The organism is Nonomuraea phyllanthi (assembly GCF_006334985.2).
GTDB classification, from domain to species: Bacteria; Actinomycetota; Actinomycetes; order Streptosporangiales; family Streptosporangiaceae; genus Nonomuraea; species Nonomuraea phyllanthi.
The window spans coordinates 55,134-112,804 of the sequence record NZ_VDLX02000013.1; the positions used below are offsets into that span (position 1 = coordinate 55,134).

Consider the following 57,671-nt stretch of genomic DNA (forward strand, 5'->3'; position numbering starts at 1 on the left):
GGGTGACCAGGATCGGACCCAGCCATCCCCACAGGACGCTGCCTCGCATGGGAGGTATGACCCGATCCCGTACGGACCGCGTCTCGGGCCGTTTCTCGGGAAGGCCCGCTCCGGCCTCCGAGTTGTCGTAGGCCTGGTACGGAGAATCGGTCACCGCCATTCGCACATCGTACGGGCCCCAAGGTGATAGCAAACGCAGAAACACCCTTAATTGGGATGCCCTGCCAGAATGGCCGGGTGACTGCAGAGGGCAAGTTGGTGCTGGCAGGGGCCCCCATCGGGCAGGCGGCCGACGTCTCGCCGCGGCTGCGCGAGATGCTGAGCGGCGCCGACGTGGTGGCCGCCGAGGACACGAGGCGGCTGCGCAGGCTCGCGGCCGAGCTGGGCGTCGAGATCGCCGGCCGGGTGGTGTCCTATTACGACCAGAACGAGGCGGCCCGCGCCGAGGAGCTGCTGGAGACGCTGAAGCAGGGCCGCACAGTCGTGGTCATCACGGACGCGGGCATGCCGGGCGTCTCCGACCCCGGCTACCGCCTGACGCGGCTGGCCGTCGACGCGGGCGTCACGGTCACCGCGCTGCCGGGTCCGAGCGCCGTCACCACCGCGCTGGCCGTGTCAGGGCTCGCCAGCGACCGGTTCTGCTTCGAGGGCTTCCCGCCGCGCAAGCAGGGCGAGCGGGCCCGCCGCCTGTCCGCCCTGGCGGGCGAGGAGCGCACGATGGTCTTCTTCGAGGCGCCGCACCGGCTGGCGAGCTCTCTGGAGGCCATGGCGGAGGCGTTCGGGGCCGACCGGCCCGCGGCCGTGTGCCGCGAGCTGACCAAGACGTACGAGGAAGTGCGGCGGGGCGGGCTCGGCGAGCTGGCCGCGTGGGCGGCCGGGGGCGTCAAGGGCGAGATCACCGTCGTCGTCGCGGGACACGTGCCCGGGGCGGCCGAACCGGACCTGGACGAGCTGGTCGCCGAGGTGGACCGCAGGGTCGCCGCGGGCGCGCAGCGCAAGCTCGCGGTCGCCGAGGTGGCGAGGTCGGCGGGCATCCCCAAGCGCGAGCTCTACGATCTGGTTCACAGGAGATCTCCCACGCCATAGGGTGCGCATGGTGAGGAACTGGGGGGTTTCCGCGCAGCGGCTGGTCCCGCCGATGCAGGGGACCGTGCTGTGGGGCTGGATCGGGCCGCTGCTGGTCGCGCTCTTCGGCGGCCTCCTGCGCTTCATCAGGCTCGGCGAACCGCGCGCCGTCGTCTTCGACGAGACGTACTACATGAAGGACGCGTACTCGCTGATCACGCGGGGCGTCGAGCGGACCATGCTCGGCGACGCCGACAACCCGATCGCCGACCAGCGCATCCTTGCCGGCAACCTGGACATCTTCAAGCACTGCCCGCAGCCGGCCGACTGCGCCGCCTTCGTGGCGCACCCGCCGCTGGGCAAGTGGATGATCGGCCTGGGCGAGTGGCTGTTCGGGATGGACCCGTTCGGCTGGCGCTTCGCCGCCGCCCTGGCCGGCACGCTGTCCATCCTGATCATGGCCAGGGTGGCGCGGCGCATGACCCGATCGACGCTGCTGGGCTGCCTGGGCGGGCTGCTGCTCTCGCTCGACGGGCTGCACCTGGTGCTCTCGCGCACGGCGCTGCTGGACATCTTCCTGATGTTCTGGGTGCTGGCCGGGTTCGCGTGCGTGGTGGCCGACCGGGACTGGGCGCGCGGGCGGCTGGCCGAGCGGCTCGCCACAGGACGGCTCTCGGAGCTGGGGCCGCGGCTGGGGCTCCGGCCGTGGCGGCTGGCCGCCGGGCTCTGCCTGGGAGCCGCGTGCGCGGTGAAGTGGTCGGGGATCTTCTTCCTGATCGCGTTCGCCGTCCTGAGCCTCGTCTGGGACATGGGCGCGCGGCGGGCCGTGGGGCTGCGCGAGCCGTACCGGGGGGCGTTCTCGTACGACCTGCCGGGCGCGTTCGCGTCGATGGTGCTGGTGCCGGCGGCGACCTTCATGGCCTCCTGGACCGGCTGGTTCGTCACCGACGGCGGCTGGGGGCGCAACTGGGAGCGGGCCACCTCCTCAGGGCCGATCTTCTTCGTGGTCGACTCGGTGCGGTCGTGGCTGAAGTACCAGCTGGAGGTGCTCGGCTACCACAGCAACCTGCACGAATACCACCCGTACATGTCGGAGCCCTGGTCGTGGCCGCTGCTGATCCGGCCCGTCTCCTTCCACTACCCGCCGGACCTGCCGCCCTCGGCGTGCGGGGCCGACAAGTGCTCGCAGGCCGTGCTCGGCGTCGGCACCCCCGCCCTCTGGTACGCCGCCGCGCTCGCCCTGGTCGGCCTCATCGCGTGGTACGTGGCCACGCGGGACTGGCGGGCGGGGGCGACGCTGCTGGCGTTCGGGGCGGGGTGGCTGCCGTGGTTCTACTACGCGATCGCTGACGACCGCACGATGTACCTGTTCTACATGATCCCCGTCGTGCCGTTCATGGTGCTGGCACTCGTGCTGGTCTCGGGGCTGGCGCTGGGCAGGCGGGACGCCCCCGCGGGCCGGAGGTCGGCCGGGGCCGCGGCGGTCGGGGCGCTCGCGCTCATCGTGCTCATCAACTTCGGGTGGCTCTATCCGGTGCTGGCCGCCGAGACGATCACACAGGCAGAGTGGTGGGCTCGGATGCTGATGCGCTCCTGGGTGACCACCGCCCCAAAGTGACGCCCTTGCGCAGCGTGATCGCCGCCGCGATGCAGGCCAGGGGGACCGCCGGAAGCACGTACCGGTAGTCGAACTCCGCCGTCGCCGCCGGCGCCAGCAGCAGCCCGACCGAGCCCAGCCACGGCAGCACCACAGGCCCGCCGAACTTGCGCCACCTGACCGCGACCCCGTAGAGGCCGATCAGCAGGATGCCGCCGAGCATGATGCCGCGCAGGTAGAACACCTTCTGGTAGCCGCTCATGATGTCGGCCCAGGGATAGACGATCCGGGTCTCCGGCGGGCCCTGCTCGTAGCTGAACGCGTCGGTGTCGGTGCGGCCGCCCGCGTACGACGACCACCTCGGCAGCCGCTTGGGCTGGCCGTTCTCGTCGAGGTCGTAGTACGGCTTGAACTCGTACATGTTGTAGGTCGACTCGTCGGGGAAGCGCGGGCGCGCCCAGTGGAACGAGCGCAGGAAGTCGCGCGCCACCACCTTCAGGTAGTCGCCCGGCTGCGAGAGGATCGCCCGCGTGGCGAACGCGCTGGCCGCGTCGTTGGTGATCTCGCTCCACTTCTTGTTGGCGCCCCACCGGTGCAGCACCTCGCCGGTGCCCGTGCCGTCGCCGTTGCCCTGACCCCACAGGTACCACTGCGCGTAGTCCTTGCGCTGGCTGACCGGGTCGGTGATGCACAGCAGGAGGAGCTGGACCTCCTTGTACTTGTCGATGTGCATCTTGTTGCAGTCGGCGAAGATGGCCGTGCGCATGTAGAGGATCAGGCCGTCGCTGTTGGTCATGGCGAACTTCCCGTACGCCGAGGCGAACCAGCCCATGTAGGCCATCACCGGGATCGCGCAGGCCGTGACGACGGCCACGATCGGGCGCCAGCCGGTCCGCTTGACCAGCAGGTAGAGCACCACCAGCGCGAGGACCGGCAGGCCGATCGAGCGGGTCAGCCACGTCAGCGCCAGCAGCAGCCCGACCACCGCGCCCGCCCGCCACGACAGCCGCCGCTTCCACAGCACCAGCGTGATCGCGCCCACCACGAGCAGCATGAACATGGTGTCGGACATCACCATCTGCTCGAGCTGGATCTGGTAGGCGTCGAACAGCACCGGCGCCGCCGCCAGCGTGGCGCCCCACTTGGGCAGCTTGAACTTGATCCGCAGCAGCGCGTAGATCAGGCACGCCGTGGCCAGGCCCATGAGGTGCTGCGTGAAGGTGACCAGCGCGAAGCTGTGGAACGGCTCGAGCAGCATCAGCCAGAAGCTGTAGCCGTCCGGCCTGATCGGGTGCGGCCGCGGGTGCAGGGCGACCGAGACGTACTCGTAGGAGTCGTTGAACCACATGGCCGGGCCGTAGCCGAGCATGGTGATGAGCCGCAGCACGGCGCCCACGCCGAAAGCCGCGGCGAACACTCGATGCCGGCGCAACATGGACAGCGCACGGGCTGCCCGGCCAGGGGCGGAGTGGTCCACATGGGTAATCTCCGCGACGCTCACCATGCTGTAAAGAATGCCAGTCGTTTTTGGGTCTTGACCCTCGCACACTCGGGCAGAGGGCATGATGGTTCACTGGAACAGCCTTAACTGAAGGGTAGACACGTGGAACTGACGGTGGTCATGCCCTGCCTCAACGAGGCGGAGACCGTGGAAGTCTGTGTGCGCAAGGCACTGGCGTGCATGGCGGAGCACGGCATCGAGGGCGAGGTGCTGATCGCCGACAACGGCAGCACGGACGGCTCGCAACAGCTCGCCCGCGACGCCGGTGCCCGCGTGGTCCACGTCGACGAGAAGGGCTACGGCAACGCCCTCATGGGCGGGATCCGGGCGGCCCGCGGCAAATACGTCATCATGGGCGACGCGGACGACTCCTACGACTTCACCGCGCTGCTGCCGTTCGTCGAGGAGTTGCGCGACGGCGCCGACCTGGTGATGGGCAACCGCTTCAGGGGCGGCATCGCCCCGGGCGCCATGCCGCCGCTCCACCGCTACCTCGGCAACCCGGTGCTGTCGTTCGTCGGACGGCTGTTCTTCCCGTCGAAGATCGGCGACTTCCACTGCGGGCTGCGCGGTTTCCGCCGCGACGCGATCCTGCGGCTGCAGCTGCAGACCGGCGGCATGGAGTTCGCCTCGGAGATGGTGGTGCGCTCGACGCTGTCGGGGCTCGACGTGCGCGAGGTGCCCACGACGCTCTCGCCCGACGGCCGCTCCCGCCCGCCGCACCTGCGCTCCTGGCGCGACGGCTGGCGCCACCTGCGCTTCCTGCTGCTCTACAGCCCGAAGTGGCTGTTCTTCTACCCCGGCGTCGTCATGATGCTCATCGGCCTGGTGGCCGCGACGGCGCTGACGTTCGGGCCGGTGAAGATCGGCGAGCTGGCGTTCGACGTCGACACCCTGGTCGGGTCGTCCGCGCTGGTGGTGATCGGCTTCCAGGCGGCGCTGTTCGCCGTGTTCACGAAGGTCTACGCGGCGGAGGAGGGCTTCCTGCCGGAGTCGCCGCGCATCCGCCGGCTGATCGGCATGGTGAGCCTGGAGCGCGGGCTCGTGGTCGGCGGCCTGCTGGCGCTGGCCGGTCTGGTGGGCCTGGTGATGTCGCTGGTGCACTGGCAGGTGCGCAGCTTCGGCGAGCTCGACCCGCGCGAGTCGCTGCGCATCGTGGTGCCGTCGGCGACGGCGCTGATCATGAGCTTCCAGACGATCTTCGCCTCGCTGTTCATCAGCATCCTCGGCATCCGCCGCACCCGCGAGAGCTCCATCGACGTCGCCGCCAAGGCGGCCGAGGAGGCCGCCGCAGCGGTGTCCCTCGAAGACTCCAAGCGCTGATCCCTCTGTTACGGCGGTGCCAGGGCGTGGGGAGCCACGGCAGCGCCGTAACAAATGAGCTCGACAAAGTCCCGTAGGCTAAGACCATGTCCCAGCACATCTTGACCGCCGTCGCGTGGCCGTATGCGAACGGCCCCCGCCACATCGGGCACGTCTCTGGTTTCGGCGTGCCGTCCGACGTCTTCAGCCGCTACCAGCGGATGGCGGGCAACAAGGTGCTGATGGTGTCCGGCACCGACGAGCACGGCACGCCCATCCAGGTGCAGGCCGACAAGGAGGGCGTGAGCGCCAGGGAGCTGGCCGACCGCTACAACCGCGTCATCGCGGAAGACCTCACCGGGCTCGGGCTGTCCTACGACCTGTTCACCAGGACGACCACGAAAAACCACTACGCCGTCACCCAAGAGATCTTCAAGGGTCTCTACGACAACGGCTACATCTTCCCCAAGACCACGATGGGCGCGATCTCCCCCTCGACCGGGCGCACGCTGCCCGACCGCTACATCGAGGGCACCTGCCCCATCTGCGGCTACGACGGCGCGCGCGGCGACCAGTGCGACAACTGCGGCAACCAGCTCGACCCGATCCAGCTGATCAACCCCAAGAGCCGCATCAACGGCGAGACGCCCACGTTCGTCGAGACCGAGCACTTCATGCTCGACCTGCCCGCCTTCGCCGGCGTGCTCGGCTCCTACCTGCAGTCCAAGCAGGGCGAGTGGCGGCCCAACGTGCTGAAGTTCGCGCTCAACCTGCTCGGCGACCTGCAGCCGCGCGCGATCAGCCGCGACCTCGACTGGGGCGTCCCGATCCCGCTCGACGGCTGGCGCGACCAGCCCAACAAGCGGCTGTACGTCTGGTTCGACGCCGTGATCGGCTACCTGTCGGCCTCCGTCGAGTGGGCCAGGCGCTCGGGCGACCCCGACGCCTGGCGGCAGTGGTGGCAGAATCCCGACGCCCGCGGCTACTACTTCATGGGCAAGGACAACATCGTCTTCCACGCCGAGATCTGGCCGGCGATGCTGCTCGGCTACAGCGGCCGGGGCGACCGCGGCGGCTCGCCCGGCTCGCTGGGTGCTCTCGACCTGCCGTCCGAGGTGGTGTCGAGCGAGTTCCTGACCATGGAGGGCAAGAAGTTCTCCTCGTCGCGGCAAGTAGTAATTTACGTGCGCGACTTCCTGGCGCGTTACGACGCCGACGCGTTGCGCTACTACATCGCGGTGGCAGGTCCGGAAAATCAGGACACCGACTTCACCTGGCAGGAGTTCGTCAACCGCAACAACGGCGAGCTGGTCGCGGCCTGGGGCAACCTGGTCAACCGGTCCATCTCGATGGCGGCGAAGAACTTCGGGGCCGTGCCGGAGCCGGGCGACCTGACCGACGCCGACCGGGCGCTGCTGGAGCGCTCGCGCAAGGCGTTCGCGCCGGTGGGCGAGGAGCTGGCCAGGTCGCGCTTCAAGAACGCGATCACCGAGGCGTTCGACGTGGTCCGCGAGGCCAACAAATACCTGGCCGAGCAGGAGCCGTGGAAGCTCAAGGAGGACCCGGCGCGGCAGAAGTCGATCCTGCACGTCGCGCTCCAGGTGGTCGACGACGCCAAGACGATGCTGACGCCGTTCCTGCCCGGCTCGTCCAACAAGGTCCACGCCATGCTGGGCGGCGAGGGCGTGTGGTCGGGCATGCCGGAGATGCGCGAGGTCGACGAGGACGGCGGCGCCCCCTACCCGGTGATCACCGGCGACTACGCCGAGAGCGCCGCTCGCTGGGAGCACCGGCCGATCAAGCCGGGCACGCCTCTCGCGCCGCCCGTGCCGCTGTTCAAGAAGCTCGACCCGAAGGTCGTGGACGAGGAGCTGGCCCGGCTGGACAACCCGGGGAAGTGACGCCGACGTCCGGGCGCTAACCGGATCTCCGCCGCCGTCCCTCGCGTGGGGGGACGGCGGGCCCCGGCGGGTCTGGCGCTACGTTGGAGTGCGTGAGCCAGAGACCCGCGGCCCCGGAGCCGCTGTCCGCGCCCGTGTTCGACAGCCACTGCCACCTCGACATCATGGTCGGCAACCGGCAGGCGTCGTCCGGCGACCCGGTGGCGCAGGCCGCTCAGGCCGCCGAGGCCAGCGTGCGGAGCATCCTGAGCGAGGCCCGGGCGGTCGGGGTGACGCGGCTGGTCACGATCGGCTACGACCTGGCGTCGTCCCGGTGGAACGCCGAGGTGGCGGCCGAGCAGGAAGGCGTGTACGCCGGGGTGGCCATCCACCCGAACGAGGCCCACGAGGCCACCCCGGAGGCGCTGGCCGAGATCGAGCGGCTGGCGCGGCGGCCGCAGGTGCGCGCGGTGGGGGAGACCGGGCTCGACTACTACCGCGACTGGGCGGGCAAGGACGACCAGCACGCGTCCTTCCGCGCGCACATCGAGATCGCCAAGCGCACCGGCAAGGCCCTGGTCATCCATGACCGGGAGGCGCACGACGACGTGCTCAGGGTGCTGGCCGAGGAGGGCGCGCCGGACAGGGTGGTCTTCCACAGCTTCTCGGGTGACGCCGAGATGGCGAAAAAGTGCGCGGAAGCCGGATATTTCATGTCCTTCTCCGGGCCCGTGACGTACAAGAACGCCGCCTACCTCCGCGAGGCCGCCCGCACCGCGCCCCAGGAGCTCATGCTGGTCGAGACCGACGCCCCCTACCTGCCGCCGGTCCCGTACCGGGGCAAACCCAACGCCCCCTACCTCGTCCCCCTCACGCTGCGCTGCCTGGCCGAGGTCAAGGGCGTCCATCCGGATGAGTTGTGCGCGGCGATCAGCGCCAACGGAGTCACGGTGTTCGGCGAATGGTGACCATCTTTCGGTGAACCGGTGGTCGCGGAGCGTGACCCGCCGCTAGCGTTTCGGGCCGTCCCGACCGCTACCGGAGGTGGTACGTGCGAGGAAAGCGGCGTGCGCCGCGTCCGGCGATCCCCTGGCGTTCCCCGTGGACGCCGGTCGTGTGCCTGGCGGGCGCGGTGGCGTTCGGCGCGCTCGTGGCGGTGTCGTTCCTCGTCAAAGAGGTCGCCGTGGTCGTCGACGGCGACCGTACCGAGGTCCGCGTGGTCGCGGCCACCGTACGCGAGGTGCTGGCCGACGCCGGCGTCTCGGTGGGGCGCGGGGACGTCGTACGGCCCGCCATGCCGGAGAGCGTGACCGACGGGGCCACCATCGAGGTCCGCCGCGCCCGTCCCATCACCCTGACCGTCGACGGCCGCACCACCAGGCACCTGGTCACCGCCACGAACGTCGGCGACGCCCTGGCCGAGCTCGACCTCACCCCGACGGCCGGCCAGGCGTCCGCGCCGCCGGACGACGCCGTGCCGCTGTCGGGGATGGAGCTCAGCTTCTACACCCGGCGCAAGGTGTACGTGGTGGCGGGCACGTCCCGCATCTCGTCGCGGACCACGGCGAGGACGGTACGCGAGGTGCTCAAGCAGAAGGGCGTGCCCCTGCGCCGGGGATACGTGGTGAGCCCGCCGCTGCGCAGCTTCCCCGCGGACGGCACCATCATCACGGTCACGCCGCCGCGCACCATGCCGGTCCGGCCGGACGTGCTGCGGCTCGACTGGGCGGCGCTCGCCGAGTGCGAGTCCCACAGCGACCCCGAGGCGTACAACCCGGACGGGCCGTACTACGGGATGTACGGGTTCAGCATGCCGATGTGGGAGGCCGTGGGCGGGATGGGGCTGCCCAGCAGCTGGCCTCCGGAGGAGCAGACGTACCGGGCGCAGCTGCTGTACCAGCAGGTGGACGGGCGGTGGCGGCGCCAGTGGCCGTCCTGCGGCGACAGCCTGTTCGGCTGACAGCACCCGGGAGCCGGGGAGTCGGGGGAGCTCGGGAGCCGTCAGCCGGACACCGACGCGCCGAAGTCCGCTCCCTGGGTCGGCTGGATCGGCTGCAGGGCGTCGGAGTTCCGCCCCGTCACCGAGATCCTCCCGTACGGCTGCGCGTCCGGCTGGCCCACGATCAGCTTGTTGCCGCTGAAGGCCACCGACCACCCGAACAGCCCGTCGCCCGCAGGCAGCCGCCGGTCCTCGGCCGCGTCCTTCCACGAGATCACCCGGACGCCGCCCCCGTACGGCGCGCCGATGGCGAGCCTGCCGTCCGCCGAGGTGGCCATCGAGAACCCGAACGCCTGCGGGCCGCCCTGCGTCACCCTCCTCGTCGGCTTCCTGTCCAGGTCGAGCAGCTGGACGTAGCCGGGACCCGGCGAGCTCAGGGCGTAGCCGGAGCGTTCGGCGTAGGCCAGCGCGAAGCCGTACCGGTCGCCCGAGGCGGCGGTCGGCGAATCCACCTTCAGCGTCGTGAGCTTGGACGCCAGCACGTCGTCGATGAAGACCACCGAGCCCGAATCGATCTTGCCGGCCTCCACCTGCCGGCCCAGACCGTCGTCGTTCTCGTACGGGACGCCGACGATGAGCTCGTTCCCCTTCCCGAACGCCATGGACCAGCCGAACTGGTCGCCCACCTCGCTGTTGCCGCGCACGTCGTCGGACTCCTGGCTGATGCGGCGCAGCGGGCCCGTGCCCTTGCGGATGTAGACGGCGCCCGCGTCCAGGACGTCGGCCTCGTCCTCGTACGGCGCGCCGATCGCCACCAGGTCGTCGCGGGCGGCCAGCGACCAGCCGAAATGCGCGAACCGCTGCGGCCGCGTCGCGGTCAGCCGCTGGGGCGGCAGGGCGCCGCCGCCGTAGACGACGTAGGCGGCCCCGGCGTCCTCGGTGCCGTTCACGTCGGCGTACGGGGCACCGATCACCAGGTCGGCGCAGGTGTCGGAGTCGACCTTGGCCAGCCGTACGGACCAGCCGAAGGCATCACCGGCGGCCAGGCCGGGGACGGTGACGGGCACGACCTTGTCGCCCGACACCACGCTCACCGCGCCCTTCTGGCCGTCCGCGAACGGGTCGCCCACGGCCATGTCGTCCACGCCGTCGCCGTCGAAGTCGGCGGTGCCGGCGCAGGCCGCCGCCGTCCCAGTGCGAGCGAGCGCCGTCCTGGCGTGGACTGGCGTGGCCGCCGTCCCGGCGTGGGCCGGCGTGGCCGCCGTTCCGGCGTGGGCGAGCGGGGTTACGGACGCGAGCATGAGCGCGACGAGCGCTGAGCGGATCACCCCAGCCTCACCTCGATCTGCTTGCCGTTCTCGAGCATGGTCGCCGTCATCTGCACGGGTTTGCGGTACATGGCCAGGTCGAACACGAACGCGCTGTCCACGCGGGCACCCGGCAGGATGGCCGGCGGCAGGGTGACGGGGGCCGGGTCGTGCTCGCCTCCGCGGTCGTCGACCATGGTGACGACGGGCTGGATCAGCTGCCGGCGCTCGCCCCCGGGGTTGATCATCGTCCAGGGGATCACGCAGAGCTGCCCTTGGGTCGCGGCCCTGCCCTCGAACTCCTTCAACCCGCACTGCGGGGCCGAGCCGACGATCGCGATGGGGTCGTCGAGACCCGCGCCCAGCGCGAACCGGCGGCCCACGTCACTCGGGCCCGCGGTGGCGGCGGCCCGGGAGGGGGTGCCGGGAGTCGTGGTGACGGTGGTGGTTCGGGTGGAGGTGACGATCAGGACGGCCGTCGTCACGACGACGGCCACCACGGCCGCCGCGGCGGCGACGAGCCATCGAGTCCCCTTCGTCCTCGTACCGCCGAGAGTGTCGGGCTCATCACCCGGCAACGAGACCGTGCCCGGGTCACCCGGCAGCGCCACCGTGCCGGAATCACCGTGCCGCGCCGTCGCAGGGGAACCCTGCGGCAGGCCGGTGACACGTGCGTCGCCCGGCAGCCGTGCGGTGCCCGCGTCGCCCGGGAGGCCGGCCGCGCCGGGGCCACCCGGCCGGGTGGCACCACCAGGAAATCCAAGCTGTCCCTGCTGACCTTGCCCGTGCTGGCCGTGCCCCTGCTGCCCCTGCTGACGCTGCTGACTGTGCTGCCCGGGCGCGTGCTGGCCGTGCTGCCCGCGCTGAGCCTCCTGGCCTCGCGCCTTGTCCTGCTCTTGCCGGGCCAGCTCCTGCCAGGCCAGCTGCTTCTGCCTCTCCAGCCCTTCCGCCTGAGCCCGCTCCCGCTCCCGGGCCTGAGCCTCCCAGCGCGCGAACTCCTCCTTCGCCGCCTCCTCCTCCCGCCGGGCCAGCTCCTCGATCGACGCCTGGCTCTGCTGAGGAGGCGGGGCGTCCTCCGTACCGGCCTGGCCGCCGAACGCGCCCGGCGGACCGGACCCCGCGTCGCCACCAGGCACACGGGGACCACCCGAAACGCCCCGACCGCCCCGAGCCCCAGGACCGCCCTGAGCCCCGGCACCGCCCGGGACGTTGGGACCGCCCTGAGCTCCTGGACCATTCGGGACGTTGGGACCGCCCTGAGCTGCGGAACTGCCCGGGACGCCCGGACCGCCCGGCAGGTTGGGGGCCTCCTTCGTCGCGTCACTCGGCGGCGGCGTGGCGAAGGTGGCGGTGATGTCCGGCTCGTCCACCACGTTCTGCGGCGGCTGCCAGTCACTCAGCATCTCGGTCGCCACCAGGGTGGGCGGGTCGCTCACCCTGGCCGGCGCGCTCCCTCCCACCAGGGCGATCAGCAGATCCTGCGCCGTCGGACGCGGCCCGGGGTCCATCGAGGTGGCCCGCCGTACCAGCTCGTTGAGCGGCGCGGGCAGCACGCCCAGGTCGGGAGGGTTGTTCAGCACGCGCGTGGCCAGCGTGATGGGGTCGCCCCGGCCGAACGGGTGCCGCCCGTTGCCCGCGTACGCCACCAGGCACCCCCAGGCGAAGATGTCGACCGCCGGGCTGACAGCCTCGCCCCGTACCTGCTCGGGAGCCCACCACCCCGGGCTGCCCAGTAACTCGCCGGACAGCGTGAACCCGGTCTCCCTGTCGAGCGCCCTGGCGATGCCGAAGTCGATCACGCGAGGCCCGGACAGGGAGAGGATCACGTTCGCCGGCTTCAGGTCCCTGTGCACGAGCCCGGCGACGTGGATCGCCGCCAGCGCCGCCGCCACCCCCAGCGCGACGCCGTGCAGGGCCCCCGGCTCCAGCGCCCCGTATGTTGTGATCTGGTCGGAGAGCGGGGTGCCCGCGATGTACTCGGTCACCATGTACGGGCGCCCGTCCCCGGTGTTGCCGTTGTCCAGCACCTGGGCCGTGCAGAACGACGCCACCCGGCGAGCGTTCTCGACCTCCGCGTGGAACCTGGCCGCGAACCCCTCCTGATTGGCGAACTCCGCCTTCACGACCTTGAGTGCGACGAACCGCCCCGTCGGCGCCCGGGCGAGGAACACGGTCCCCATGCCGCCCTCACCCAACCGGCCGAGCAGCCGGTAAGGCCCGATTTCCCGCAAGTCCGTCGGGCGAAGCGGCGCGGCGCCCGTTGGCTCCATGAGGGACGTCCCTTCCTGTTCCACGCCATCCTCTCCTTTGGTCTCCCCAAGCGCCATCGATGGTTCTTCGATAAGAGAGACTGATTGGATGATGAGGCTGTTGGGCCCTGCAGAAATACGTATTTTGGCGGACAGGCTAGATCTTCGTCCGACTAAAAAGCTAGGGCAGAACTTCGTGATCGACGCGGGCACCGTCCGGCGCATCGTCCGGGTGGCGGATCTGTCGCAGGAGGACGTGGTCATCGAGGTGGGGCCGGGGCTCGGCTCGCTCACACTCGCGCTCCTGGAGCCCGCCGCCCACGTGGTGGCCGTCGAGATCGACCCGGTGCTGGCCCGCCAGCTCCCCATCACGGTCGCCGAGCGCGAGGCGTCCGACAAGCTCACGGTCGTGAACGCGGACGCCATGAAGATCACTTCCGACGATCTGGCCGGTTTCGCCCCAACCGCGCTGGTCGCCAACCTCCCCTACAACGTGGCCGTCCCCGTCGTGCTGCACCTCCTGCAGGCCCTTCCGTCCCTGCGCAAGGGCCTGGTCATGGTCCAGTCGGAGGTGGCCGACCGCCTCGCCGCCGGTCCAGGCTCGAAGGTGTACGGGGTGCCGTCGGTCAAGGCCGCCTGGTACGCGGACGTCCGCCGCGCCGGCCCGGTCGGCCGTACCGTCTTCTGGCCCGTCCCTAACGTGGATTCCGGCCTGGTCTCCTTGGTACGCCGGGAGCCGCCGGCGACGAAGGCGTCGCGCGAGGAGGTGTTCGAGGTGGTGGACGCCGCCTTCGCCCAGCGCAGGAAGACCCTGCGCGCTGCCCTCTCCTCCTGGGCCGGCAGCGCCCCCCTCGCCGAGGAGGTACTGCGGGCCGCCGGAGTCGACCCGTCGGCGCGCGGCGAGCAACTCGACGTCCAGGCCTTCGCCCGCATCGCCGAGTCCAGGCCCTGACGCGCTCCCTTTCCACAACCCCCACCCACTCCACCGCCCCTGTCCACAGAACCGCGTTCGGCCCCGAACGACCCGGCCCCAGCTTGTGATCCTGGCCTCCCGTCCCAACAACCCCCACGGGGCACAGGAGGCCAACATGATCAGCATCGTCACCCGGTTGCGGCTCGCCACCACCGGCGCGTTGTTCGCGACCCTCGCCCTGCCCGGCGACCCGGCACGGGCGATCTCCCTGTCTCCGCTCCCATGCCCGGAAGCGGAGACGTGCGCCCGACAACCCTGGAAACCTCTGCGAAGCAGAAGCACCGGCCGCCAGCCTCTCGCCCAGAGAGCGACCACCGGCCACAGGCCCCTCGCCCCGAGAGCCATCACCGGCCTCAAGTCTCAGGACCAGGAAGCGACCATCGGCCACCAGCCTCTGCACCACCATAGGGTGACGGCCGGACGCAAGACCTTGGACCTGAGAGCGAGCCTTGACGGCGAGGCCATGGACCTGGAAAGAGGCGTCGGCGGAAGACCCCTGGAAGAAGGCGTCAAGATCGTGGACCAGGGCATAGACGCCGGCACCCGCACCCTGAGACGACAGGGCAGGAAACGCACCCGCGGCGAGATCGCCGCCGCCGCGGCCCTGGCCCAGCTGGGCGTGCCCTTCTCCTGGGGCGGCGGCACCTCGACCGGCCCCACCCTCGGCATCGGCAGGGGAGCCCGGACGAGAGGCTTCGACTGCAGCGGCCTGACCCTCTACGCCTGGGCCCGCGCCGGGGTGAAACTCGGCCACTACACAGGCACGCAGTTCCGCCAGGGCCGCCGCATCCCCCTCAGCGCCCGCCGCACGGGCGATCTGATCTTCTTCGGCGGCGGCACCGGCGACCCGACCCACGTGGCCCTCTATCTGGGCGGCGGCCTGATGATCCACGCCCCCAAGACCGGCGACGTGGTGAAGAAGACCGCCTTCCTCACCTCGCCCTACTACCGGGCCGCCTACCGCGGCATGACCCGCCCCGGCTGACCCGCTGCACTCACCGCCTGGGATGGCCCGGGCGCGGGCCGTCACCTCGGGAGACAGGCCTCCACCAGCGCCTCGACCAGCCCGGCAAGCATGCCCTGATCCCTCTCCCCGAAGGCTTCGTATTCCATGAGTCCCAGCCCCACCACCTCGAACCGCCCGGCGACGGCGGAGACCAGGGAGAGCAGCTCGTCGGGCCGCAGCCCGCCGGGCGTAGGGCAGCCCACGCTCGCGAAGACCTCCGGATCCAGCACGTCCAGGTCGATGTGCACGTAGACAACGGCGTCGTCACGAATGTCCGCGACCGCGTCGGCCAGCGCCGCGCCGGAGTCCGCCACGGTCAGCCACCGGATCCCGCGCTCCTCCACGAACGCCAGCTCGGGAGCGTCAAGGTCGCGCACACCCGCGAGCACGATCCGCCCCGGATCGAGAGGATCCCCCGGCACCAGCCCGGCGGGCCCATCCCCTGTCAGTGCACGCAGCACCATCCCGTGAAAGGCCCCCGAAGGCGAGGACTCCGGCGTGTTCAGATCTCCATGCGCATCGATCCACACGACGACCAGCCGATCCCCGTGCCGCTTGATGGCCGCCGCGACCGGCTCCAGCTCGACCCCGCAGTCCCCACCGGCGGTGACCACGAGCCCGTCGCCGACCCGTGCGATCGCCTCGCGCACCCGAGAGGCGGTGACGACCAGATCGTCATCGACCTCCACCCGCACCCGACGGCCGGCGTCCACCATGCCGGCCAGCAGCCGAGCCCCTTCGCGCAGCCGCTCCGCCGTACGCGACCCGGAGCCCCGCCACTGCGGCACCTCGACAACCGTCACCTCGGACAAATGGCCACCTACTTAACGCTTCGTGTTGAGGAAATGATCGGTCCTCCAGCCATCTTTCCAGAACCGCATGTCAGGGCTGCGTGCCTCGATAACATCGACGCCGGAGCAAGGACGCACGGTCACTCGCTCCCGGCCTGCGAGCAGAGGTTCACCCCGCCGATACGGGGTGGGCCTGGGGCGATCAGGCCCAGCCACCACTCCAGCCCGAGGGCCGGAGCATCCACGGAGAGGGTTAGATGAGTTCGGTCACCGTACGTGTGCCCGCGAAGGTCAACGTGCAGCTATCTGTCGGCCCGCTCAGGGAGGACGGCTACCACGACCTGGTGAACGTCTTCCACGCCGTGTCGATCTTCGACGAGGTGGTGGCGAAGGAGTCCGAGTCGATCACCGTGGTGGTCAACGGCAAGTGGTCCGACCAGGTGCCGACCGACGACAACAACCTGGCGATCCGGGCCGCCCGGGCGCTCGCCAAGCACGCGGGCCGCACCTACGGCGCCGAGCTGATCATCCAGAAGGACATCCCCGTGGCGGGCGGCATGGCGGGCGGCAGCGCCGACGCCGCCGGCGCGCTGGTGGCCTGCAACGAACTGTGGGGGCTGGGGCTGCCGTTCGAGGATCTCATGGAGATCGCCGGCGATCTGGGCAGCGATGTGCCGTTCTCCCTGCTCGGAGGCACGGCGGTCGGCACCGGGCGGGGCGAGCAGCTGAGCGAGCTCCCCACCGGCGGCACCTTCCACTGGGTGTTCGCGCTGGCGAACGGCGGGCTCTCCACGGCCAGCGTGTACGCCGAGTGCGACCGGCTCAGAGCGGCCTCGGGCGCCCAGGTCCCCTGGCCGCAGCTGGACGACGACCTCATGGAGGCGCTGGGCACGGGTGACGCCTACTCCCTTGGCGCCCACCTGAGCAACGACCTCCAGCAGGCCGCGCTCAACCTGCGCCCGGAGCTCGGCCCCACCCTGGAGGCGGGCCGCCAGCACGGCGCTCTGGGCGCGATCGTCTCAGGATCCGGCCCGACGTGCGCCTTCCTGGCCATCGACGCGCTCCACGCCAGCGACCTGGCCCTCAGCCTGACCAGCACCGGCGCCGCCCACACCGCCGTGGCCGCCCACGGCCCGGTACGCGGCGCCACCCTGGCCTGACGAGTACGAGTACGGGGGCGCGTTGAAGGTGCGTGCCGGGATACGGCCCCGCCGACGCCTCCCTAACTCAACACCGCACCCGGTCGATACGTCGGCCGCTGAACATTGGCGACCGGGCCGGTATGGCCGCCGCAGTGACGGGCAGGCCAGTTCGCGGAGCGGCCCGGGACGACACAAGCCTCGATCCACGCCCTCTCAAGCGGGCGGGGGACGGATGGGGAGCCGATACGCTGGGGAGGTCATGAATCTGGTCAATCTTGAGTCGGTCTCCCATGCCTACGGCCCCAAGCCGCTTCTCAGCGACGTCTCCCTGGGCGTCGAGGCAGGCGAGCGCATCGGCGTGGTCGGGCGTAATGGTGGGGGGAAGACGACCCTCCTGTCCGTGATCGCGGGAACGGTGCAGCCCGACAAGGGGCGGGTCACCCACACCCGGAGCCTGCGGGTCGGATTCCTGTCGCAGCACGACGCGCTCGACCCCGGCGCCACCGTGGGGCAGATCGTCCTCGGCGAGCTGGCGGAGCACGAGTGGGCGGGGGACCAGCGGGTGCGCGAGATCCTCGCCAACCTGATCGGCGACCTCGATCTCGACGCCAGGGCGGCCGACCTGTCCGGCGGGGAGCGCAGGCGTACGGCGCTGGCGCAGCTGCTCATCGACGACCATGACCTGATCATGCTCGACGAGCCCACGAACCACCTCGACATCGAGGCCATCGCCTGGCTCGCCGCCCATCTGGCCGGCAGGAAGAGCGCGCTGGTGGTCGTGACGCACGACCGGTGGTTTCTCGACGCCGTCTCGACCCGCACATGGGAGGTCGTGGACGGGCGCGTCGAGCGTTACGAGGGCGGATATGCCGCATATGTGCTTGCCAAGGCCGAGCGGGCGCGCATCGCGCAGGCCGCCGAGGAGCGCCGCCAGAACCTCATGCGCAAGGAGATCGCCTGGCTGCGGCGCGGTCCGCCCGCCCGTACGTCCAAGCCGAAGTTCCGCATCGAGGCCGCCCAGGCGCTGATCGCGAACGAGCCCCCGGCGCGCGAGACCGTCGAGCTGATGAAGTTCGCCGCGGCCCGCCTCGGCAAGACCGTCTACGACCTGGAGGACGTCACGCTGCACGCCGGCGGGCCGGGCAGCGGGCCGCTGGTGCTGAGCGACCTCACGTGGCAGTTCGGCCCGGGTGACCGGATCGGGCTGATCGGGGTGAACGGCTCCGGCAAGTCCTCCGTGCTGCGCCTGCTCGCCGGCACGGTCACGCCCGACTCGGGACGCGTGGTCAGAGGCAAGACGGTACGCCTCGCGCACCTGTCCCAGGAGCTGGCCGAGCTGGATCCGGCCCGGCGCGTGCTGGAGTCGGTCGAGGAGGTCCGCAAATACCTCCAGGTCGGCAAGCGGGAGTGGACCGCGTCCCAGCTGCTCGAACGCCTCGGGTTCAAGGGTGAGGCGCAGTGGAAGGTCGTCGGCGACCTGTCAGGCGGCGAGAGGCGCCGCCTGCAGCTGCTCAGGCTGCTCATGGACGACCCCAACGTCCTGCTGCTCGACGAGCCCACCAACGACCTCGACATCGAGACGCTCAACGAGCTCGAGGACCTGCTGGACGGCTGGCCCGGCACGCTGGTCCTGGTGAGCCACGACCGCTACTTCCTGGAGCGCGTGACCGATCGGTGCGTGGCACTGCTGGGTGACGGCAGGCTTTCGCTGCTGCCGGGCGGCGTGGACGAATACCTCGAACGCCGCGCCGCCGGCACCGCCGTGACCGCCCGCCTCGGCACCCCTTCCCCGACACCAACCGCTCCGGCCCCGGCGGAGGTCGCGGACACATCTGGACAGGCCGGGGCAGGTCTGTCGGCCAAGGAGGAACGCGAACTCCGCAAGGAGCTCAGCCGCCTCGAACGCCAGCTCGACAAGCTCGGCGACCAGGAGTCCCGCCTCCACGCGGCCATGGCGGAAGCGGCCAGCGACTACGCGAAGCTCGGCTCACTCGACGCCCAGCTCCGCGAGATCACCGCCCAGAAGGACACCATCGAATCCGAGTGGCTGGACCTCGCCGACCGCCTGGGCGACTGAGCCGCCAACGAACAGCCCCCAGGCGGCCAGGCCAGACACAGAGCATCCGGCCCAGGCCGCCACACAGGCGTGCAGGCCAGGCCAGACCGTGACACAGCCGTCCGAGCCAGGCCAGACCGTGACATAGGCCCGCTGGCCAGGACATGACATAGGCGTGCCGGCCGGCACGGTGACACAGCCATGCTGGCCGCCGAGCGACCACCACGCCTTCAACAGCCCGGTTCACCGAAGAACCGGGCCCACATTGCGCTCGTAACGGCGAGCGACCCCCGAGCCTTCACGACCGGCCATGACGGATGGGAAGGGACGTCGGCGCGTGCGGTCAACCCGGCCTGCCGTAACAGAAAGAACTCGCCCTGCCCTGACAGAAGAGGGGTCACGATGCGTCGAAGGGTGCGAGGAGGGTGCGGAGGAGCGCGGCGAGGAGGCGCTGGTCGTCGGGGCCGAGGCCGGACAGCAGGTTGTGCTCGCGCCGCAGCAGATCGGAGAACGCCGCGTCGACCCGCGCCAGCCCGGTCTCGGTCAGGGAGACGAGCACCCCGCGCCGGTCCTCCGGGTCGGGCCGGCGGCGCACGAGGCCGGCCTGGGCCAGCCGGTCGATGCGGTTGGTCATGGTCCCGGACGTGACGAGTGTGGCGCGCAGCAGTGTCCCGGGACTGAGCTCGTACGGCCGGCCGGCCCGCCGCAGTGCCGTGAGCACGTCGAACTCCCATGGCTCCAGGTCGTGTTCGGCGAATGCCGCCCGCCTGGCCCGGTCGAGGTGCTTGGCCAGCCGTGACACTCTGGAGAGCACCTGTAGTGGCTCGACATCGAGGTCGGGGCGCTCGGCGCGCCACGCCGCGACGAGGCGGTCCACCTCGTCCCTAGCATCCTCCGTCATGACACAAGAGTGTACTGTCTTGACATCGAGATATCTCTCTCGATATCAATTATCTCTATGTCAAGAGATATTTGGGATCCAGTGACGTACGCGGTCTACGCGGACGAGCGGTCGAGGCCGTTCATCGAGCTGACCTCCAGGGTGGGAGCGGTCGATCCCGATTATGTCGTGGACGCGGGCTGCGGCAGCGGCGAACTGACCACTCGGCTGGAGAGCCGCTGGCCCCGCGCGACCATCGAGGGTTTCGACTCCTCGCCCGCCATGATCGCCAAGGCGCGCCGGCTGGAGACGAAGGTCAGGTTCGCGGTGGCGGACGCGACCACGTGGCGGCCCGACCGGCCGGTGGACGTGATCGTGTCGAACGCCCTCCTGCAGTGGGTGCCGGAGCACCGGGCCGTGCTGGAGCACTGGGTGGAGGCGCTGGCTCCTGGCGGGTGGCTGGCGTTCCAGGTGCCGGGCAACTTCGACGCGCCCAGCCACGTCGCGATCCGAGAGCTCTGCGCCTCCGCGACCTGGTCCGACAAGCTCTCCGGCGTCGTCAGGACGGCCCCCGTCGACGACCCCGTCGGCTACATGGACCTGCTCGGCCACGGCGGCTGCCAGGTGGACGCGTGGGAGACGACGTACGTGCACGTGCTCCAGGGTGAGAACCCGGTGCTCGACTGGGTCTCCGGCACCGCCCTGCGCCCCATCCTCGACCGGCTCGATTCCGGCGAGCAGCGCCGCTTCCGTCAGGACCTCTCGAGGCTGCTGGCCGAGGCCTATCCGGCCAAGAGCTACGGCACGCCCTTCCCGTTCCGGCGGATCTTCGTGGTGGTCCAGAAATGATCAAGGGGATCCATCACGTCCAGCTCGCCGCGCCCAGGGGCAGCGAGCCGGAGCTGCGCGGCTTCTACGAGGGCGTGCTGGGCCTGCGGGAGGTGCCCAAGCCGCCGGAGCTGGCCAAGCGCGGCGGCGTGTGGTTCAGGGGCGAGGGCGTGGAGGTGCACCTCGGCATCGAGGACGACTTCAGGCCCGCGCGCAAGGCCCACCCGGCGTTCCTGGTGGACGACCTCGACGCCTGTGCCCCCGGCGCGCCGGTCGACGAGCTGTTCCCCGGCTGCCGCCGGGTCTATCTCTCCGACCCCGTGGGCAACAGGATCGAGCTCCTGCAGGTCGTGTGATGTTCACCTCAAAGTGGGATGATGTTCCGAAATCGGACTCTTGCGAGGTGTCGTGGGCATCGAGATCGAGGACAAGTTCGACGTTCCTCCTGAGTACACGATTCCGGATCTGAGCAAACTGGCCCAGGTCGTGGGCCCGAAGAGCTACCAGCTCGTGGCCCTCTACTACGACACCCCCGACCTCAGGCTCGCCGCCCGCGGCGTCACGCTGAGGCGGCGGCGGGGCGGCGCCGATCCCGGCTGGCACCTGAAGCTGCCCAAGGCCAAGGGCGTGCGCCAGGAGATCACCCATCCGCTCACCCGCAGCACCAAGATCGTGCCTCTCGAGCTCGCCGAGCTCGTCCGCGCCTACACCCGGGGCGCCGATCTCCAGCCGGTCGCCGAGCTGGACACCCGCAGGAGCGTCACCGTCCTGCTCGACGGCGACACCAGGCTGGTCGAGATCGCCGACGACCGCGTGAAGGGCACGGTCTTCCAGGACGAGCCCAAGGTCGTGCGGTGGCGCGAGGTCGAGGCCGAGCTGCTCGCCACCGACCGGCAGGCCATGCTCGCCAAGGTCGGCAAGCGGCTCAGGAAGGCCGGCGCGACACCCTCCCCGGCCGCCAGCAAGCTCGCCAAGCTGCTCGAACCCGCCCCGCTCCCCGAAGCTCCCACCGAACCGGGCAGCACGGGCGAGGTCGTCGTCGCCTACCTGGCCGGGCAGGTGGCCGCCCTCCTCGCGCAGGACCCCCGGGTGCGCAGGGCCGAGGACGACGCCGTGCACCAGATGCGGGTGGCCGCCCGCAGGCTGCGCAGCGCGCTCAAGGCGTTCAAGAGCGTCGTCCTCGACACCGCCCACATCCAGGACGAGCTGCGCCACCTCGGCACGGTGCTCGGCGAGGCCCGCGACCTGGAGGTCATCAGGGTCAGGTTCACCCGGCAGCTCGCCCGGCTGGAGCCCGAGCTGGTCACCGGCCCCGTCCGGACCCGGCTCGGCGCGGATCTGTACGAACGCGAGCAGGAGGCGTACGTCCGCATCAAGGACGCGCTCAGCGACGAGCGCTACTACACCCTGCTCAACGCGCTCGACCAGCTCGTAGCCGCCCCGAACCTGGGCAAGGCGGCCGCCCGGCCGGCCGAGGACCAGCTCAGGGCGATCGCCGCAGCCAACTGGTCCAGGGTGACGAAGGCGTACGACATCGCTCAGGCAATCGCAGACCCGGAACGTCGTGAAATAGCGATGCATGATGTGAGAAAGTCCGCCAAACGCGCTCGTTACACCGCCGAAGCGCTCCAACCCACGCTCGGCGCGAGCATGGCGAAGCTGGCCAAGCTGGCCGGGAACGTCCAGGAGGTTCTGGGCACGCACCAGGACGGCGTGGTCGCGCAGGAGACCCTGGCCAAGGAGGCCGAGCACGCCCGGCGGGCAGGCGAGGACACGTTCACGTACGGGATCCTCATCGGGATCGAGCGCGGCACCGCCGAGCGCGCACACGCCGAGTTCCCCCGAGTCTGGGAAGGAACGGTCAGGGCGGTTATGAAGGTTCTATGAGGAACCTTCCCAGCATCCCCTTCGAGCGCGAGAGCCCGCTCGACGTCCCCGTGGCCTACCGGGACCTGCGGGTGAAAGAGGGCATCGCCAAGGTGCGCACGCTGACGGGCGACGAGGTCTGGCTGGTCACGGGCTACGAGGACGCGCGCCGGCTGTTCGCCGACCCGAGGCTCGGCCGCTCGCACCCGGAGCCCGACAAGGCCGCCCGGCTGTCGGGCTCCGTGCTGATCGGCGGGCCGCAGGGCGACGTGGCCACCGAGAAGGCCCAGCACGACCGCATGCGCAAGCTGCTCACGCCGTCGTTCTCGGCCCGCAGGATGAAGGCGCTCAGCGGCCATGTCGGCTCCCTCGTCGACGAGCGGCTCGACCACCTGGCCACGCTGACGCCGCCGGTGGACCTGCACGCCGAGCTCTCCTTCCCGCTGCCCGTGCTGGTCATCTGCCAGCTGCTCGGCGTGCCGTTCGAGGACAGGGAGTACTTCGGCGGCGTGTCGGCCCGCATGAGCGACATCTTCGACACGGAAGGCAGTCAGGCCGCCCGCGACGAGCTGGGCGCGTACATGGCGGGACTCATCGAGCGCAAGCGGCGCGAGCCGGCCGAGGACGTGCTGTCCGACCTGGCCGGGCAGCTGGACGACGACGGGACGATCGCCCGGCTCGCGGGCGGGCTGCTGTTCGCCGGGCACGAGACCACGGTCAACCGCATCGACTACGGCGTGCTGCTCCTGCTCGCCAACCCCGGCCAGCTCGACCTGCTCAAGGCCGACCCGGGCCTGGCTCCCGGCGCCGTCGAGGAGATCCTGCGCATGGCCGTGCCCGGCCTGCACGGTCTGCCCCGGTACGCGCACGAGGACATCGGGATCGGCGGCCGGACGATCCGCCGGGGCGAGGCCGTCGTCATCACGACCGGCGCGGCCAACCGGGACGAGCAAATCTATGCGGATCCGGATGGGTTCGACATCCTCCGTCCGCAGACCGACCCGCATCTGAGCTTCGGGTACGGCCCGCGCTTCTGCATCGGCGCGAGCCTGGCCAGGGTCGAGCTGGAGGCCGTGTTCGGCAGGTTGTTCCAGCGCTTCCCCGGCCTGCGGACGACCGTGCCCGTCGAGGAGCTGCCGCGCAACGACAACCGGATCGCGGGCGGCTTCGCGGCGCTGCCGGTCACCTGGTGACGTAGCACTCCGTGCTGACGACGTGCCCGCCCGCCCTGTGCAGCACGGCGAAGGCGCCCTTGCGCAGGTGCGTCTCCGTGCCGCCCAGCGCCTCCACCAGGCCGGGCAGCACCTGCCGGTGGCTGCACACCGCCGCGGGCACCGCGATCCGCCCGACCAGCTCGGCGGTCTTCTCCGGGTCGTGGCCCTCCTCGCCGAGCAGCGGCTCCAGCCGGATCCCGGCCCCGTACGGCTCCAGCGTCTGGACGCACCGGAGGCTGGGCGAGCTGACCAGCAGCTCGGGCCGGTAGGCGGGCAGCGCGGTGGCCAGGCTCGCCGCCTCGGACCGGCCGCCGTCATCGAGGGGGCGCAGCGCGTCGTCGCCCCGCCACTCCTTCCTGGAGCCGGCCGAGGCGTGCCGTACGAGGACGAGGGGGACGGTCTCCAGCGGCGCGGCCGGCAGCGCGCGCAGCAGCCCCACGTCCCATTCGTACGTCAGCAGCCGCGCGGCCCGCTCGGTCGGCAGCCAGCGCAGCTCGTCCACCTCGTCGCCGGGGTCGAACCCGTCGTCGCCGGCCACCCGCGCCGCCCAGTAGTCGACCCGCTTGGGCCGGCCGGCGGCGAGGTAGCGGGCGGGCGGCAGCGCGCGGCCGAGCAGCCCCCGCAGCCCGGTCTCCTCGCGCACTTCGCGCAGCGCGGCGGCGATCACGTGCTCGCCGGGCTTCAGCTTGCCCTTGGGGAAGGTCCAGTCGTCGTAGGCGGGGCGGTGGACGACGGCGACCTCGGGACGGCTCTGCTCGCCCCTCCAGACCACGGCTCCGGCGGCGCGGAGCAGGTCAGTCGTCAACGGTCCTCCAGCGGCGGGTGCCGATGAGGTGGCTCTGCGGGTCCTCGCCCGGGTGGCGGACCCACGTGCCGTCGGAGTTCAGCCACCACGCGTTCGTGCCGTCGGCCATGACCAGGTCCATCAGCTCGACGAGGTACGCCTTGTGCTGCGGCGACGTCACCTTGACCAGGGCTTCCACGCGGCGGTCGAGGTTGCGGCGCATGAGGTCGGCGCTGCCGATCCAGACCTCGGGACGGCGGCCCAGGCCGAACTCGTACACCCGGGAGTGCTCCAGGAACCGCCCCAGGACCGACCGTACGCGGATGTTCTCGGACAGGTCGGGGATTCCTGGACGGAGGCTGCAGATGCCGCGGACCCACAGGTCCACCGGGACGCCCGCCCTGGACGCCCGGTAGAGGGCGTCGATGATCGGCTCGTCCACCAGCGAGTTCGTCTTGATCCTGATGCGCGCGGGCCGGCCCGCCCGCGCGTGGGAGATCTCCCGCTCGATCCTGGCCAGCAGCCCGCTGCGCATGGAGTGCGGCGCCACCAGCAGCCGCCGGTAGGCGGAGTGGTGGGAGTAGCCGGTCAGGTGGATGAACAGGTCCGTCACGTCCTCCCCGACCAGCGGGTCGGCCGTGAGCAGCCCGAAGTCCTCGTACTGCCGCGCGGTCTTGGGGTTGTAGTTGCCGGTGCCGATGTGGCAGTAGCGGCTCAGCTCGCCGGAGGGCTCCTGGCGGACCACGAGCGCGAGCTTGCAGTGGGTCTTCAGCCCGACCACGCCGTAGACGACGTGACAGCCGGCCTTCTCCAGCTTGCGGGCCCAGGAGATGTTGGCGTGCTCGTCGAAGCGGGCCTTGATCTCCACGACCACCACGACCTGCTTGCCCGCCTCGGCCGCGTCGATCAGCGCGTCGACGATGGGGGACTCGCCGCTGGTGCGGTAGAGGGTCTGCTTGATCGCCAGCACCCGGGGGTCGGCCGCGGCCACCTCGATGAAGCGCTGCACGCTGGTGGCGAACGAGTCGTACGGGTGGTGCAGCAGCACGTCGCGCTCGCGCAGGATCGAGAAGATGTCGTCGTCGGCGTTGATCACCTCGGCCGGCACGAACGGCCGGTAGCTCAGCTCGCCCCGCTCCAGGTCGGCGATGGCGTGCAGGCCTGACAGGTCGAGCGGGCCCTGCACGCGGTAGATCTCGTGCGGCGCCAGCTCCAGCTCCTCCACCAGCGGAGCCAGCACCTCCGGGGTGATCGTGTCCTCGACCTCCAGCCGCACCGGCGGGCCGAAGCGCCGCTTGAGCAGCTCCTTCTCCAGCGCCTGCATGAGGTTCTCGGTGACGTCCTCGTCCACGTCCAGGTCCTCGTTCCTGGTGACGCGGAAGACGTGGTGCTGGAGGATCTCCATGCCCTTGAAGAGCTGTCCGAGATGTGCGGCGATGACATCTTCGAGCGGGACGAACCTGTCCTTTGAGGCGGGTACGAACCGGGGCAGCTGCGACGGAACCTTGACCCTGGCGAACACCGTGTGATCGGTCGCCGGATTGCGCACCAGAACGGCCAGATTAAGACTGAGCCCGGAAATATAAGGAAAGGGGTGTGCGGGGTCCACGGCCAGCGGCGTCAGCACGGGCCTGATCCGCTCCCTGAAGAGCTTGCGCAGCGCCGTACGCTCCTCGCGGCCCAGGTCGTCCCACCTGGCGATCTCGATGCCCTCGGCCGCCAGCTGCGGGCAGACCTGCTGGTGGAAGACCGCGGCGTGCCGCCTGGCCAGTTCGTCCGCGATCGTGCCGATCCTGGCGAGTTCCTCGCGCGGCTTCAGCCCGCTCTTGGTCCGCAGCAGCAGGCCCGTGGCCATGCGCCGTTTCAGGCCCGCCACCCGTACGCGGAAGAACTCGTCGAGGTTGCTCGCGAAGATCGCCAGGAAGCGGACCCGCTCCAGCAGCGGAAGCGAAGCGTCCTCGGCCAGCTCCAGCACCCGCTCGTTGAACTGGAGCCAGCTTTCCTCGCGATTGAGGAACCGCTCCTGAGGCAGTGGCAGGTCGTTGGACGCTTGAAACGGTTCCGCGGACATATGGCCTATATTGCCCTGTTTGGTGGAACAGAACGTTAACGCGGCCGCAACGAATCATTGCGGCCGCCGCGGGTCCGCTACTCCGGCTGGTCGCCCTGTCCGAGGCGGGCGGCGCGTTCGGCGAGACGGGCCTCGCGCTGGCGGATCTTCTCCTCGCGCTCCCTGGCCTTCTCCGCCTCCTTCAGCAGCCGCTCGCGTTCCTTCAGCTCCCGCACCCGCGCCTTCTCCGCCTCCTTGAGCTCTTTCTGGCGCGCCTTCTCGGCCTCCTTGAGCTCCTTCTCGCGCGCCTTCTCCAGCTCGCGCAGCTCCTTGTCGTTGGTGCGCTGCTTGGCCGCCGGGGCGGCCGCATGGCTGCGGGAGATCGCGGTGATCGTCGGGTTGGGATTGAGCCCGGTCAGGCCGTTCCAGGCCAGGTTGACCAGGTGGGCGGCGACCTCCTCGCGGCCCGGCTTGCGCACGTCGAGCCACCACTGCCCGGTCAGCGCCACCATGCCGACCAGCATCTGCGCGTACATCGGGGCGAGCTTGGGGTCGTAGCCGCGCTCCGCGAACTCGTCGGCCAGGACGTCCTCGACCTGGCTCGCGATCTCGCTGATGAGGCTCGCGAACGTGCCGGTGCCTGAGGCGACGTGGGAGTCGCGTACGAGGATGCGGAAGCCCTCGCTGCTCTCCTCGATGTACCGGAGCAGGGCCAGGGCGGCCCGCTCCAGCTTGATCAGCGAGTGGCTGGCGGACAGCGCCTCAGTGATCATGCCGAGGAGCTTCTGCATCTCGCGGTCCACCACGACCGCGTAGACGCCTTCCTTGCCACCGAAATGCTCGTATACCACGGGTTTCGACACCTGTGCGGTAGCTGCGATTTCTTCGATAGAGGTCCCGTCGAACCCCTTCTCGGCGAAGAGCGTGCGGCTGATGTGGATCAGCTGCTCTCTTCGCTCGCTACCGGACATGCGCCTGCGAGATCGGGGTTCGGTCACGGTTCCCATAATGACGGCCACGGATCCGTGACCGGTCATCGGCTGATCGCCGTCAGGCAATGCGCTTCGCCGCCAGCCGCTCGGGCGTCGGCCAGCGGACGTCGTGGACCCAGCCGAGCCGCTCGAAGATGCGGATCAGGCCGGCGCTCAGGTCGATCTGGCCCTTGAGCGCGCCGTGACGGGCGCAGGTCGGGTCGGAGTGGTGCAGGTTGTGCCACGACTCGCCGAACGAGGGGATGGCCAGCCACCACACGTTGCGGGACTTGTCGCGTACCTGGAAGTCCTCCTCGCCGAAGACGTGGCAGATCGAGTTGATCGACCAGGTCACGTGGTGCAGCAGCCCGATGCGTACGAGGGAGCCCCAGAACAGCGCGGTCAGCGCGCCCTGCCAGGACCAGGTGACGAGCCCGCCGATCACGCCGGGGAGCAGGATGGAGGTCACCGCGATCGTGCCGAACCACTTGTGCAGCTTGACCACGTCCGGGTCCTTGCACAGGTCGGGTGCGTACTTCTCCCGGTTGGTCCGCTCGCTCTCGAACAGCCAGCCCATGTGCGCGTAGAGCAGGCCCTTGGACATCGACTTGAAGCCCGGCCCGAACCGCCACGGCGAGTGCGGGTCGCCCTCCTTGTCGGAGAACTTGTGGTGCTTGCGGTGGGTGGCCACCCAGTCGAGGACGGACATCTCCAGCGACAGGCTGCCGGCGATGCCCATGGCGATCTTGAGGGGCCGGTTAGCCTTGAAGGAGCCGTGCGTGAAGTAGCGGTGCAGGCCGACGGTGACGCCGAGCCCGGAGACCACATAGAAGACGAAGGCGATGGCGATGTCCGTCCAGCCGAGGCCCCATCCCCACGCGAACGGCACGGCGGCCGCGATCGCGATCAGGGGCAGCCCGACGACGAGCCCGAAGGTGAACAGCTCTGCCTTGGATTTCGGCTCCGGCTCGAACTCGGGCTTGGGGGCTGGTGATGAGCGTTCGGCGAGAACGGTCATGGGCGACCTCCAACAGCATGTATGAGGATGTATGTCCGGGCTACGCAACCGTAACCTACGCAAGCGTAAGTAAGGAAGACCTAAGTTGTGAATGCGTGGAAGGTGAAGGTCTCGCGTACAAGGTGGGTGGGGTTCGTGTCTTGCGCCATTTAGGGCGGTCTGTTATGTGGTGCACCGTCTGCCATCAGCGCTCATGGACCGCACGCCGGGCGCCGGGCGTAATTACGGGCGCGGGACGGGGTGAGGGCTCGGTATCGTAGGGGGGTGTCGGACGGCAACTGTCCGGCCTATCCCGGATCGTCTAATCGGCAGGACAAGTGGTTTTGGTCCACTTTGTAGGGGTTCGAGTCCTCTTCCGGGAGCTGTGACCTGCTCACCCCCGGCGCGAATGTTCGGGGCCCGGTTAGGTATCCTCACGGTGTCGGGAGGGTAGCGGTGCGGTAGCCGTACCAATATGCCCTGATCCGTCCAGTCACAGGGAGCCTCAGTCCGTGAGTGTGCCGCGCCCGGCAGCCGTCATCGTCCTCGCCGCGGGCGAGGGCACCCGGATGAAGAGCCAGACCCCGAAGGTCCTGCACGAGCTGTGTGGCCGTGCGCTGGTCGACCACATGCTCGCGGCCGCCCGCGAGCTCGGTCCCGAGCGGCTCATCGTCGTCATCGGCCACGCGCTGGAGCAGGTCGGCGGCCACCTCGCCGCCACCAGCCCCGACGCGCGCGCCGTCGTCCAGCGGGAGCAGCGCGGCACCGGCCACGCCGTCCGCACCGTGATCGAGGAGGTCGGCGCGATCTCCGGCACGGTGCTGGTCACGTACGGGGACGTGCCGCTCATGCGTCCCCAGACCCTCGCCGACCTGCTCGAACGGCACGAGACCGACGGCAACGCGGTCACCGTGCTGACCGCGAACGTGCCCGATCCGACCGGCTACGGGCGGATCATCCGCGATGAAAGCGGCGCCGTGCTGGGGATCGTCGAGGAGAAGGACGCCAGCCCGGAGCAGCGCGCCATCAAGGAGATGAACTCCGGCATCTACGCCTTCGACGGCTCGCTGCTCGCCGACGCCGTCAAGCGCGTGTCCACCGACAACGCCCAGGGCGAGGAGTACCTCACCGACGTCCTGGCCATCCTGCGCGGCGACGGCCACCGCGTCGGCGCCTGCGTGGCCGGCGACCACGTCGAGGTCGAGGGCGTCAACGACCGCGTGCAGCTCGCCGCCGCCCGCAAGGTGCTCAACCAGCGCCTGCTCGAAGCCCACATGCGCGCCGGGGTGACCATCATCGACCCCGGCAGCACCTGGATCGACGTCGGCGTGCGGATCGCGCCCGACGCCGTCGTCCACCCCGGCACCCAGCTCCACGGCGAGACCGTCATCGAGTCGGGCGCCGAGATCGGCCCCGCCACCACGCTGACCGACACCCGCGTCGGCGAGGGCGCGACCATCCGCAACGCCGTCTGCGACCGCGCCGAGGTCGGCCCGGAGGCCAACGTCGGCCCCTACGCCTACCTGCGCCCCGGCACGGTGCTCGGGCGCAGCTCCAAGGCCGGCACGTTCGTCGAGATGAAGAACGCCAAGGTCGGAGAGCGCTCCAAGGTGCCCCACCTGTCCTACGCCGGAGACGCCACGATCGGCGACGACGTCAACATCGGGGCCTCCACCGTCTTCGTCAACTACGACGGGGTCAACAAGAACCACACCACCGTGCGCGACGGAGCGTTCGTCGGCTGCGACACCATGCTCGTGGCCCCCGTCACGGTCAACGACGGCGCCTACACGGCCGCCGGATCGACGATCGTCGACGACGTCCCCCCGGGCGCGATCGGTGTGGCCCGAGCGCGGCAGCGCAACATCGAGAAATGGGTCTTGCGCAGGCGCGCGGGCACGAAGTCGGCCGCGGCCGCCGAGCGGGCGCTGGCCGAGCAAGAACAGCGGGAGAGTGGGACGTGAGCAGCATTAAGCAACCGGGCGAGAAGAACCTCATGCTCTTCTCGGGCCGGGCCTACCCCGAGCTGGCCGAGGAGGTCGCCGAGCACGTCGGGGCCTCCCTTACCCCCACCAGGCTGATCGACTTCGCCAACGGCGAGATCTACGCGCGCTATCTGGAGTCCGTACGCGGCTGCGACGCCTTCGTCATCCAGAGCCACACCGCGCCCATCAACAAGTGGATCATGGAACAGCTCATCATGGTCGACGCGCTCAAGCGGGCCTCGGCCAAGCGCATCACCGTGGTCATGCCGTTCTTCGGCTACGCCCGCCAGGACAAGAAGGGCCGCGGCCGCGAGCCGATCACGGCCCGGCTCATGGCCGACCTGTTCAAGACCGCGGGCGCCGACCGGCTCATGTCGATCGACCTGCACACCTCCCAGATCCAGGGCTTCTTCGACGGCCCGGTCGACCACCTGTTCGCCATGCCGGTGCTGGAGAGCTACCTCAAGAACCGGCTCGACCTGGAGAACACCACCATCGTCTCGCCCGACACCGGGCGCGTGCGCCTGTCGGAGCGCTGGGCCGACACGCTCGGCACGCCGCTGGCGTTCATCCACAAGCGCCGCGACCTCGACGTGGCCAACCAGGTGAAGGTCAGCGAGGTCGTCGGTAAGGTACGCGGGCGCACCTGCGTGCTGATCGACGACATGATCGACACCGCCGGCACCATCTGCAAGGCCGCCGACGCCCTCTACGAGCAGGGCGCCACCAACGTGATCACCGCCGCCACCCACGCGGTCTTCTCCGACCCTGCCGTGGACCGGCTGAAGAACTCCAGGATCTCCGAGGTCATCGTCACCAACACGCTGCCGCTGCCGGAGGCCAGCAGGTTCGACAAGCTGACGGTCCTGTCGATCGCCCCGCTCATCGGCCGCGCCATCACCGAGATCTTCCAGGACGGCTCCGTCACGAGCCTGTTCGAGGGAGATACCTGAGCCCGGTAGACTGGCACGGTTGCGCTCGTAACGCCTTCCGCTAGGGCGGGTGAGGGAGAGCGCCGACGACCGATCCCCGCAAAGCATCCCTAGGAGATGTCGTGTCTGAAGTACGTATCGCCGCCGAGCCGCGCACCGTGTTCGGCAAGGGCGCGGCCCGCAAGATCCGCCGCGCCGACAAGGTGCCCGCCGTTCTCTACGGGCACGGCATCGACCCCAAGCACCTGACCCTGCCGGGCCACGAGGTGCTGCTCGCCCTCCGCACGCCCAACGTGCTGATCCACCTCGCGGGCGAGGGCGTCGACGAGCTGGCCCTGCCCAAGGGCGTGCAGCGTGACCCGATCAAGGGCTTCGTCGAGCACGTCGACCTGCTGCTGGTCAAGCGCGGCGAGAAGGTCACGGTCGAGATCCCGGTCACCACGGTCGGCGACATCAACCCCGACGGCCTGATCGACCTGCAACTCGTCTCCGTCGCCGTCGAGGCCGAGGCCACCCACATCCCGACCGGCGTCGAGGTCGACGTCGACGGCCTGGAGGTCGGCGCCTCCGTCACCGCCGCCCAGCTGCGTCTCCCGCAGGGCGCCACGCTGGCCGTCGACGCCGACGCCGTCGTGCTCAACGTCATCGCCAAGCCGGTCGAGGCGCCGGCGGAGGGCGAGGAGGCCGCCGAGGGCCTGGCCGCCGAGGGCGAGGGCGCCGAGGCCGCCGCCGAGTAGTGACTCACGCGAACAGGGGCGGCCGCACGCGAGCCGCCCCGTTCCGCTGTAAGGGGTGCGAATGGATCGCTGGCTGATCGCCGGACTGGGCAATCCCGGGCCCGAATACGCGGGCAACAGGCACAACGCGGGCTTCATGGTGCTCGACGAGCTCGCCGCCAGGGCAGGCGGGCGGTTCAAGGCGCACAAGAGCAGGGCCGAGGTCTGCGAGACGCGTGCCGCCATCCTGGCCAAGCCCCTCACGTACATGAATCTCTCCGGCGGGCCCGTCAAGGCGCTCTCCGACTTCTACAAGATCGGCCCCGAGCGGCTGATCGTCGTCCACGACGAGCTCGACGTGCCGTACGGCGCGCTGCGGGCCAAGCTGGGCGGCGGCGACAACGGCCACAACGGCCTCAAGTCGATCACCAAGGTCCTCGCCACCCGCGACTACCTGCGCGTGCGCTTCGGCATCGGCCGCCCGCCCGGCCGCATGGACCCCGCCACCTTCGTGCTCAGGGACTTCGCCACCATGGAGCGCAAGGACCTGCCGTTCCTCGTGGACCGGGCGGCCGACATCGTGGAGTCGCTCATGACCCGCGGCCTCGAAGCCACCCAGAACGACTTCCACCGCGCCGACCTGCACATCTCCGGGCCTCCCCGCTGATCTTCCCCCTTCCGACGGCACGTGGGGGCACGGCCGAGGGGAATCGCATACCTCTTCGTGGTTGATGTGTTACGCTCGGTGACATTGTTGTGGGAGTGAACGCACCGGCCTGGCCGCGGTGCGGCTGGTGCCAGATCCGGGCCGTCGTCGACGAATGGCCACCTGGAGGCACCCGTGCGCGGAGAGGGACTCATGACCGTCGTCAGACCGGGCCAGGTGGCCTCCTGGCGGGTCAGCCCGCGCACGCCGTTCTGGGTCCGCTCCTACCGGCTGCGGGCCGTGCTGGCCGATCTCTGCGGCGCGTGGGCGGGCGCCGGCATCGCCTTCTACGTGCGCTTCGGTGAGTTCACCCCCTACGTGCTGCCCTACGTTCTGGTCAGCCTGGCCCTGCCGGTGGTGTGGGGCTGCGCGGTGGCGCTCAGCAGGGCGTACGAGCCGCGCATGCTCGGCGTCGGCTCCGAGGAGTTCCGCCGGGTCGTGCAGTCGGGCGTGGCGCTGACCGCGGGCACCGCCATCGCCTCTTACGTGACCAAGACCGACGTCGCCCGCGGCTACGTCGTCCTCGCGCTGCCGCTGGTCACGCTGCTCACGCTGCTCCTTCGATACGCGCTGCGCCGCTCCCTGCACCGGCGCAGGGCTGCGGGCCAGTGCATGCGCAAGGTCGTCGCGGTCGGCCACGCCGCCTCCGTCGAGGAGCTGGTGTGCTTCTTCCGGCGGGAGCGCCATCACGGCATGCAGGTCGTGGCCGCGTGCCTGCCCGGCGGCGTGCCGGGCGAGCGCGTGGGCGAGGTGCCCGTCGCCGGCGACCTCAGCGACGTGCCGATCGTGGTCGAGCAGTTCGCCGCCGACACCGTGGCCGTGCTGGCCTGCCCCGAGATGGACGGGCAGGCGCTGCGGCGGCTGGCCTGGCGGCTGGAGCGCACCCACACCGAGCTGGTGGTGGCGCCCGCGCTGATGGACGTGGCGGGGCCGCGTACCATGATCAGACCGGTGGCCGGGCTGCCGCTGCTCCACGTGGAGCACCCGGAGCTGGCCGGGGCCCGACAGCTGGTCAAGAACGTCTTCGATCGGCTGGTGGCCGTCGCGCTGCTGGTGCTGCTCGCGCCCGTGCTGGCGGGGCTGGCGGTGGCCGTGCGCGCGACGAGCCCGGGGCCCGCGCTGTTCCGGCAGACCAGGGTCGGCAGAGACGGGAAGCTCTTCACGATCCTGAAGTTCCGCACCATGCGGCGCGGCTCGGAGCGGCAGAAGATCACCCTGGTCAGCGACCGCGAGGGCGTGCTCTTCAAGATCAGGAACGATCCGCGGGTCACGCCGCTCGGCACGCTCATGCGCCGCCACTCGCTCGACGAGCTGCCCCAGCTGCTCAATGTCCTGCTCGGGCACATGTCGCTCGTGGGCCCCCGCCCGCCGCTGCCCGACGAGGTGGCACGTTACGGTGATGATGTGCGCAGACGGCTTCTCGTACGGCCTGGCTTGACCGGACTGTGGCAAGTCAGTGGCAGATCTGACCTATCGTGGGAGGAATCCGTACGTCTCGACCTGCGTTACGTGGAGAACTGGTCCCTCACGCTCGACCTCCAGATCCTGTGGAAGACTTGGTCGGCCGTCGCCCGCGGGCAAGGAGCATATTGATGACGATTCGCGACGACCACGCACTCGCCGCCGATCTGGCGACAGAAGCGGGAGAGCGGCTGCTGCGGGTCCGTGAACGCATGGGATTCGCCGACTCGTCCGCGCTGCGGGCCGAGGGCGACAGATCCTCCCACGTCTTTCTCATGGAGTCGCTGGCCAGGCTCCGGCCGAGCGACAGCGTGCTGTCGGAGGAGGCCACCCGCGAGGAGCGCCTCGACCCGCGCCGGCTGCGCGCCGACCGCGTGTGGATCGTCGACCCCCTTGACGGCACGCGCGAGTTCTCGGAGCGGCGAGCCGATCCCGACGGCGAGCGCGAGCAGGGCGAGGCCGGAGAGGGCCGCACCGACTGGGCCGTGCACGTGGCGCTGTGGGAGCGCGGCAGGCTGACCGCCGGCGCCGTGGCGCTGCCCGCCCAGGGCCGCACGCTGACCACCGCCGACCCGCCCAAGCCGCCCTCCCACGACGGGGGGCGCTTCCGCATCGCGGTGAGCCGCACCCGGCCGCCCGAGTTCGTGCGCCGGCTCGCCTACCTCGTCGGGGCCGACCTCGTGCCCATCGGGTCCGCCGGGGCGAAGATCTCGGCGGTGCTCACCGGCGAGGTCGAGGCGTACGTACACGCCGGAGGCCAGTACGAGTGGGATTCCGCCGCGCCGGTCGCCGTGGCGCTGGCCGCGGGCGCCCACGCGAGCCGAATCGACGGCTCGGAGCTGACCTACAACCAAGCCGACCCCTCACTACCCGATATCCTGGTTTCCCTACCTGAGCTGGCGACATCATTGCTCGCCGGGATTCGGGACCTGCACCGCTAAACCCGCCGGAGGAAGCGCCCATGCTCCAGCGCGACTACACGACGTCGCAGCTCGACGTGCTCGAAGCCGAGGCCATTCACATCATGCGCGAAGTGGCGGCCGAGTTCGAGCGTCCCTGTCTGCTCTTCTCCGGGGGCAAGGACTCGATCGTCATGCTCCGCATCGCGGAGAAGGCGTTCTGGCCCGCGGCCATCCCCTTCCCGCTCATGCACGTCGACACCGGCCACAACTTCGACGAGGTCATCGAGTTCCGCGACCGTCGCACGGCCGAGCTGGGCGCGCGGCTGGTCGTGGCCAGCGTCCAGGACTCCATCGACCAGGGCCGGGTCGTGGAGCAGACCGGGCGGCGCGCCTCCCGCAACCGGCTGCAGACCACCACGCTGCTCGACGCGATCGAGGAGCACGAGTTCGACGCGGTCTTCGGCGGCGCCCGCCGCGATGAGGAGAAGGCCCGCGCCAAGGAGCGGGTCTTCTCGTTCCGCGACGACTTCGGCCAGTGGGACCCGAAGAACCAGCGCCCCGAGCTGTGGAACCTCTACAACTCGCGCATCCGCAAGGGCGAGCACATCCGGGTCTTCCCGCTGTCCAACTGGACCGAGCTCGACATCTGGGACTACATCCGGCGGGAGGGCATCGAGATCCCCTCCATCTACTTCGCCCACACCCGCAAGGTCTTCGAGCGCGACGGCATGCTGCTGCCCGACGCCGAGGTGGTCCGGCGCGGCGACGACGAGCCGCTGTTCGAGGCCGTGGTGCGCTACCGCACGGTGGGTGACATGACCTGCACCGGCGCGGTGCAGTCCACGGCCGCCACGGTCGAGGAGATCATCGAGGAGATCGCGGCCACCCGGATCACCGAGCGCGGGGCCACCAGGGCCGACGACCGCGCCTCCGAGGCGGCGATGGAAGACCGTAAGAGGGAAGGCTACTTCTAATGGACATTCTTCGCTTTGCCACGGCGGGAAGCGTCGACGACGGCAAGTCCACCCTCATCGGACGGTTGCTCTTCGACTCCAAAGCGATCTTCGAGGATCAACTGGAGGCGGTCGAGCGCACCTCCCGCGACCGGGGCACCGAATTCACCGATCTGTCGCTGCTCACCGACGGCCTGCGGGCCGAGCGCGAGCAGGGCATCACGATCGACGTGGCATACCGCTACTTCGCCACGCCCAAGCGGAAGTTCATCATCGCCGACACGCCCGGCCACATCCAGTACACCCGCAACATGGTGACCGGCGCCTCCACGGCCGACCTGGCGATCATCCTCATCGACGCGCGCAAGGGCGTCCTGGAGCAGTCGCGGCGCCACGCGTTCCTGACCTCGCTGCTGCGCGTGCCCCACCTCGTCCTCGCCGTCAACAAGATGGACCTCGTCGACTACTCCCAGGAGCGGTTCGAGGAGATCAGGGATGAGTTCACCGCGTTCGCGTCCAAGCTCAACGTCGGAGACCTGACGTTCATCCCGATCTCCGCCCTCAACGGCGACAACGTGGTCTCCCGCTCCGAGAACACGCCCTGGTACCTCGGCACGTCCCTCCTGCACCACCTGGAGAACGTGCACATCGCCTCCGACCGCAACCTGGTCGACGTGCGCTTTCCCGTCCAGTACGTCATCCGCCCGCAGCGCGCCAACGACCACGCCCTCCACGACTACCGCGGCTACGCCGGCCAGGTGGCGGGCGGCGTGCTCAAGCCCGGCGACGAGGTGGTGCACCTGCCGTCGGGGCTCACGACGCGCATCGCCTCGATCGACACGTTCGACGGGCCGGTGGAGGAGGCGTTCCCGCCCATGTCGGTGACGCTGCGCTTCGAGGACGACCTCGACATCTCGCGCGGCGACATGATCGCCCGACCCAACAACCAGCCGCAGGTGGCGCAGGACCTCGAGGCGATGGTCTGCTGGATGGCCGACGGCCTCAAGCTGACGCCGCGCTCCAAGCTGACGATCAAGCACACCACCCGCACCGCCCGAGCCCTCGTCCGCGACCTGCACTACCGGCTCGACGTCAACACCCTGCACCGCGACGAAGACGCGACGTCGCTCGGCCTCAACGAGATCGGGCGGGTGTCGCTGCGGGTCACGCAGCCGCTGTTCGTCGACGACTACGCCCGCAACCGGCTCACCGGCGGTTTCATCCTCGTCGACGAGGCCACCAACGGCACCGTCGGCGCCGGCATGGTGATCGACGCGCATTAGGTAGATCCTTTCGCCGTTTCCTGACCCTCTGATTACTCTCCGCGATAGAGTCTTCGCAGTCCGTGTTCACGATGCGAAGGCTCTCCTCCGTGACCGACCGCGCAACCACCACCCGGGTCATCTTCCTGGGAGGACTCGGTCGCAGTGGCACCACACTGCTCGAGCGACTCCTGGGCGAGCTGCCCGGCGTGGTCGCGCTCGGGGAGGTAGTGCACCTATGGGAGAGGGGGGTGCTCGCGGAGGAGCTCTGCGGGTGCGGTACGCCGTTTCCGGCCTGTCCGTTCTGGCGGCAGGTGGGGGAGCGCGCGTTCGGCGGATGGACCCAGGCGTTGGTGGGGAGGGTCCTGACGCTGCGGCGTCGGGTCGACCGCACCCGCAGGATCACACGGATCGCGCATCCTGACCTGGCCGAGTACGTCCAGGCGTACCGGCTGCTCTACGAGGCCACCGGCGCCCCGGTCGTGATCGACTCCAGCAAGCACGCCTCGCTGGCCTGCTGCCTGGTGGCCGGCGGGGTGGACGTACGCGTCGTCCACGTCGTCAGAGACCCGCGCGCGGTCGCCCACTCCTGGGCGAGGACCGTGCGGCGTCCCGAGGACGGACGGCCCATGACCCGGTGGGGCCCCGCCCGCACTGCGCTCCACTGGACGGCCCAGAACACCGCCCTCGAGCTCCTGCGGGGGCGGGGCGCCCGCGTCACCAGGATCCGTTACGAGGACCTGCTCGCCGACCCGGGGCGCACCCTACGAGCGTTGGCCCTCGACCTCAACCTCGTCCCAGGCCCGGGCTCGGACCTGAGCTCCGATGTCGGGCGCTCCGACCTCGGCCTCGTCTCGGGCCCCGGTTCCGACCTCAGCTCCGATCTCGACCCAGATCTCGGTCTGAGCCGCGACCGCGGCCTCGGTTCCGGTTCGCGCTCCGGCCCCGGCCTCAGCTCCGACTTCGGCCTCGGTCTCGGTTCAGGGGAGTCGGACCTGCAGTTCCTCGACGGGCACACGGCCTGGCTCGGGACCTCTCACACCGCCTCCGGCAACCCGATGCGTTTCCACGTGGGCCGGATCGAGCTCCGCCGCGACGACGTCTGGACGACGCAGCTGCGTGCCGGCGATCGGCGGCTGGTCGACGCGCTCACGTGGCCGCTCCGGGTCCGCTACGGATACCGGGAGGCCTCGTGACTCCGTCGGTGGGCGTGGTGATCCCGACGCGGGGCGACCGCCCGGCGCAGCTGTGCGAGGCCGTGGAGTCGGCGCTGGCGCAGGACTACCCGGGGCGCCTGTCCGTGGTCGTGGTCGCCGACGGCCCCGACCCTGGGTCCGTCGAAACGCCCGCCTCCGTACGGGTCCTGCCCAACGCGCTCACCCCCGGGCTGCCGGGGGCCAGGAACACCGGCATCTCCGCTTGCGACACGGACCTCGTCGCCTTCTGCGACGACGACGACGTCTGGCTGCCCGGCAAGCTCACCGCCCAGGTACACGCCCTGCTCGACCGAGGTGCGGGGTTCGCGAGCTGCGGCATCGAGGTGTCGTACGGCGGGCGCGAGCGGGTCGTGCCCCGTCTGGCCGGTCGTGACACGATCACCGCCGGCGACCTGATCCGGTCGCGCATGGTGATGGTGCACTCATCGACGTTCGTGTTCGAGCGGGGCGCCCTGTGGGTCGACGAGAGCGCGCCCAACGGCCAGAACGAGGACTGGGACCTCGCCCTGCGCGCCGCCAAGCGGCAACCGATCGTCAACGTGGACCGGCCACTGGTCCGCGTGCGCTGGGGCAGATCCCACTATGTCGCCCGCTGGGCCGACCGCATTGCCGGGCTCGACTGGATGCTCACCCGGCACCCAGAACTGGCCGTGGATCCACGCGGCGCGGCGCGGGTCTACGGCCAGCTGGCCTTCGGCCACGCGGCACTCGGCCACCGTCGCGAGGCCGCCCGCTGGGCGCTGCGCTCGGCGGCGACCCGCCCGGGCGAGCCACGCGCCCCGATCGCCCTGGCGGTGGCGGCCGGTCTGGTGCCCGCCTCCACGGTCCTCGCCGCCCTGCACCGACGGGGGCACGGCATTTGACCCAGCCTCGAACGTCCACTTCGCTCTCGCTTCGGTTCGCCATGGAGGCCGCCATCTCGCCTTCTCCCGTCGAGACGCACCCGACTGAGACGCCCCTGAGGGAGGTGCCCCCGAGCGAGATGCGCCTGAGCGAGATGCGCCTGAGCGAGATGCGCTTGAGCGAGTTGCGTACGAACGAGGGGTGCCCGAGTGTGGCGCCGGCTGACGCGTGCACCTCGCCGGGGGACACGTTCGCAGCGCCGTCGTGCGGCGATCAAGCGGGAGCAGCCGAAGGGGGAAAGCGCTTGTCGTATGCGCGGCCCGTCACCCGCAGGGCAGCGGTCACGGCCGCGCGTCGGGTGCGGGTCGGGGGGATCGGGGTGGACGCGCTCACCGAGGAAGAGGCGGTCCGGTGGGTGGGGGCCGAGCTGGAGGCGGGCAGGGGTGGACGGATCGTCACCCCCAACGTCGACATCTGCCGGGCGAGCGCCGAAGACCCCATCCTCAACGAGCTGGTGTGCACCGCAGAACTGGTGGTGGCCGACGGCATGCCGCTGGTGTGGGCCGCCAAACTGCTGGGCACGCCGGTGCCGGAAAGGGTGACGGGCGCGGACCTCATCTGGTCGCTCAGCGGGCTCGCCGCGCGCCGGGGCTGGCCCGTCTACCTGCTCGGCGGGCCGCCGGGTGCGGCGCGCAAGGCGGCGGAGGCGCTGGCCGGGCGCCACCCGGGGCTGGACGTGTGCGGGGTGCACGCACCGCCGTACCACTTCGACGCCACCCCCGAGGGCAGTGCACGAGTGCGGAGGAGGGTGGTCGAGGCGCGGCCGCGACTCGTGTTCGTGGGGCTGGGGTTTCCCCGGCAGGACCTGTTGATCGCCGAGCTCCGCAAGGAGCTGCCGCAGGCGTGGTTCTTGGGGTGCGGGGCGGCGATCGCGTTCGCTGCCGGCACGGTTCCCAGGGCGCCTGGATGGATGCGGCGGATCGGGTTGGAGTGGGCGTTCCGGTTGGGGTGCGAGCCGGCGCGGCTGGCCCGCCGCTACCTGGTGGACGACCTGCCGTTCGCGGCACGACTGCTGGCCACCAGCCTGGCCGCCCGAGCCCGGCAGCGAGGGAGCAAGGGAGCATCCGAGCCGGTCGGTCAAGTCATGAGGGTGCCCGTCGGAGTCGCCCGGTCAGGCCACGAGAACACTCATCCATCGCCCGAAGTCAGGTCGTGAGGGCGCGTCTCGATGTCGAAGTGAGGCCGTGAGGGGGCGCACCCCGACGTTGGAGTGACGCGCATCTCGATGTCGGAGACAGGTCGTGAAGGCGTGTGCCCCGAGTTGGCCGTGTCGAGTGGTGGAAGCGCGTGTCCCGAGCCGCCGTCAAAAGGTGAGGGCGCGTATCCAGGCCCGTCGTGTCAGGTGGTGAGGGCGCGCACTCGAGCTGCGTCCTCCGGGCTGAGTCCCCGGGCCGGGTCGGACAGTACGTGGCGGGAGTCCATGCGGTGAAAGGCCGTGCGGGACAGTCCTGACCAGGCGAACCCCGTGCGGGCCCTGGACGACGGCCCCGTGCAGGCTCGGGTGATGCGGCGGGCGGCGAGCGGTGTCCAGGTCAGGCCCGCGTGATCGTACAGGCGGCGGAAGCCCGTCAGCGGGTCGGCAGCAAGCGACTCGTACGAGGTGACGAGGACGCCGGGCGTGCGCTCCAGGATCGTGCGCGTCGCCCGCCACAGCAGCGCCGCCTTCAGCACGCGGTCCTGGGAGCCGACGAGGGCACGCAGTTCCAGCAGCTCCGGGTGGTCGCGCACCAGCAGGGGTTGTTCCAGCAGTTCGTGGAAGTAGACCGTCCACCCCAGGCGCTGCCAGCTCGCCACGAACGACACCGGGTCGCGCACCAGCGCGATCACCCGGCATCCCAGGCGCGCGGCGAACCAGCCCGCGCTCAGCACCGCGAACGGGTCGTCCAGCAGCGCCCGCCGGCCTGTCAGGCGGCCGAGGGTGAAGGCGGTGCCGTAGCGAAGGAGGCGGGCCAGGTCGTACGGGGAGTGGTTCGCGCGCAGCTCGGAGAGCCAGCGGTAGCGCAGGGCCACGGTGTCGCGGAAGGCCGGCAGCCAGTCGGCGGCGTTGTCGTCGCAGATGTACTGGAACCGGTGGGTCACCGAGGCTCTGAGCACTCCGGGACAGCGGCCCGGCGGGTGTTGTGGATTGAGCGGCTCGTTGACGTAGACGAGGTCGCGGCCGGCGGCGAGCATCTTGCCCGTCCAGCTCGTGCCGCTCCTCGGCAGCCCGGTCACCAGCACGGGCGCCGCGTCGCCGGCCGGCGGCTCGCTCATGACCGCGCACCCCGCACTGCGACCCGGCTCGCGCTCCGGGGCGTTCTCCCGCACCGCCGGGCTCCAGGCCGTGGCGCCTTTCCCCGGGTTCATGGTCTGACTCCGTGAGGCGGCTCGGTCGCCGGGACGCTCTGCTTCGCCGCCGTCCTCCAGGTGGCGGCGCTTCCTCGCAGGGCCGGGAGGGTGTGGCGGCCGAAGGGGTGGAGGCCGTAGCGGCGGTGGAGCTGCCAGAGCGGCAGCAGGTTCTTCACCAGCACGCCGCCCGACCAGCCGAGCACCGCCCCGAACGCCCCGTGCGCCGGGATCAGGGCCACGTCCAGCGCCACCGTGCAGGTGATCGCCGCCACGAGGTTGAGCAGGCTCCTGCCCGTGTGCCCGGCGGACGTCAGCACCACGTCGACCATCCCGCAGGCCGTCGCCACCATCATCGTGCCGGCCAGCACCAGCGCCACCGGCGCCGCGGAGCCGTACGAGGGGCCGAACAGGCGCAGCAGCCACGGCGCCAGCGCGGCGTAGGCGAGCCACACCGGCCAGGTCAGCAGCACCAGCCAGGCGGTGGCGGCCTGGTAGAGCTCGGCGGCGCGGGCCCGCTCGCCGGCGGCGAGCGCGGTGACGAGCCGAGGTTGTACGGCCTGCGCCAGCCCCTGCCCCACCAGCTGCCCGACGACCTTGAACCGGGTGGCGGCGGTGTAGACGGCGGCCTGCGCCGGACCGGCGAGGAGGGCGACGATCACGATGTCCAGTCGCTGGAACACCGCCTGGATCGCCCCCGCCACGGACCGGGGAGCCGTGTAGCGCCACAGGTCGCGCACGGTGCCGGGCAGGTACGGTGTGCGCGGCACCCGGCCGCGCAGTGCCGTCCAGGCCACCACCAGGGCCGGTGCGTACGGAGCCCCCCACGCGAGCGGCAACCACGACACCGCCCCCGCCGCGCAGACCGCCGCCACCAGCACGAGCTGCGCGAACGGCACCAGCACCCCGTCCACGAGCACCGTGGGCCGCATGGACCCGAACCCCCGGGTCGCGGCCAGCAGCACGTCACAGGCCACCATGACGGGCAGCAGCGCCGCCACCGGGCCGAGCTTCGCGTGCAGCAGGGCCGCCGCGAGGCAGGAGGCCACCACGCACGGCACGAGAGCCGCCCGGATATATCCGGATATGCCGAGATAGTCGTAGGTCTTGGCTCGCGCGACGAAGTACACGAGCCCGTTCCCCGCGTCCAGCTTGGCGATCCCGGACGCCATGAGCGCCAGCGCGGTCACCGCGAAGAACGCGCCCGCGTCGCCGGGCGGGACCGCCCTCGTCACGACCATCACGAGCACGAACTGCGCGAAGGCCCCGAAAGCCGCCCCCGAGACGCCCGCGATCCCGCCGCGCCGGATGGCCGAGGTCAACGCCGCCACGAAGGCTCACCGCCCAGCCACCGCACGAGCCGCGCGTCGTACGGCTCGAAGTGCTCGCGCAGCGCCCGCTCCAGCTCGCGCGGCACCGGCCGGGGCAGGGCGCGGCCGTTGTGCCGCTCGAACGCCGGGTAGCCGAGCTGCGGCACCCCCAGGAACTCCAGCACCCGGTCGTAGACGGCCTCCGGCTCGGCGAAGAAGCGGTGGCTGTCGAGCACCAGGATCCGCTCGCGCCCGACCAGTGACTCCAGCCGGTCGAGCTGGTCGGCGTAGCGCCCGCGGGCCACGTAGGCGTGGTGGCGGTGCGAATGGTGCACCGAGAACGGCGCGGCGCGCAACCGCTCCTCGGCCCCGGCCAGCCGCGACGGCTCCAGCTCGACCGCCGACTCGAAGTGCGACTCGGTCTCGAACCCTCTGGCCAGTTCGTGCGCGTGGGCCGAGCCGGCACGCTCGACCGGATCGCGCACCAGCACGATCAGCCGCACGCCGGGCAGGTCGGCCGCGATGCGCTCTCCGGCCAGCGGGTGGAACAGGTAGTAGGGGGAGGACTCGAACGCCAGCGCCCGCTCGCCGTACCGGTGCTCGACCAGCCCGGCGCTGGCCCGCAACGGGAAGTGCGCCTGATACCAGGACAGGCCCTTGTCGTAGCCGACGTCGAAGTAGTGGACGCCCTTGTGCAGCACCGGCTTGAGCAGCAGCGGGTGCTGGGCCAGCGCCCGGTAGAGGGACGTGGTGCCGCACCGCTGCGCCCCCGCGATCAGGAACGACGGCAGCACCCGCATCCCCGACGTGAGCCGCCCCGTGGTGCGCGACAACGACAGCACCGACCGCTTCACGGCTCTCATGTGAGCAGCTCCTCGTGGTCGACGGCCGGGTTGAGCCAGGTGTGCGGCGGCCCGAGCGGGGCGTGGCCGTCGGCGGCGTGCCGGTCGGCCAGCGCGATCAGGTAGCGCACCGCGGTCTGCCTGGCCACCGCCGCCGACAACCCCAGAGGCGCGAGCTCGCGTACGGCCCGCGCCACGCAGGCCCGCGCCGCGACCGGCGGGGCCATCCTGCGCAGCGCCCGCTGGAAGAAGTGGTGGACGAGGTCGAAGCCGTAGGGGACGCCGACCTCGTAGCGCTCCCAGTCCCACACCAGCAGCCGGCCGTCGGGGGAGGGGCACATGTTCCACGGCGCGAGATCGCCGTGCCAGGCCGCGCACGGGCCACCGGTGGCCGCGATCTCCTTGACCGCCGCCACCAGCAGCGGGCCCGGCACCCGGCCGCGCCGCACCGGCAGCGGCGACAGCGCCAGCACCGCGAGGCCGCGCCAGGTGCCGTGGTGCAGCACGTCCGGCACGGTGACCGTGGCCAGGGAAGATGCGGCGAGCCTGCGCAGGGCCGCCGCCTCCGCCGTGATCAGCGAGCGCGCCCGCGCGCTGTCACCGATCTTCACGAACGCCAGCCGCCGGCCGCCCGCGCGGACCTCCAGGATGGGCTTGCGGTTGGCCCGCAGCGCCGGGCGTACGTGTAAGACGGTCTCCACGGATCGCCCGAACACCTCGCTCAGGTGCGCCGCGATGGACCCCTCGCCCGGCACCATGACCGAGGACCACGGATGCCACCAGCGGCGCGGCGCCAGCCGCCGGGGCACGGCGGCGTGCGGCAGGACGGTGTAGGGCCGGGGCGAGCCGGGCCCTGGATACAGCAGCCGCACGGTCTCCGCGAGGTAGCCGAGCCGGATGGCGGCGTCGTTCACGAAAGGTCTCCCAGACGGTTGCGCCACAGCAGGGCGAACGAGATCAGATAGAGGCTGAGGGGTGTGACCAGCCCGTCGTAGACGAACATGTAGAGCAGCACCAGCCCCATCACCAGCACCCCGGCCAGCCCGACGGGGCTGCGGTCGGACCAGTGGCGGCGGATGGCGCCCACGAAGAACGCGACATAAAGGGCCGCCCCGGTGAACCCCTGCGTGATGAGCAGCAGCCAGAGCTGCCCGTCGCTGCCCAGCGGCGGGTGCCCGCAGCCGTCGCACCACTGGGTGCGGCCGGTGGTGATCGTGCGATGGTTGCCCATGGCGTTGCGGGTGTTGCCGTAGCCGATGATCGGCGAGTGGGCGGCGGCGGCCACGGTGGCCGACACGGTGAAGGCCCTGATGTCGTTGGAGTGCGGTTTGTCCAGCCGCTGCGCGAACAGCGCCGCGAGCGGGCTCAGCGCGAACGCCACGGCCGCGACGGCCGCCGCCGCGCAGAGCGCCACTCTGGTGCGCCCGCCGAGCCGGACCACGAGGTAGACCAGGGCCAGGCCGAGGCCGATCCAGAGGCCGCGGTTGAGGGAGTAGACGACGGGGATCGCGGCCAGGGCGAGCACGGCCGCGACGAAGACCTTCTGGCGTGCCCCGCCGTACGTCCACCAGCCCACCACGAACCAGACCAGCAGCACCGACACGTTGTTGCCCCAGGCGTTGGCCCACTCGAACGGCGCCTCGGGGCGCGGCATGGCGAACCCCAGCACCTTCTGGGTCTGGGCGGCGGTGGGGTGGATGAGGTTCTGGACGAACGAGTTTCCGGCGGCCCAGTCGGGCAGCACCAGCTCCAGCGGCGAGGTGAACGAGAACGACGGGTAGAACACGCCGAGCAGGCCGCCCGCGATCGTCGTGACGAACAGCACGCCGAGCATCCGCACCAGGCGCAGCTGCGGCAGCTCGCGCTCGGTCAGGTTGCCGAGGTAGAGCACCATGACGAGGACGGCGACGTAGAGGGCCAGCCGCATGGCGTAGCCGACCAGTCGGCCGGGGCCGAGCTCGCCGTACGTGCCCGGTGGCATCTCGCCCAGCATCAGGCCGCTCAGGAGGTAGCCGCAGATCAGCAGCACCCACCACCCGAACCCGCGCGGCACCCTGATCGGCCGGCGCCGCCAGAGGATCACCGCCATCGGCACGGCCAGCACGATCACCGCCAGCCCGCCGAACCCCAGGGCCCACCAGACCGGATAGCCGACGAGCAGCGCCGCGATGGGCCACGCGGGCGAGAGCACCGGGACCCGCCACGAGAGCGGGAACATCGGGGGCCGTCGCCCGGACGAGGGTGCCGGGACCGGCCACGCCGGTGGGGGCGCGGCGACCGGCTGCGCGGGCGAGGGCGCGCTGCTGGGCTGCGAGGGCGCCCTGCCCGGCCGCACGGAAGCGGGTCGCTGGACGCGCCGCACGGGCGTGGGCCCCGACATAGGGGGCATCACGTCGGCTGGCCGGGGCGGCGCAGATGGCTCGCCGGCAGGTGGCTGCCCGTCTGCAGGGGGCTCGCCTGGAGGTGGCCGGCTTGCAGGGGCGTGGTCTCGGCCGGCGCGCTCACCTCCAGCTCGCCGGTCGCCACCAGCTTGCCGAGCGGGGTGTGCGTGCGCGGCTCCAGCAGCGGCACGAACGACGGCAGCGCGTCGGTGACGGTGACCGCGCCGATGACCGGGACGTCGTGCCTGCCGAGCCGCAGGACCGCCGCCGCCACCTCGTCGGCGCCGGCGCGGCCGAGCCCGACCAGCAGCAGGGCCGCGTCGGCCCGGGACAGGTCGCGCACGTCGGAGCCGTCGAGCACGGTCAGCGGGACGCTGACGGGCACCGGGTCGGCCTGGGCCGCCTCGTGCAGGCCGGCGGGGAGCGTCTGGACCAGCAGCCGCTTGCCCGGGCAGGCGGCCACCGCGGCGCAGGCGAGGTCGTGGCCCGTGCCGGGCCCGCGCGGGCCGGACAGGTCGCCCAGCACGGGCAGGCCGGTCAGCCGCTCGACGTCGGCGGCGGTGCGCAGCCGCCGGTCGAGCCGGTCGCGGGTGTAGGCGGCGGCCGAGCCTGCCAGCAGCCCGGCCATGATCCCGGTGCCGAGGTAGAGGGGCAGGCTGGGCGCGCTGGGCGTCTCCGGCGGCTGGGCCTGGCTGATCACCGTGCCCGGGGTCAGCGTGACCGTCCTCAGCTGGTCGTATTTCACCGCGAGCCCGGCGGCCTGCCGGTTGAGCACGCCCTGCCGCTGGGACGCGATCGCGTGCTCGGCACTGCCCCTGGCCAGGGTGCCGAGCTGCTTGATCACGGTGTTGATGGCGGTGTTGACCTGCTTGAGCTTGGCGAGCACGGCCCGCTGCTGCTTGGTCAGGGCGGCCAGCGCGCTCTCGCGGCGGTTGTCGAGATATGCCTGGGCGTACGCGCGGGACTGGGTGGCCGCGAGCGCGGCGTCGGAGGCGGTCACCGTGATCGACAGCACCGCCGAGTTGGGCGGCACCGACACCTCGACCGGCTCGGGCTCCTCGACCCGCAGCGCCCTGGCCGCCCGCGCGGCGACCACGGCGGACCGCGCGACCTGGGCCTCGGTGTCGAGGTTGAGCGACTCGCGCTGGCGGCCCGTCACCTGGTTGGTCTGCTCCGGCACGCCGACCGGCGTGACGAGCACCTGCGTGGTCGCGGTGTAGGAGGGCGGCGTGAGCCGCATCAGCGCGAGGCCGGCCGTGCCGCCGAACACGACGCAGCCCACCAGGAGCAGCCATCGCCTGCGCAGCAGGGCGAGGTGCTCGTGCAGGTCGGTGCCGGAGCTCATGGGGGAGGGTCTCCTGGAATTGCGTCGAGATGTGCGCCCACTATAGGGCGGACGATTATCACCCGAGCCGAATAAGCGAGATTTTCTCCAGCAGCGGACAAGGTAAAACGGTACATGAATTGAAATGTCCGGAAATTCTCCTGCGGGCTTTACCCGCAACGAGCTGGAGATACTCGGGACACTGGCTGAAGTTCCAGGAATGACATGGCAAGGTTCAGGTTTGATAGGCGGGGGTCATTCGACGAGGGGGTTGAAAGGCTTTGCAACAACGGGGAATTTCGCGAACCACCACGAACACCGTGCTCGTTCTGGCCGTCGCTGTGGCGCTGGCCGCCTGCTCCACGGCCGAGGGCTCCAACGCGCGGGCGCCCGTGTCGATCAAGGAGCCGTCGGGGGCGCCGTCCTGCACGGCGACCTCCAAGCTCATCCCGTCCTGCGGCGCCTGGTGGGGCATCGCGCCGGAGGTCTTCACCGGCGCTCCGCTGGAGCACGCGCTGCACGGCGCGGAGGCGCGCATGGGGGCCGCCGCCGACGTCGTGCACGTCTACCACCGGGGCAGCGAGCTGTTCCCCACCGAGGCGGAGGTCAGGCTGGCCCGCGACCCGGCCAGGCCCCGGCTGCTCATGATCAACTGGAAGCCGTCGCTCTCGCGCACGTGGGCCGAGATCGCCGAGGGCAAGCTCGACGACAGGATCGACCGGCTGGCCCAGTACCTCCGGCGCACCTTCCCCGAGCGGTTCTTCCTCACCCTCCACCACGAGCCGGAGAACGACGTGGACCCCTCGTCGGGCTCGGGCATGCGGGCCACCGACTACGCGGCCATGTACCGGCACGTCGTGCTCAGGCTGCGCGACCAGGGCGTGAAGAACGCGGTCATGGTCATGACGTACATGGGGGCGCCCAACTGGGCGGCCCAGCCCTGGTTCGAGGACCTCTACCCGGGCGACGACGTGGTCGACTGGGTGGCCATGGACCCGTACGCCGACCACCGGGTGGACGACTTCGAGGGCCTGGTCAACAAGACCCGCAAGGAATACCCGGACTGGCCGGGCTTCTACCGGTGGATGCAGGCCCGCTTCCCCGGCAAGCCGGTCATGGTGGCCGAGTGGGGGGTGTTCGAGCGGGCGGACGACCGGTCGTTCAAGCGGGCGTTCTTCGAGTCTGTGCGGCGGCAGATCAAGCGCTACCCGCAGATCAAGGCGCTGCTGTACTTCGACTCGCCGCACGCGCCGCGCGGCGACACCAGCTTCGACACCGGTACGAGCGCCGAGCGGGCGTTCACCGAACTGGCTCGGGATCCCTACTTCCGCGCGACACCCGTCCCCCGGCCCTGAAGCGCCACATCGCGAGGGTGACGAGCGTGGCCGCCACGAGGGCGCACACGGTGAGCACGGTGCCCGCGTCGAGCAGCTTGAGCGCGGAGGCGAGCAGGACGATGGCCAGCAGCGCCCTGATGAGGCCGCCGGGGGCGCGCGAGGAGATCCTGGCGCCGAGGTAGACGCCCGGGATGGAGCCGATGAGCAGCGACAGCGTGAGGTCGGCCTGGAAGTCGCCGAACAGCAGGTGCCCCAGGGCGGCCGAGGCGACCAGCGGCACGGCCTGGACGAGGTCGGTGCCGACGAGCTGGTTGGCCTTGAGCGCCGGGTAGAGGGCGAGCAGGGCCACGATGATCAGCGATCCGGATCCGACGGACGAGACGCCGACGACCAGCCCGCCTACCGTACCGACCAGTAGGGTCGGAATTGGGCGCACGACGATGTCGTGCGTGCTCGACGTGCCTCCCCGCGCGCCGATCCAGCTCTTCACGGCCATGCCCGCCACGGCCAGCAGCAGCGCCACGCCCAGCGCGTACGTGACGGCGTCGCCGACCGCGAACGCGCGGGCCAGGAACACCCCGCAGAATGCCGCCGGCACCGAGCCCGCGCACAGCCAGCCCACCAGGCGCAGGTTGACCGTGCCCCGGCGCAGGTGAACCAGGCTGCCGACCGGCTTCATCACGGCCGAGGCGACCAGGTCGCTGGAGACGGCGGCCAGCGGCGGGACGTTGAAGAACAGCATCATCATCGGCGTCATGAGCGCGCCGCCGCCCATGCCGGTCAGCCCGACCACGATCGCGACGAGGAACGACCCGCCGATCAGCGCGAAGTCGATCACCGTACCCAGCCTCCCGAGCGCAGCGTGCCCAGCACCTGGGCGACGGCCGCGTCGATCGAGAGGTGCGTGGTGTCGATCACCAGGTCGGCGTCGTCGGGCTCCTCGTACGGATCCGAGACGCCGGTGAACTCGGGGATGAGCCCGGCGCGCGCCTTGGCGTACAGGCCCTTGCGGTCGCGCCGCTCGCACTCCTCCAGCGGCGTCGCGACGTGCACCAGCAGGAAGTCGGCCCCGACCGACTCGACCATCTCGCGCACCTCCTCGCGGGTGGCCGCGTAGGGGGCGATGGGCGCGCAGATGGCCAGGCCGCCGTGGCGGGCGGCCTCGGCGGCGACGAAGCCGATGCGGCGGATGTTCAGGTCGCGGTCGGCCTTGGAGAACGTCAGGCCCTTCGACAGCAGGTGGCGCACCACGTCGCCGTCGAGGTAGGTCACCGTGCGGGTGCCGATCTCCAGCAGCGCGTCGCGCAGCCCGCGGGCGATGGTGGACTTGCCGGAGCCGGACAGGCCGGTGAAGAAGACCACGAGTCCGCGGCGGTGCGGCGGGCCGGGGATGTGCACGGGGTCGGGGCCTGCGAGGTGCTCGGTGGCGCCGTACGCGGTGGCGACGTGCTCGCGCAGCTCCAGGTCGATCTCCGGCTCCTCGCGTGGCGCCAGCGGCACGGGGACGACGATCGTGCCCTCGGGCAGCTGCTCCTTGGCGCGCAGCGCGGCGCGCACGACGGCGGGGCCGGGCTCGCCGTACGAGAGGGGGAGCAGCATGATCACCGCGCCGAGCTCCTTGGCGGTGGCCGTGATCTCGGAGAGGTCGTCCAGCGGCCCGCGCAGGGTGACGGCGAGCGCGGGCCGGCCGCCCAGCTCCGCCCTGACCTGCGCCGGGGTACGCCGGAGGCGGGCGAACGGGCCGTGCTCCGGCTCGCCCAGGCCCTTGACGGGGCCGGAGGTCAGCCCATCGGGCTCGTGGGCGGTCACCGTGAGCGCGGCCAGCGGCAGCCCCTCCGGATCGAGCAGCGTGACCTCGTCGCCCGGCGAGACGTCGGCGGGCAGGCGCAGCGTGACGGGCGCGGGCCACGGGGTGCCGTCGGTCAGCGTGCCGCGCTCGTGCACGGCGTGGAGGTCATCGTGGCCGAGGAACCCGGTCAGCGGCTCGAAGGCGCCTGAGAGCAGCAGCTCGAGGTCGGCCAGCTCGCGCGCGTCCGGGGTCCACTCCACGTCTCCAACATCCCAACTATTCCGATTAAATTGGTGGGGAAGGAGTCTACCGATTGATGCGGGGATGCCGCTAGAGGAGCCGGGCGAAGTGGTGCTGGGGCTTCTTGATCACCATGGTGATCTCGTCGTGGCCTGCGGGGTAGCGGCCGTTGGTCAGCCTGGCCACCGCGGCGACCGCCGCTCCGGTGATCCTGCGCCTGCGGGCCGGCCCGCTGACGTTGCGCATGTCGTCGGTGACCAGGAGGCCGCGGCTGAGGCAGAACGCGTGCATGCCGTCGCTGGAGGTCAGCGGCTCGTACACGGTCGGGAGCGGGCCGGGGGTGCCGGGGGTGACCATGAGGCGCCAGAGCAGGCGGCGCGACCACGACGGCGTGAGCCGGTCGAGCAGGCCGTAGGCGGACCCGCGGTCGCGCATCCGCAGCAGCACCAGGCCGCCGGGGCGCAGCGCCTGCAGCAGCCGGTCGAACACCAGCTCCGCGTGCCTGATGCGCTCCAGCAGGAAGGACAACTGGATCACGTCGTACGACCTGGGCGCCAGCGGCACGCTGCGCAGGTCGCCGAGCGACCACGACACCAGGTCGGCGCGCTCCGCCAGCACGGCCCTGATCGCGGGGTGGTCCTCGTCGGCCCCGGTGACCCTGGTCTCGATCCGGTCGAGGGCCAGCGGCTCGTCGTGCGCGCAGCCGGCGACCAGCACGTCGAGCCGTCTGCCGAGCAGGCTCGCCCAGTGCTCGCGGACCCGCTGACCGAAGAGGTCGCCTCGTTCGGCGACTGATCGCACCTCAGACATGTCACCTACAGTAATCAATCGAGTTCTTTCCGTAAGGCATTTCCCGGCTAGCATCCTGCCCGTGAACGACACCGTGGACGACACCGCGAACAACACCGTGGACGACACCGTGAACGACAGGGGTGACGACGGGGTTTACGTGGGCAACGCCGGCATCGACGCCGCCGGCGACCGGGGCTGGCTGCTGGGCCACTTCAAACCCCCTGGCGATCCGCGGCACAGCGACGAGGTGGAGATCAAGTGGGGCGTGCACCCGCCGGGTGACGAGCGCGCGGAATGGGTCAGGGGCGAGGAGCGCACGGCCCTGCTCGTGCTGATCAGCGGCCGGTTCCGGGTGGAGCTGCCGGGCCGCAGCGTGCTGCTGTCCGAGCCGGGGGACTACGTGGTGTGGGGCAAGGGCGTCGACCATTCGTGGCGCGCGGAGGAGGCGTCCACCGTGCTCACCGTGCGCTGGCCCTCCGTGCCCGGCTACCGGGTCGGCTGAGCTCCACGGCCGCCCGGTCACCCGGGGCCGGTCGAGGTGTGCCGGAGAGTACCCTTGAGAAGAACCCCCGCGACCTGACCCGGCCGGGGGTAGTCGTGTTGCCGTCGTGGGGCTGTGGGCGTATCTGATGAGTCTTTCCGGGCTGCTTGACCTTGTTCGCGCCGACCCGAAACTGACCGCCGCTCTCGAAGAGGGCGGCGATGTCGCGCTGATCGCGCCGACCGCGCTGCGGCCGTTCGGCGTGGCCGCGCTGGCCTCGCACGACCAGCGCACCGTGCTCGCGATCACCGCGACGGGCCGCGAGGCGGAAGACCTCGCCGCCGCGCTGACGAGCCTGATCGAGCCCGGCTCCGTGGCCGTGTTCCCCGCGTGGGAGACGCTGCCGCACGAGCGGCTCTCGCCGCGCAGCGACACCGTGGGGCAGCGGCTGGCGGTGCTCAGGAGGCTGGCGCACCCGGTCAAGGGCGACACCGCGGCCGGGCCGCTCAGCGTGATCGTGGCGCCGGTCAGGGCGCTGCTGCAGCCGATCGTGAAGGGCCTGGGCGACCTGGAGCCGATCAGGCTGCGGGCCGGTGACGACGCCGACCTCGACGAGGTCGTCGCCAACCTGGTGACCAACGGCTACCACCGGGTCGACATGGTGGAGAAGCGCGGCGAGGTGGCGGTGCGCGGCGGGCTGCTCGACGTGTTCCCGCCGACCGAGGAGCACCCGCTGCGGCTGGAGTTCTGGGGCGACACGGTCGAGGAGATCCGCTGGTTCAAGGTGGCCGACCAGCGCTCGCTGGAGGCGGCCGAGGACGGCCTGTTCGCGCCGCCGTGCCGGGAGCTGCTGCTGACCGACGAGGTCAGGGGCAGGGCGCGGGAGCTGGCCGAGGAGCACCCCGCGCTGGCCGAGGTGCTCGACCAGCTCGCCGAGGGCACGCCGGTCGAGGGCATGGAGGCGTTCGCGCCCGTGCTGGCCGGGGAGATGGACCTGCTGCTCGACCACCTGCCGGTGCGCTCCGCGGTGTTCGTGTGCGATCCCGAGCGGATCAGGGGGCGGGCGGAGGAGCTCGTACGCACCTCGCAGGAGTTCCTGGAGGCCTCCTGGATCAACGCGGCGGCCGGCGGCGAGGCGCCCATCGACCTGGGCGCGGCGGCGTTCCGCACGCTGGAGGAGATCCGCGGCCACGCCGACGTGCTGGGGCAGCCGTGGTGGACGATGGCGCCGTTCGGCGGCGGCGTCGAGCTCGACGCCCAGGACTCCGAGGCCTACCGCGGCGACACCGCCAAGGCGCTGGCCGACATCAAGGGCTGGCTGGCCGACGACAAGGCCGTCGTGCTGCTCAGCGAGGGCCACGGCCCGGCCGAGCGCATGGTGGAGCTGCTCAAGGGCGTCGACGTGCCGGCCAGGCTCCAGCGCTTCCTGGACAAGGCGCCCGAGCCCAAGGTCGTCCACGTCACGACGGGCCTGATCGAGCACGGCTTCATCACCCCCGGGCTGGCCGTGCTCACCCATCTCGACCTGGTCGGGCAGAAGGCGTCCACCAAGGACATGCGGCGGCTGCCGTCGCGCCGCCGCAACATGGTCGACCCGCTCCAGCTCAAGGTCGGCGACCACGTGGTGCACGAGCAGCACGGCGTGGGCCGCTACGTCGAGATGGTCCAGCGCACGGTGCAGGGCGCCACCCGCGAATACCTCGTCATCGAGTACGCCAAGGGCGACCGCCTCTACGTGCCGACCGACCAGCTCGACGAGGTCACCCGCTACGTCGGCGGCGAGGCGCCCACGCTCAACCGCATGGGCGGCGCCGACTGGGCCAAGGCCAAGTCGAGGGCGAAGAAGGCGGTCAAGGAGATCGCGGGCGAGCTGATCAGGCTCTACTCCGCGCGCATGGCCTCGCCCGGCCACGCGTTCGGCACCGACACGCCGTGGCAGCGGGAGATGGAGGACGCTTTCCCGTACGCCGAGACCGGCGACCAGCTCGCGGCCATCGACGAGGTCAAGCGCGACATGGAGCGCGGCGTCCCGATGGACCGGCTGATCTGCGGCGACGTCGGCTACGGCAAGACCGAGATCGCGGTGCGGGCGGCGTTCAAGGCCGTGCAGGACGGCAAGCAGGTCGCCGTGCTGGTGCCGACGACGCTGCTGGTGCAGCAGCACATGTCGACGTTCGCCGAGCGGTTCTCCAGCTTCCCCGTCGTCATCAGGCCGATCTCGCGCTTCCAGACCGACGGCGAGGTCAAGGGCACGCTCGAAGGGCTCAGGTCGGGCGCGGTCGACGTGGTGATCGGCACGCACCGGCTGCTCAGCCCCGAGGTCAGGTTCAAGGACCTCGGGCTCATCATCATCGACGAGGAGCAGCGGTTCGGCGTCGAGCACAAGGAGGCGATGAAGCACCTGCGCACCCAGGTCGACGTGCTGGCCATGTCGGCGACGCCGATCCCGCGCACGCTGGAGATGGGCCTGACCGGCATCCGCGAGATGTCCACGATCCTCACCCCGCCGGAGGAGCGGCACCCGATCCTCACGTTCGTGGGGCCGTACGAGGAGAAGCAGATCGCGGCCGCGATCAGGCGCGAGCTGATGCGCGACGGGCAGATCTTCTTCGTGCACAACCGGGTCGCCTCGATCAACCGCGTGGGCGCGCGGCTGCGCGAGCTGGTGCCCGAGGCGCGCATCGCGGTGGCGCACGGGCAGATGAACGAGCACCAGCTGGAGAAGATCATGGTCGGCTTCTGGGAGCGCGACTACGACCTGCTGGTCTCCACCACGATCGTCGAGTCCGGGCTCGACGTGCCCAACGCCAACACGCTGATCGTCGACCGGGCCGACAACTACGGCCTCTCGCAGCTCCACCAGCTGCGCGGGCGCGTCGGGCGCGGCAGGGAGCGCGGTTACGCGTACTTCCTCTACCCGCCGGAGAAGCCGCTCACCGAGACCGCGCACGAGCGGCTGGCCACGATCTCGCAGCACACCGAGATGGGCGCGGGCATGTACGTCGCGATGAAGGATTTGGAGATCCGCGGCGCGGGCAACGTGCTCGGGGCCGAGCAGTCCGGGTTCATCGCCGGCGTCGGCTTCGACCTGTACGTCCGGCTGATGGCCGAGGCCGTGCAGGAGCAGAAGGCCAAGCTCGACGGCGGCGAGGCGCGCGAGGAGCAGCAGGACGTCAAGGTCGAGCTGCCGATCAACGCCCACATCCCGCACGACTACGTCACCTCCGAGCGGCTGCGGCTGGAGGCGTACAAGCGGATCGCCGCCATCGCCTCGCCCGCCGACATCGAGGAGGTGCGCGACGAGCTGAGCGACCGCTACGGCAAGCCGCCCGCGGAGGTCGAGAACCTCCTGGAGGTGGCCAGGTTCCGCATCAAGGCGCGCCAGGCGGGGCTCACCGACGTCACGCTGCAGGCCCAGAACATCAAGTTCGGCCCCGCGAGGCTGCGCGAGTCGCAGCAGGTCAGGCTCGACCGGCTGTACAAGAAGGCGATATACAAGCAGGCGGCCGAGACGCTGCTGGTGCCGGTGCCCAAGACCAAGCCGCTCGGAGGGCAGCCGCTACGCGATCTCGACCTGCTGAAATGGTGCGGCGACCTGGTCGAGGCGCTGTTCCTCGAGCCAGCGCGGGTAAGCTAGCGGCGGTTTTCGGTCGGAAAGGGACGCACGTGAAGTCGATTCGAGTGGCTGTGGCCGCCGCCGCGGTGGGCATCGCGCTGACCGCCTGCTCCTCACCCATGCAGGCGGGGGCCGCGGCCGTGGTGGGGAACGAGCGCATCTCCACGACTCAGCTCAACAGCGAGGTGCAGGCCTACGTGGCCGCGCTGAAGAAGAACAACCTGGACGAGTCGGCGCTCGGCGTGCCGGTCACGCAGTACGTGCTGCAGCGGCTGGCCGACATGAGCGCGGCCAGGCAGCTCATGGCCCGCCGCAACGTGCAGGTGACGGACAAGGAGATCGACGCCAAGCTCCAGGACCCCGGCCAGTACCAGTCGCCCGAGATCAACCTGCTGGCCCTGGGCGTCGCGCCGACCTACGCCCGCGAATTCGCGCGCACCAGCGTCGGGATCGCCAAGCTGAGCCAGGCGGCCGGCGAGGGCGGCACCGACCAGCTGCGCAAGGAGTACGCCTCGATCAAGTCGACGTTCAACCCCCGCTTCGGCGTGGTCAACACCACGCCCTCGCAGGAGAACCCGTCGCTGTTCGTCGACGCGGGCCGGTTCGGCAAGGCCACCTCCCAGCAGGCGCCACAGCAGCAGGGCTGAGCCGTGCCGCTCATCGTCGTCACCACCTCGCCCAGGGTCGCGCCGGGCCTGCTGAGCCACCACGCCTGGCAGGCGCTGCGCTCCGGCCCGGTGCTGACCGGCTCGGCCGCGCACCCGCAGCTCCCCTACCTGGATGAGGCCGGGGTCGAGGTCGCCGTCGTCGCGCCCGACCCTGCGGCGCTGGCCGCGCGGGCGGTCGGCGAGAGCGTCGTGTGGCTCGCGTCGGGCTCCGAGAAGGACGACGAGGAGTTCATGCGCGCCGTCGGGCACGCCGCGGTCGCGCTGGAGGAGCCGCCGGTGATCGAGGTCGTGCCCGGCTCGTACGACCTGCCGGGGGCGCGGGCGCTCGACCTGGTCGCGGTGATGGACCGGCTGCGCACCGAGTGCCCGTGGGACCGTAAGCAGACGCACGAGTCGCTGGTGCCGTACCTGCTCGAAGAGGCCTACGAGGTGCTGGAGACCATCGAGCAGGGCGACTACACGGCCCTGCGCGAGGAGCTCGGTGACCTGCTGCTGCAGGTGGTCTTCCACGCGCGGGTGGCCGAGGACTTCGACATCGACGACGTCGCGGCCGGCATCGTGGAGAAGCTGGTGCGCCGCCACCCCCACGTCTTCGGCTCCGTGCGCGCGGAGAGCGCCGACGAGGTCAATGACAACTGGGAGGCCATCAAGGCGGCCGAGCGGGCGGCCAAGGGGCGCGAGTCGGTGCTGGAGGGCGTGCCCATGGGGCAGCCCGCGCTGTCGCTGGCCGCCCAGCTGCTGCGCCGCGCCGAGCGGGCCGGCGCTCCCGAGGCCCTGTCCGCCGCCGTGGGGCAGGGAGTGGCCAGGGAGCTGTTCGACCTGGTGCGCCGCGCCGCCGAGGCCGGGCTCGACGCCGAGGCCGAGCTGCGGGCCGCCGCCCGCGCGTACCGCGACCGCGTGCGCACCTGGGAATCCGCCTGACCACATCAGGGGAGGCCATGGTGCGGGTTCGGGTCCGTGCGTACCGATAGGCTCTGATCGCATATTGCCTTTCGATTTAGGAGCGCATCCCGTGGCTACCATCGAGGTCGTATACGCACGCGAGATCCTCGACTCCCGGGGCAACCCCACGGTCGAGGTCGAGGTGGTGCTCGACGACGGCAGCAGCGGCCGCGCGGCCGTGCCGAGCGG

50 protein-coding genes and 1 tRNA gene (2 of these 51 cut by a window edge) are annotated in these 57,671 nt (G+C 71.0%); 32 read left to right on the forward strand and 19 right to left on the reverse strand.

The window, feature by feature from the left end; all coding sequences use genetic code 11:
- On the reverse strand, positions 1–49 hold the beginning of the coding sequence (locus FH608_RS31230; RefSeq protein WP_226900062.1) for a dolichyl-phosphate-mannose--protein mannosyltransferase. 1,484 nt of this gene lie to the left of the window's left edge; only the first 49 of its 1,533 coding nucleotides appear in the window; the start codon lies at positions 47–49; its stop codon lies beyond the left edge, outside the window.
- A gap of 167 nt (positions 50–216) precedes the next feature.
- Between FH608_RS31230 and rsmI the strand changes: the two genes are divergently transcribed.
- Positions 217–1,086 carry a 16S rRNA (cytidine(1402)-2'-O)-methyltransferase gene (gene rsmI / locus FH608_RS31235; RefSeq protein ID WP_139635907.1) on the forward strand — a complete coding sequence of 290 codons (870 nt, stop codon included), beginning with the start codon at positions 217–219 and terminating at the stop codon, positions 1,084–1,086.
- Between the two features lie 7 nt (positions 1,087–1,093).
- Complete coding sequence (locus FH608_RS31240; RefSeq protein ID WP_226900063.1) at positions 1,094–2,683, forward strand: dolichyl-phosphate-mannose--protein mannosyltransferase; 1,590 nt, start codon at positions 1,094–1,096, stop codon at positions 2,681–2,683.
- Here FH608_RS31240 and FH608_RS31245 read toward each other — a convergent pair.
- Entirely contained in the window at positions 2,619–4,166 is a 1,548-nt protein-coding gene (locus FH608_RS31245; protein ID WP_226900064.1) for a hypothetical protein, read from the reverse strand. The genes FH608_RS31240 and FH608_RS31245 overlap by 65 nt on opposite strands.
- A 99-nt stretch (positions 4,167–4,265) precedes the next feature.
- Here FH608_RS31245 and FH608_RS31250 point away from each other — a divergent pair, with 99 nt between their 5' ends.
- From FH608_RS31250 to FH608_RS31265, 4 genes are all read left to right on the forward strand, one after another.
- Positions 4,266–5,486, forward strand: a complete 1,221-nt coding sequence (locus tag FH608_RS31250; protein WP_193318729.1) for a glycosyltransferase family 2 protein — start codon at positions 4,266–4,268, stop codon at positions 5,484–5,486.
- 86 nt (positions 5,487–5,572) lie between these two features.
- Positions 5,573–7,366, forward strand: a complete 1,794-nt coding sequence (gene metG, locus FH608_RS31255) for a methionine--tRNA ligase (RefSeq protein ID WP_139635908.1) — start codon at positions 5,573–5,575, stop codon at positions 7,364–7,366.
- Between the two features lie 92 nt (positions 7,367–7,458).
- Positions 7,459–8,313: a TatD family hydrolase gene (locus FH608_RS31260; protein WP_139635909.1), complete on the forward strand. Its 855-nt coding sequence runs from the start codon at positions 7,459–7,461 to the stop codon at positions 8,311–8,313.
- Between the two features lie 83 nt (positions 8,314–8,396).
- Positions 8,397–9,305, forward strand: coding sequence for a resuscitation-promoting factor (locus FH608_RS31265; protein WP_139635910.1), 909 nt, complete (start codon positions 8,397–8,399; stop codon positions 9,303–9,305).
- A gap of 41 nt (positions 9,306–9,346) precedes the next feature.
- Here FH608_RS31265 and FH608_RS31270 read toward each other — a convergent pair whose 3' ends face one another.
- Together FH608_RS31270 and FH608_RS53065 are read right to left on the reverse strand one after the other, a co-directional pair.
- On the reverse strand, positions 9,347–10,612 hold the full coding sequence (locus FH608_RS31270; protein WP_139635911.1) for an FG-GAP repeat protein: 1,266 nt from the start codon (positions 10,610–10,612) through the stop codon (positions 9,347–9,349).
- Positions 10,609–13,065 carry a serine/threonine-protein kinase gene (locus FH608_RS53065; RefSeq protein WP_394367711.1) on the reverse strand — a complete coding sequence of 819 codons (2,457 nt, stop codon included), beginning with the start codon at positions 13,063–13,065 and terminating at the stop codon, positions 10,609–10,611. Before FH608_RS53065 ends, FH608_RS31270 begins: the two co-directional genes overlap by 4 nt.
- Between FH608_RS53065 and rsmA the strand changes: the two genes are divergently transcribed.
- Together rsmA and FH608_RS53070 are read left to right on the forward strand one after the other, a co-directional pair.
- Positions 12,953–13,792, forward strand: a complete 840-nt coding sequence (gene rsmA, locus FH608_RS31280) for a 16S rRNA (adenine(1518)-N(6)/adenine(1519)-N(6))-dimethyltransferase RsmA (RefSeq protein ID WP_139636089.1) — start codon at positions 12,953–12,955, stop codon at positions 13,790–13,792. The two genes, FH608_RS53065 and rsmA, sit on opposite strands and share 113 nt — an antisense overlap.
- Before the next feature lie 484 nt (positions 13,793–14,276).
- Positions 14,277–14,798 carry an NlpC/P60 family protein gene (locus FH608_RS53070; protein WP_226900065.1) on the forward strand — a complete coding sequence of 174 codons (522 nt, stop codon included), beginning with the start codon at positions 14,277–14,279 and terminating at the stop codon, positions 14,796–14,798.
- A gap of 41 nt (positions 14,799–14,839) precedes the next feature.
- Here the strand turns inward: FH608_RS53070 and FH608_RS31290 are convergent, their stop codons facing one another.
- Positions 14,840–15,622: an arginase family protein gene (locus tag FH608_RS31290; RefSeq protein ID WP_226900094.1), complete on the reverse strand. Its 783-nt coding sequence runs from the start codon at positions 15,620–15,622 to the stop codon at positions 14,840–14,842.
- Between the two features lie 245 nt (positions 15,623–15,867).
- On the opposite strand from FH608_RS31290, the gene FH608_RS31295 reads away from it, so the two are divergent.
- Entirely contained in the window at positions 15,868–16,770 is a 903-nt protein-coding gene (locus FH608_RS31295; protein ID WP_139635913.1) for a 4-(cytidine 5'-diphospho)-2-C-methyl-D-erythritol kinase, read from the forward strand.
- 241 nt (positions 16,771–17,011) lie between these two features.
- Positions 17,012–18,829 (forward strand): ABC-F family ATP-binding cassette domain-containing protein, encoded by a 1,818-nt coding sequence (locus FH608_RS31300; protein WP_139635914.1) that lies wholly within the window; start codon positions 17,012–17,014, stop codon positions 18,827–18,829.
- Between the two features lie 376 nt (positions 18,830–19,205).
- On the opposite strand, the gene FH608_RS31305 is transcribed toward FH608_RS31300, so the two are convergent.
- The gene (locus FH608_RS31305; protein ID WP_139635916.1) at positions 19,206–19,709 is read right to left on the reverse strand and encodes a MarR family winged helix-turn-helix transcriptional regulator; all 504 of its coding nucleotides are present in this window, start codon (positions 19,707–19,709) and stop codon (positions 19,206–19,208) included.
- A gap of 81 nt (positions 19,710–19,790) precedes the next feature.
- On the opposite strand from FH608_RS31305, the gene FH608_RS31310 reads away from it, so the two are divergent.
- From FH608_RS31310 to FH608_RS31325, 4 genes are read left to right on the forward strand one after another with little or no spacing between them, the layout of a single operon-like run.
- On the forward strand, positions 19,791–20,537 hold the full coding sequence (locus FH608_RS31310) for a trans-aconitate 2-methyltransferase (RefSeq protein WP_317135590.1): 747 nt from the start codon (positions 19,791–19,793) through the stop codon (positions 20,535–20,537).
- On the forward strand, positions 20,534–20,872 hold the full coding sequence (locus FH608_RS31315) for a VOC family protein (protein ID WP_139635918.1): 339 nt from the start codon (positions 20,534–20,536) through the stop codon (positions 20,870–20,872). Before FH608_RS31310 ends, FH608_RS31315 begins: the two co-directional genes overlap by 4 nt.
- A 52-nt stretch (positions 20,873–20,924) precedes the next feature.
- Positions 20,925–22,403 carry a CYTH and CHAD domain-containing protein gene (locus FH608_RS31320; RefSeq protein ID WP_139635920.1) on the forward strand — a complete coding sequence of 493 codons (1,479 nt, stop codon included), beginning with the start codon at positions 20,925–20,927 and terminating at the stop codon, positions 22,401–22,403.
- Positions 22,400–23,575 (forward strand): cytochrome P450, encoded by a 1,176-nt coding sequence (locus FH608_RS31325; RefSeq protein WP_139635922.1) that lies wholly within the window; start codon positions 22,400–22,402, stop codon positions 23,573–23,575. Before FH608_RS31320 ends, FH608_RS31325 begins: the two co-directional genes overlap by 4 nt.
- Here FH608_RS31325 and FH608_RS31330 read toward each other — a convergent pair.
- From FH608_RS31330 to FH608_RS31345, 4 genes are all read right to left on the reverse strand, one after another.
- Entirely contained in the window at positions 23,565–24,401 is an 837-nt protein-coding gene (locus FH608_RS31330; RefSeq protein WP_226900066.1) for an NUDIX hydrolase, read from the reverse strand. The genes FH608_RS31325 and FH608_RS31330 overlap by 11 nt on opposite strands.
- Positions 24,391–26,451 (reverse strand): RNA degradosome polyphosphate kinase, encoded by a 2,061-nt coding sequence (locus FH608_RS31335; RefSeq protein WP_139635924.1) that lies wholly within the window; start codon positions 26,449–26,451, stop codon positions 24,391–24,393. The genes FH608_RS31330 and FH608_RS31335 overlap by 11 nt, the downstream gene beginning before the upstream one ends.
- Before the next feature lie 77 nt (positions 26,452–26,528).
- Complete coding sequence (locus FH608_RS31340; protein ID WP_317135591.1) at positions 26,529–27,467, reverse strand: TetR/AcrR family transcriptional regulator; 939 nt, start codon at positions 27,465–27,467, stop codon at positions 26,529–26,531.
- A gap of 13 nt (positions 27,468–27,480) precedes the next feature.
- The gene (locus FH608_RS31345; protein WP_139635926.1) at positions 27,481–28,419 is read right to left on the reverse strand and encodes an acyl-CoA desaturase; all 939 of its coding nucleotides are present in this window, start codon (positions 28,417–28,419) and stop codon (positions 27,481–27,483) included.
- Positions 28,420–28,709: 290 nt separating this feature from the next.
- Here FH608_RS31345 and FH608_RS31350 point away from each other — a divergent pair.
- The 12 genes from FH608_RS31350 (at position 28,710) to FH608_RS31405 (ending at position 40,591) form a co-directional block, all read left to right on the forward strand.
- A tRNA-Gln gene (locus tag FH608_RS31350) sits at positions 28,710–28,781 on the forward strand.
- Positions 28,782–28,910: 129 nt separating this feature from the next.
- Positions 28,911–30,362: a bifunctional UDP-N-acetylglucosamine diphosphorylase/glucosamine-1-phosphate N-acetyltransferase GlmU gene (glmU, locus tag FH608_RS31355; protein ID WP_139635928.1), complete on the forward strand. Its 1,452-nt coding sequence runs from the start codon at positions 28,911–28,913 to the stop codon at positions 30,360–30,362.
- Positions 30,359–31,336 (forward strand): ribose-phosphate diphosphokinase, encoded by a 978-nt coding sequence (locus tag FH608_RS31360; protein WP_139635930.1) that lies wholly within the window; start codon positions 30,359–30,361, stop codon positions 31,334–31,336. Before glmU ends, FH608_RS31360 begins: the two co-directional genes overlap by 4 nt.
- 101 nt (positions 31,337–31,437) lie before the next feature.
- Positions 31,438–32,052 carry a 50S ribosomal protein L25/general stress protein Ctc gene (locus tag FH608_RS31365; protein ID WP_139635932.1) on the forward strand — a complete coding sequence of 205 codons (615 nt, stop codon included), beginning with the start codon at positions 31,438–31,440 and terminating at the stop codon, positions 32,050–32,052.
- A 61-nt stretch (positions 32,053–32,113) separates the two neighbouring features.
- On the forward strand, positions 32,114–32,698 hold the full coding sequence (gene pth, locus FH608_RS31370) for an aminoacyl-tRNA hydrolase (protein ID WP_139635934.1): 585 nt from the start codon (positions 32,114–32,116) through the stop codon (positions 32,696–32,698).
- 192 nt (positions 32,699–32,890) lie between these two features.
- Complete coding sequence (locus tag FH608_RS31375; RefSeq protein WP_139635936.1) at positions 32,891–34,330, forward strand: sugar transferase; 1,440 nt, start codon at positions 32,891–32,893, stop codon at positions 34,328–34,330.
- A complete protein-coding gene (locus FH608_RS31380) occupies positions 34,330–35,139 on the forward strand; it encodes a 3'(2'),5'-bisphosphate nucleotidase CysQ (protein WP_193318730.1) in 810 nt (269 codons plus the stop codon). Before FH608_RS31375 ends, FH608_RS31380 begins: the two co-directional genes overlap by 1 nt.
- Positions 35,140–35,159: 20 nt before the next feature.
- Positions 35,160–36,074, forward strand: coding sequence for a sulfate adenylyltransferase subunit CysD (gene cysD / locus FH608_RS31385; protein ID WP_139635940.1), 915 nt, complete (start codon positions 35,160–35,162; stop codon positions 36,072–36,074).
- Positions 36,074–37,336, forward strand: coding sequence for a sulfate adenylyltransferase subunit CysN (gene cysN, locus FH608_RS31390; RefSeq protein WP_139635942.1), 1,263 nt, complete (start codon positions 36,074–36,076; stop codon positions 37,334–37,336). The genes cysD and cysN overlap by 1 nt, the downstream gene beginning before the upstream one ends.
- A gap of 89 nt (positions 37,337–37,425) precedes the next feature.
- Positions 37,426–38,511 carry a sulfotransferase gene (locus FH608_RS53075; RefSeq protein WP_226900067.1) on the forward strand — a complete coding sequence of 362 codons (1,086 nt, stop codon included), beginning with the start codon at positions 37,426–37,428 and terminating at the stop codon, positions 38,509–38,511.
- Positions 38,508–39,395 carry a glycosyltransferase family 2 protein gene (locus tag FH608_RS31400; protein ID WP_139635944.1) on the forward strand — a complete coding sequence of 296 codons (888 nt, stop codon included), beginning with the start codon at positions 38,508–38,510 and terminating at the stop codon, positions 39,393–39,395. Before FH608_RS53075 ends, FH608_RS31400 begins: the two co-directional genes overlap by 4 nt.
- A 284-nt stretch (positions 39,396–39,679) precedes the next feature.
- Entirely contained in the window at positions 39,680–40,591 is a 912-nt protein-coding gene (locus FH608_RS31405) for a WecB/TagA/CpsF family glycosyltransferase (protein ID WP_226900068.1), read from the forward strand.
- Positions 40,592–40,773: 182 nt separating this feature from the next.
- Here FH608_RS31405 and FH608_RS31410 read toward each other — a convergent pair whose 3' ends face one another.
- The 6 genes from FH608_RS31410 to FH608_RS31435 form a co-directional block, all read right to left on the reverse strand.
- On the reverse strand, positions 40,774–41,781 hold the full coding sequence (locus tag FH608_RS31410) for a sulfotransferase (protein ID WP_226900069.1): 1,008 nt from the start codon (positions 41,779–41,781) through the stop codon (positions 40,774–40,776).
- Positions 41,778–43,091, reverse strand: coding sequence for a lipopolysaccharide biosynthesis protein (locus tag FH608_RS31415; protein ID WP_226900070.1), 1,314 nt, complete (start codon positions 43,089–43,091; stop codon positions 41,778–41,780). Before FH608_RS31415 ends, FH608_RS31410 begins: the two co-directional genes overlap by 4 nt.
- Positions 43,079–43,933 (reverse strand): sulfotransferase domain-containing protein, encoded by an 855-nt coding sequence (locus tag FH608_RS31420; protein ID WP_139635946.1) that lies wholly within the window; start codon positions 43,931–43,933, stop codon positions 43,079–43,081. The genes FH608_RS31415 and FH608_RS31420 overlap by 13 nt, the downstream gene beginning before the upstream one ends.
- Positions 43,930–44,826: a hypothetical protein gene (locus FH608_RS31425; protein WP_139635947.1), complete on the reverse strand. Its 897-nt coding sequence runs from the start codon at positions 44,824–44,826 to the stop codon at positions 43,930–43,932. The genes FH608_RS31420 and FH608_RS31425 overlap by 4 nt, the downstream gene beginning before the upstream one ends.
- Positions 44,823–46,130, reverse strand: a complete 1,308-nt coding sequence (locus tag FH608_RS31430) for a hypothetical protein (protein WP_226900071.1) — start codon at positions 46,128–46,130, stop codon at positions 44,823–44,825. The genes FH608_RS31425 and FH608_RS31430 overlap by 4 nt, the downstream gene beginning before the upstream one ends.
- Positions 46,131–46,300: 170 nt before the next feature.
- Positions 46,301–47,638, reverse strand: a complete 1,338-nt coding sequence (locus FH608_RS31435; protein WP_139635949.1) for a Wzz/FepE/Etk N-terminal domain-containing protein — start codon at positions 47,636–47,638, stop codon at positions 46,301–46,303.
- A gap of 299 nt (positions 47,639–47,937) precedes the next feature.
- Here FH608_RS31435 and FH608_RS31440 point away from each other — a divergent pair, with 299 nt between their 5' ends.
- Entirely contained in the window at positions 47,938–48,972 is a 1,035-nt protein-coding gene (locus tag FH608_RS31440; RefSeq protein WP_226900072.1) for a glycoside hydrolase family 26 protein, read from the forward strand.
- On the opposite strand, the gene FH608_RS31445 is transcribed toward FH608_RS31440, so the two are convergent.
- From FH608_RS31445 to FH608_RS31455, 3 genes are all read right to left on the reverse strand, one after another.
- The gene (locus tag FH608_RS31445; protein ID WP_139635952.1) at positions 48,917–49,792 is read right to left on the reverse strand and encodes a sulfite exporter TauE/SafE family protein; all 876 of its coding nucleotides are present in this window, start codon (positions 49,790–49,792) and stop codon (positions 48,917–48,919) included. The genes FH608_RS31440 and FH608_RS31445 overlap by 56 nt on opposite strands.
- Positions 49,789–51,003 (reverse strand): adenylyl-sulfate kinase, encoded by a 1,215-nt coding sequence (gene cysC / locus FH608_RS31450; protein WP_139635954.1) that lies wholly within the window; start codon positions 51,001–51,003, stop codon positions 49,789–49,791. Before cysC ends, FH608_RS31445 begins: the two co-directional genes overlap by 4 nt.
- 70 nt (positions 51,004–51,073) lie before the next feature.
- The gene (locus tag FH608_RS31455) at positions 51,074–51,793 is read right to left on the reverse strand and encodes a class I SAM-dependent methyltransferase (RefSeq protein WP_139635955.1); all 720 of its coding nucleotides are present in this window, start codon (positions 51,791–51,793) and stop codon (positions 51,074–51,076) included.
- Positions 51,794–51,902: 109 nt separating this feature from the next.
- On the opposite strand from FH608_RS31455, the gene FH608_RS31460 reads away from it, so the two are divergent.
- The 5 genes from FH608_RS31460 to eno all read left to right on the forward strand — a co-directional run.
- A complete protein-coding gene (locus tag FH608_RS31460; RefSeq protein WP_139636105.1) occupies positions 51,903–52,277 on the forward strand; it encodes a cupin domain-containing protein in 375 nt (124 codons plus the stop codon).
- A gap of 127 nt (positions 52,278–52,404) precedes the next feature.
- Entirely contained in the window at positions 52,405–55,893 is a 3,489-nt protein-coding gene (mfd, locus tag FH608_RS31465; RefSeq protein ID WP_139635956.1) for a transcription-repair coupling factor, read from the forward strand.
- A 29-nt stretch (positions 55,894–55,922) separates the two neighbouring features.
- A complete protein-coding gene (locus FH608_RS31470) occupies positions 55,923–56,519 on the forward strand; it encodes a SurA N-terminal domain-containing protein (protein ID WP_193318731.1) in 597 nt (198 codons plus the stop codon).
- A gap of 3 nt (positions 56,520–56,522) precedes the next feature.
- Complete coding sequence (locus FH608_RS31475; RefSeq protein WP_139635958.1) at positions 56,523–57,461, forward strand: MazG family protein; 939 nt, start codon at positions 56,523–56,525, stop codon at positions 57,459–57,461.
- Positions 57,462–57,552: 91 nt separating this feature from the next.
- On the forward strand, positions 57,553–57,671 hold the 5' end (the start) of the coding sequence (eno, locus tag FH608_RS31480; protein ID WP_139635959.1) for a phosphopyruvate hydratase. The gene runs 1,159 nt beyond the window's last position; 119 of the gene's 1,278 nt are visible here — the first part of the coding sequence; the start codon lies at positions 57,553–57,555; its stop codon lies off the right edge, out of view.

What these genes read in the sequence shown, in the direction of transcription:
- rsmA (WP_139636089.1), top strand. Translation starts at nt 12,953, where the DNA reads ATGAGGCTGTTGGGCCCTGCAGAAATACGTATTTTGGCGGACAGGCTA.
- FH608_RS31435 (WP_139635949.1), bottom strand. Translation starts at nt 47,638, where the DNA reads ATGAGCTCCGGCACCGACCTGCACGAGCACCTCGCCCTGCTGCGCAGG.
- FH608_RS31240 (WP_226900063.1), top strand. Translation starts at nt 1,094, where the DNA reads ATGGTGAGGAACTGGGGGGTTTCCGCGCAGCGGCTGGTCCCGCCGATG.
- FH608_RS31335 (WP_139635924.1), bottom strand. Translation starts at nt 26,451, where the DNA reads ATGTCCGCGGAACCGTTTCAAGCGTCCAACGACCTGCCACTGCCTCAG.
- FH608_RS31295 (WP_139635913.1), top strand. Translation starts at nt 15,868, where the DNA reads ATGAGTTCGGTCACCGTACGTGTGCCCGCGAAGGTCAACGTGCAGCTA.
- FH608_RS31345 (WP_139635926.1), bottom strand. Translation starts at nt 28,419, where the DNA reads ATGACCGTTCTCGCCGAACGCTCATCACCAGCCCCCAAGCCCGAGTTC.
- FH608_RS31245 (WP_226900064.1), bottom strand. Translation starts at nt 4,166, where the DNA reads ATGGTGAGCGTCGCGGAGATTACCCATGTGGACCACTCCGCCCCTGGC.
- FH608_RS31430 (WP_226900071.1), bottom strand. Translation starts at nt 46,130, where the DNA reads ATGTTCCCGCTCTCGTGGCGGGTCCCGGTGCTCTCGCCCGCGTGGCCC.
- FH608_RS31420 (WP_139635946.1), bottom strand. Translation starts at nt 43,933, where the DNA reads ATGAGAGCCGTGAAGCGGTCGGTGCTGTCGTTGTCGCGCACCACGGGG.
- FH608_RS31375 (WP_139635936.1), top strand. Translation starts at nt 32,891, where the DNA reads ATGACCGTCGTCAGACCGGGCCAGGTGGCCTCCTGGCGGGTCAGCCCG.
- FH608_RS31455 (WP_139635955.1), bottom strand. Translation starts at nt 51,793, where the DNA reads ATGTCTGAGGTGCGATCAGTCGCCGAACGAGGCGACCTCTTCGGTCAG.
- FH608_RS31325 (WP_139635922.1), top strand. Translation starts at nt 22,400, where the DNA reads ATGAGGAACCTTCCCAGCATCCCCTTCGAGCGCGAGAGCCCGCTCGAC.
- FH608_RS31300 (WP_139635914.1), top strand. Translation starts at nt 17,012, where the DNA reads ATGAATCTGGTCAATCTTGAGTCGGTCTCCCATGCCTACGGCCCCAAG.
- mfd (WP_139635956.1), top strand. Translation starts at nt 52,405, where the DNA reads ATGAGTCTTTCCGGGCTGCTTGACCTTGTTCGCGCCGACCCGAAACTG.
- metG (WP_139635908.1), top strand. Translation starts at nt 5,573, where the DNA reads ATGTCCCAGCACATCTTGACCGCCGTCGCGTGGCCGTATGCGAACGGC.
- pth (WP_139635934.1), top strand. Translation starts at nt 32,114, where the DNA reads ATGGATCGCTGGCTGATCGCCGGACTGGGCAATCCCGGGCCCGAATAC.
- FH608_RS31380 (WP_193318730.1), top strand. Translation starts at nt 34,330, where the DNA reads ATGACGATTCGCGACGACCACGCACTCGCCGCCGATCTGGCGACAGAA.
- cysD (WP_139635940.1), top strand. Translation starts at nt 35,160, where the DNA reads ATGCTCCAGCGCGACTACACGACGTCGCAGCTCGACGTGCTCGAAGCC.
- FH608_RS53070 (WP_226900065.1), top strand. Translation starts at nt 14,277, where the DNA reads ATGGACCTGGAAAGAGGCGTCGGCGGAAGACCCCTGGAAGAAGGCGTC.
- FH608_RS31305 (WP_139635916.1), bottom strand. Translation starts at nt 19,709, where the DNA reads ATGACGGAGGATGCTAGGGACGAGGTGGACCGCCTCGTCGCGGCGTGG.
- cysN (WP_139635942.1), top strand. Translation starts at nt 36,074, where the DNA reads ATGGACATTCTTCGCTTTGCCACGGCGGGAAGCGTCGACGACGGCAAG.
- FH608_RS31315 (WP_139635918.1), top strand. Translation starts at nt 20,534, where the DNA reads ATGATCAAGGGGATCCATCACGTCCAGCTCGCCGCGCCCAGGGGCAGC.
- FH608_RS31410 (WP_226900069.1), bottom strand. Translation starts at nt 41,781, where the DNA reads ATGAACCCGGGGAAAGGCGCCACGGCCTGGAGCCCGGCGGTGCGGGAG.
- FH608_RS31340 (WP_317135591.1), bottom strand. Translation starts at nt 27,467, where the DNA reads ATGACCGGTCACGGATCCGTGGCCGTCATTATGGGAACCGTGACCGAA.
- FH608_RS53065 (WP_394367711.1), bottom strand. Translation starts at nt 13,065, where the DNA reads ATGCGCCGGACGGTGCCCGCGTCGATCACGAAGTTCTGCCCTAGCTTT.
- rsmI (WP_139635907.1), top strand. Translation starts at nt 217, where the DNA reads ATGCCCTGCCAGAATGGCCGGGTGACTGCAGAGGGCAAGTTGGTGCTG.